Source organism: Clavibacter sp. AC415 (assembly GCF_979252985.1).
On the sequence record NZ_CEEDAR010000006.1, the window covers coordinates 1 to 55,443 of the forward strand.

The following is a 55,443-nucleotide window of genomic DNA, read 5'->3' on the forward strand; positions in this document are numbered from 1 at the left end:
ATCCCCGTCGACGTCCCGCACCCGTTCCCGTGAGGGCGGCCCCCGCCCCCGTCACCGTCCCGCAGCCCCGTCCGCGCGCCGGCGGCGCGCATCCCGCCGGCACCACCAGGAGGACCACATGAGCATCATCGGCATCGGCACGGCGCCCGCGAGCGCCCCGGCGGACGGGCGGGAGGGCGATGCGCCGAGGCGCCCCGTCGCCGCACCCGAACCCGGACCCGATCCCGCTGCGGTGGACGCGCACGAGCCTGCGCCTGCGCCCCGGCCTGCGCCCGCGTCCGCGTCCGCGTCCGCGTCCGCGTCCGCCGGCAGCGTCGGCCCGATCTTCAGCGTCGGCGGCGCCGTCGAGCGCCGGGCGGGCGATCTCGCCGAGGACTTCCACGAGGCGTCCAAGATCACGCGCATCACCCACCCCGGCTGGACCGACGTGCGCTACGCGCAGCAGCTGGCGCAGGAGGCGCAGGGCATCGACGCGGGTCCGGGCGGCGCCACGAGCGCGCCCCGCCTGCTCCCGGCGCTCCCGCTCCCGCCCGCGCTCCCGCTCCCCGCACGCGCTCGGCGCGACGATGGCGGCGCGGCGCTCGGCGGATCCCGAGGAGCTCGCGGCCCCCGTCCCGCTCGCGGAGCTCGCGACGGTGCTGCGCCTCGCGTACGGGCCGCGCGCGGCCGGCGGATCCGGGAGGTTCGTGCCCTCGGCCGGTGGCCTCTACCCGCTCGACCTGCACGTCGTGGTGCGGGCGGCGGAGGGGCTCGTGGCCGGCATCCACCAGCTCGATCCGCTCGAGGAGACCCTCGTCGACGTGTCCGGGCTCGACCGCGCCGGGAGGCTCGCCCGCTTCCGGAGGGCCGCACCGACGGCCATGGCGCCCCTCGCCGAGCAGGCGGCCGTGACCATCGTGATCACCGGCAGCTTCGAGCGCTCCCGCACGAAGTACGGCCTGCGCGGCTACCGGCTCACCCTGCTGGAGGCCGGTCACGTCGCGCAGAACGCGCTGCTCGTGGCGACCGCGCTCGGGCTGCCCTCGATCGGATGGGTCGGCTTCGTCGACCACGAGCTCGACGCCGTGCTCGGGCTCGACGGGGTGACGCAGTCGTCTCTCTACGCGATCTCGATGGGCGGGCGCCCAGAGCCCGACGTGCCCGCGCACCCCGAGTACCCGCACGCGGCGACCGCCGGTGCGCGACACCCTGACCTGGAGGAGGCGGCACATGGCTGATGCGGTGGAGCTCGACGGGATCACCCGGGCCTTCGGGCGCACGCGCGCGCTCGACGACGCGTCGTTCGCGCTCGCCCCGGGCCTCGTGCACGCGCTGCTCGGGCCGAACGGATCCGGCAAGACGACGGCCATCGACGTGCTCACCGCCACGCGCCGCCCGGACGCCGGGCGGGCGCGCGTCCTCGGCCACGACGTGCGGCGCGGCGGGCCCACGGCGGCGCTGGTCGCGGTGATGCCGCAGGCCCTCGCGTTCCCCGAGTACCTGACGGTGCGGGAGGTGCTGGCGCTCGCCCTCGTGCCGCACGCGGCCGCCCTCACGCCGGCGGTGGCCGTCGACCGCTTCGGACTCGGGGCGCTCGCGGGCCGGCAGACCGGCGGCCTCAGCGGCGGCGAGCGCCGGAGGGTCGCCCTCGCCTGCGTCGTCGGGGCGGGCACCCCGGTCGTGGTGCTCGACGAGCCCTCGGCCGCGCTCGACATCCCCGGCCGGGCTGCCGTGCGCGACGCCATCGCCGCCGTCCGCGACTCCGGGCGCACGGTGCTGCTCGCCTCGCACGACATGGAGGAGGTGGCGGCGCTCGCCGACACCGTGGTGTGCCTCGACCACGGGCGCGTGGTGGGCCACTGGACCGCCGCCGACTTCCGGGGCTCGCCGGCGTGCGCCGCGTCTCCTTCGACGCCACGCCGTCGGAGGCGCGCGACCTCCGCTCGGCGGGCGCGGTCGCCGCATCCGGGGACGAGCCGCGCGAGGGCGAGCGGATCCGGTGGGTCGTCGACACGGACCGGTCGGACGCGGTCGCCGGTCTGGTGCTCGCCGCGGTCCCGCAGCCCTCCCTCACGGTCGTCGAGCCGGGGCTCGGCGAGATCGTCGAGCGCGTGCTGGCAGGAGGCGCGGCCGGGTCGGGGACGTCCTCGCCGCCGTCGTCGGCATCGGATCACGCGGGATGCGCCCGATGACCGCGCGCGCCTCCTCCTCATCGGCCTCGGCGTCCGCATCCGCGACGGCGCAGCACGTGCCCGCCCGCCCGACCGGGCGGCGGCGCCTCGCGATCTACCGCGCGCACGTGGTGAGCGAGCTCGCCCAGAACGCGCGGATGCCGGCCTTCGTCCTCCCGCTCCTCGCGTATCCCGTGCTCATCTACGCGGTCGTGGGGCTGCCGCAGGGCGGGTCCCCGAGCGCGCGGCTCAGCGTGCTGCTCGGGTACGTCCTCTTCTCCGTGCTCGGCACGGTCACGTTCCAGTTCGGGGTCGGGGTCGCGTCGGCACGGGAGTCGCCCTGGGAGCGGTGGCTGTTCACGGCGCCGGTGCCCGCGTGGATCCGCCTGGCCGCGAAGCTCACGGTCGCCTGCGTCTTCGGGATCGTGTTCGTGATCCCGGTCGTCGCGCTCGGCATCACCGCCGGGGGCGTGCGCGTGGACGCGGCGACGCTCGCGGCCGTCGCGCTCGCCGTGCTGGCCGGCGCGGTCCCGATGGCGCTGCTCGGGCTCGCCATGGGGTACTGGTTCCCGGCCCGCGGGGCGCTCGGGCTCGCGAACCTCGTGTACCTGCCGCTGTCGTTCGCCGGCGGGCTGTTCACGGGCGGCGACACGAGCGGCACGCCCTGGGAGTCCCTCACGGTCCTGCTGCCGACGGGCGCGTGGAGCGCCCTGACGAGCGCCGCGGCCCGGGGGGACACGGCGGCTGCGGGCGTCCCCCTGCTCCTGCTCGCGGCGTGGGCGCTGCTCCTCGGCGGCATCACGCTCGCCGGCTACCAGCGCACGCAGTCGGCGAACTTTCGCTGAACCCGACCCGTGGCGACGCGCGGCCCGGTGTGTACCGTGGATCCCACGCGCCGTCACCGGATCCGCGTCACCGCCACCGTCACCGCCGACGAGAGGGAGCCATGCCCCAGATCACCACCCCCGTAGCGCTGTTCACCGGCCAGTGGGCCGACCTGCCGCTGGAGGAGGTCGCCCGTCTGGCGAGCGGCTGGGGCTTCGACGCCCTCGAGATCGCCTGCTCGGCGGAGCACCTCGACGTGTGGCGGGCCGCCGAGGACCCGGCCTACCTCCGGGGTCGCCTCGAGATCCTCGAGCGCCACGGACTGCAGGTGCACGCGCTCTCGCAGCACCTCACCGGCCAGGCCGTCTGCGACGACCCCATCGACTTCCGCCACCAGGGCATCCTCCGCTCGAAGGTGTGGGGCGACGGCGAGGCCGAGGGCGTCCGGCAGCGTGCCGCCGAGGAGCTGAAGCTCACCGCGAAGGCGGCCGCCGGCCTCGGGGTCACCCGCGTCACCGGCTTCACCGGGTCCCGCATCTGGCCGTACGTCGCGATGTTCCCGCCCGTGCCGGAGTCGGTGATCGACGCCGGCTACCAGGACTTCGCCGACCGCTGGAACCCGATCATCGACGTGTTCGACGACGAGGGCGTGCGGTACGCGCTCGAGGTGCACCCGAGCGAGATCGCGTACGACTACTGGACCACCCGGCGCACGCTCGAGGCCATCGGCCACCGGCCGGGCTTCGGGCTCAACTGGGACCCGAGCCACATGATGTGGCAGGGCATCGACCCCGTGGGCTTCCTCCTCGACTTCGCCGACCGCATCTACCACGTGCACGCGAAGGACACCCGCGTCACCACCGACGGCCGGGGCGGCCGGCTGGGATCGCACCTCAGCTGGGGGAACCCCCGGCGCGGGTGGGACTTCGTCTCGGTCGGCCACGGAGACGTGCCCTTCGAGCGCGCGTTCCGGGCGCTGCGCAGCATCGGCTACGACGGTCCCGTCTCGGTCGAGTGGGAGGATGCGGGGATGGACCGACTGCACGGAGCCCCCGACGCCCTCGCGAAGGTCCGCTCCCTCCTCTGGCCGACGCCCGACAGCCTCTTCGACTCCGCGTTCGCCGCGAACCGCGACGACGCGGAGGACGTAGAGGGCACGGCGGGCACGGCATCCGCGCCGCCTGCCGGCACCGGATCGGCCGCGTGACGCTCCGCGACGGCCAGCTGGCCCGTCTCCTCGTCGTCGACGTGGAGACCGGCGCCGAGCGCATGGTCGCCGAGTCGGCCGTGCTGCACATCGAGGCGCCCAACTGGACGCCGGACGGGCGGTGGCTCGTCGTCAACGCGGAGGGCGGCCTCCGGCGGCTGCCGGCGCCCGCGGCGGAGGAGCCGGATCCGGACCTGCCCGAGCCCGCGGTCGACTTCCAGGCGGTCGACCTCGGCGGCGTGCCGCCCATCAACAACGACCACGTCATCTCGCCCGACGGCGAGCACGTCTACGTCTCCGGGCGCGACGGACACCTCTACGACGTCCCGTGGAACGGCGGCGCGGGAGGCGCGGGTCGGCGCATCACGGCGGACCGTGATCCGGCCCTCGGCTTCAAGAACTACCTGCACGGTGTCTCGCCCGACGGCACCGTGCTCAGCGTCATCGGCGGCCAGGTCGACGCCCGCGGCGAGTGGACCACGAACATCCACCTGGTGCCCGTCGACGGAGGCCCCATCACGCAGCTCACCGACGACGGGTTCCCCGACGACGGCGCCGAGTTCTCGCCCGACGGAGAGTGGCTGTACTACAACTCCGAACGCGGATCCGACCTGCCGGGCCACGCTCAGCTGTTCACGATGCGCATCGACGGCACCGACGCGCACCGGTTCACCTCCGACGAGCGCGTCAACTGGTTCCCCCACCCGTCGCCGGACGGCGAGCACATCGTCTACGTGAGCTTCCCTCCGGGCACGCTCGGGCATCCCGCCGACCGCGACGTGATCCTCCGCCTCATCGACCGGCAGAGCCACCGCACGCGCGACATCGCGGCGTTCCCGGGTGGTCAGGGCACCCTCAACGTCACGAGCTGGGCACCGGACTCGCGCCGGTTCGCGTACGTGGCCTACCCGTTCGAGGCCCCCAGCCTGACCTGACGGGTGCCGGGCGCGCCGGTGCGCAGGAGCCGTCGAGCGTAGGCGCAGGCATTTCCCCGGGTTGAGGGTCCACCCGCATGGGATCATGGGGCTTCCTCGCGCCACCCGCCGTCCCGATATCCCGTCGGCCTCATCCCGGAGACCCCCGTGAACATCACCACGACCACCTGGCTCATCACGATCGCGGTCACCATCGCGTTCTTCGTCTACGAGTTCTTCACCCACGTGCGCAAGCCGCACGAGCCCACCATCGGCGAGTCCGCCCGCTGGTCGGCGTTCTACATCGGCCTCGCGCTGATCTTCGGCGTCGGCATCGGCTTCACGAACGGGTGGGGCTACGGCGGCGAGTACTTCGCCGGGTACCTCACCGAGAAGGCCCTGTCGATCGACAACCTGTTCGTGTTCCTGCTGATCATGACCGGGTTCGCCGTGCCCCGGAAGTACCAGCAGAAGGTGCTGATGATCGGCATCGTCATCGCGCTCATCATGCGCGCCGGCTTCATCGCGCTGGGTGCCGCGCTCATCGAGAACTTCTCCTGGGTCTTCTACATCTTCGGCGCGCTCCTGTTCGTGCTCGCGTACCAGCAGCTGAAGGGCGACCACGGCGGCAACGCGGCGGACAACATGTTCGTGCGCGTCGCCCGGCGCATCCTGCCGGTGCACGACGAGTTCGTCGGCGACCGCTTCACCACGAAGATCGACGGCAAGCGCTTCGTCACCCCGCTGCTGCTCTGCGTCATCGCGATCGGCTTCGTCGACCTGGTGTTCGCGCTCGACTCGATCCCCGCCATCTACGGCCTCACGAACGAGGCGTACATCGTGTTCACCGCGAACGCCTTCGCGCTCATGGGCCTCCGCCAGCTGTACTTCCTCATCGGCGGCCTGCTCGAGCGCCTGGTGTACCTGTCGCAGGGGCTCGCGGTCATCCTCGCGTTCATCGGCCTCAAGCTGGTGCTGCACGCGATGCACGTCAACGAGCTGCCCTTCATCAACGGCGGCGAGCCGATGCTGTGGGCGCCCGAGATCCCGATCTGGTTCTCGCTGCTCTTCATCGGCGCGACCATCACGGTCGCGACGGTCGCCAGCCTCGCGAAGACCCGCGGCGACAAGCAAAAGGGCGACCGGAAGACGGTCGAGGGCGAGCCCGTCACCCGCGCCACGGAGGACAAGCACTAGCCCTCGGCACCTCCGCACGACCACGGGCCCGGCGCGTCATGCGCCGGGCCCGTCGTCGTCCACACGGAATCCGCGTCGATCGCGCCCGGCCCGACGCAATGGTCTCGACAGGCGGACAGGCGGACAGGCGGACAGGTGGACAGGTGGCCGGCCACCACGCGGCCGACGGCCCCGAGCGGCATCATGGGCGCCTCATGGCCGGCTCATAGGATCCTGTGGAGGATGGTCCTCGTGACCACGACACCGCCCTCCGGCTTCCAGCCCGCCGCCGCCCCGCAGCCCCGCCTCACCCGTGCCGACGGGTCGCCCATCCGGGTGCTCGTCGTCGACGACGAGGCGTCCCTCACCGACCTGCTGCAGATGGCGCTCCGCTACGAGGGCTGGGCAGGTGCGCACGGCGGCCGACGGGCAGCAGGCGCTCGCCGCCGCCCGCGAGTCCAAGCCGGACGCCGTGGTGCTCGACATCATGCTCCCCGACCTCGACGGCCTCCAGGTGCTGTCGCGGCTGCGGGCCGAGGCGCAGGACATCCCCGTGCTCTTCCTCACCGCGAAGGACTCCCTCGACGACCGTCTCGCGGGCCTCACCGCGGGCGGCGACGACTACGTGACGAAGCCGTTCAGCCTCGAGGAGGTCGTCGCGCGGCTCCGCGGCCTCATCCGCCGCTCCACGCTCGTCGTGAGCGACAGCGTCGACCCGGTGATCCGGGTGGGCGACCTCACCCTCGACGAGGACAGCCACGAGGTCGCGCGCGGAGGCGACCCCGTCGAGCTCACGGCGACCGAGTTCGAGCTGCTGCGCTACCTGATGCGGAACCCGCGCCGTGTGCTCAGCAAGCTGCAGATCCTCGACCGGGTGTGGAGCTACGACTTCGGCGGGAAGTCGAGCGTGGTCGAGATCTACATCTCCTACCTGCGCCGCAAGATCGACGCCGGCCGGAACCCGATGATCCACACGGTGCGCGGCAGCGGCTACATGCTCAAGGCCGCGGAGTGACCGCGCCGCGGGGCACCGTGCTGCAGGGCAGCGGGCTGAAGGGCACCGCGCCGCTGCAGGCGCGGCTGGTCGGCGCGGCGAACGGCATGACCCTGCGCCGCCGGCTGGTCCTCAGCGTGGTGGGCCTCCTGGCGCTCGCGAGCATCATCATCGGCGCGGTGAGCATCCTCGCGCTGCAGGCCTCGCTGGAGCGGCAGGTCGACCAGCAGCTGAGCGCCACGGCGTCGCGCTCGCAGAGCTTCGTCGACCGGGATCCGGACGACTACGGCAGCTTCCCCGGCGCCCCTCCCGGTGGCCTCGGCGCCTTCGGCCAGCAGGTCGGGACGATCAGCGCGACCATCGTCGGCGGCGTCGTCTCGGGCGGCTACATCGCCGACCGCGGCGCGGCCGAGGGGGAGCCCGACGGCGCCGGCGCCGTGGAGCTCACCGCCCGGCAGAGCGAGCAGCTGCAGAGCGTCGCGACCGACGGCGTGCCCCGCACGGTCGACCTCGGCGGTGCGCTCGGCCGCTACCGCCTGGTCGGCGAGACCTCCTCCACGGGGGCGACCATCGTGACCGGCCTGCCGCTCAAGCCCGCCGACGACGTGGTGGAGCAGCTCATCGTCGTGATCTCCGTGGTCGCCGCCATCACGCTGGCGCTCGCCGCGTTCGTCGGCGCGCTCATCGTGCGGCGCGCGCTCCGCCCCCTCGACCGGGTCGTCGCCACCGCGACGCACGTGGCCGCGCTGGAGCTCGACCGCGGCGACGTCGCCCTCGAGGCCCGCGTCCCCGCATCCGACACCGACGAGCGCACCGAGGTGGGCCGCGTCGGCGCCGCGCTCAACGGGCTCCTCGGGCACGTCTCCGCGGCGCTGTCGTCGCGCCAGGCGAGTGAGGCGAAGGTGCGGCGGTTCGTCTCGGACGCGAGCCACGAGCTGCGCACGCCGCTCGCCTCCATCCGCGGCTACGCCGAGCTCACCCGTCGAGGACCGCACCAGCTGCCCGAGGACGTGACGCACTCGCTGTCGCGCATCGAGTCGGAGTCGGTGCGGATGACCACGATCGTCGAGGACCTCCTCCTGCTCGCCCGCCTCGACGAGGGGCGGGAGCTGGAGTCGGATCCGGTGGACGTCACCCGGATCCTCCTCGACACGGTCGGCGACGCGAGCGCGGCGGGCCCCGACCACGACTGGGGGCTCGACCTCCCGGAGGAGCCCGTCACGGTGCCCGGCGACGACGCCCGGCTCCGGCAGGTGGTCGTCAACCTGCTCGCGAACGCCCGCACCCACACGCCGTCCGGCACGCGCGTCGTCGCGTCGCTCGCGGTCGAGGGCCGCGGTCCGGATGCGCATGCCGTCATCCGCGTGACCGACGACGGCCCCGGCATCCCCCCGGCCCTGCAGGAGAACCTGTTCGAGCGCTTCGTGCGCGGCGACGGATCCCGGGCCCGCGCCACGGGCGGCACGGGACTCGGCCTCGCCATCGCGCAGGCCATCGTCGCCGCGCACCACGGTGCGCTGTGGGTGGAGTCGGAGCCCGGCCGCACCGTCTTCGGCGTGCGGCTGCCGCTCGAGCGCCGGGCGGCGCCGGCGCGCGACGCGTCGGGCCCCGGCGCCGCCTCCTGGGCGCCGCCGACCGGTGCGCCCGTGACGGGTCGGCCGGGCCCGACCGCGGCGGGCTGACGTGGATCCCGTCCGCCGCCTCCTGTTCTGGCTGCGCGTGCCGTTCGTCGCGGACGCGGCGCTCGTGGTCGTCGGCATCGCGCTGCTGGTCGGCGGCGACGGCGTCGGCTGGTGGGTGCTCGTGTTCGCCGGGCTGCGCGCGGTGGTGGGCGTGGTGGCGATCGTGTGGATCGCGCCGCGGATGATCGCGCGGCTCGACCCCGGCGACGGCAGCGACAGCGACCCCGGCCGCGGCCGCGACGCCGAGCCGCCCGCTCCGGACGCGGGAACCGCCCGTCGATAGGCTGGACACCGGATCCGCGCCCCCGAGCCGCGGTCCGAGAGGGTCGTCATCGTGAGCGCAGAGCCAGTCGTCGTCGAGTCCGCGGAGCCCACGGGGGCATCCGCGTGCGACGTGCGCGCACGGGCGACGTGCCCCGGATCCAGCAGCTCGTCGAGCCGCTCGTGATGGAGGGCATCCTCCTCGGCAAGGACCTCGTGGTGCTCTACGAGAACGTGCAGGAGTTCCGGGTCGCGGTCGACGCGTCCGGCGAGGTCGTCGGCTGCGGCGCGCTGCACGTCATGTGGGAGGACCTCGGCGAGATCCGCACCCTGGCCGCCGCGCCGCAGACGCGCGGCACCGGCGTCGGCCACGCGCTGCTCGAGCGCCTCGAGGACGATGCCCGCGAGCTCGGCCTCAGCCGCCTGTTCTGCCTGACCTTCGAGGTGGGGTTCTTCACCCGGCACGGCTACCACGAGGTCGCGGAGTCGATCATCGCGCAGGAGATCTACTACGAGATGCTCCGCTCGCACGACGAGGGCATCGCCGAGTTCCTCGACCTCTCCCGCGTGAAGCCGAACACCCTCGGCAACACGCGCATGCTCAAGGCGCTCTGACCCGTCCCGCGCAGGGCCGGGGAATGCCCGGAGCCCGGAGGCACGCGAGCGGCGGGCGCGCCGACCCGGCCGCGCGGGCGCGCGACCGTACCCTGGCGTCATGTCCTCGACCTCGCCCGGAGGCCGCCCGTCCGCGGCCGTGTACCGCCGCCGCCGTCTCGTCGCGCTGCTCGTCGTGGTGGCCGTCATTGCGGTCATCGTGATCATCGTCTCGAACCTCGGCCGCGGCTCGGCCGACACCGCGGCCCCCGGGGCGACCCCGAGCGCGGAGGCCGCCCCGGACGGCGACTCCGGCGACTCCGTCGGGGAATCGCCGGCCACGCCGACCCCGAGCGCGAGCGCCGGCACGGAGACGAACGCCGACGGCTCCTGCGCGGTCGGCCAGCTGACGGTCACGCCCGTCACCGACGCGGCGTCCTACCAGGCCGGCGTCCTGCCGAAGCTGTCGTTCACGGTGACGAACACCGGCATGGAGCCCTGCACCGCGAACCTCGGGACCACCACGCAGGTGTTCACCGTCTCCAGCGGATCCGACGTCTACTGGCGGTCGACCGACTGCCAGACGGGCGCCGAGGACGCCGAGGTGGAGCTCGCGGCGCGCACGCCGCAGACGTCCTCGCCGTTCGAGTGGTCGCGCCAGCGCTCGTCCACCACCACGTGCCAGGAGGCGGAGCGCCCGGCCGTGCCCGCGGGCGGCGCGACCTACACGCTCTCGGTCGAGGTCGCGGGCGTCGAGAGCGCCGAGCCGAAGTCCTTCCTCCTGTACTGACGCGCCGCCGCCGCCGCCGCGGTCGCGATGCGCACATGACGACGGTTCTCGATTGGATGCACGCATTGCAATCCATGCATGTGTCTGTCATCCTGGCGGTCCACCCACGGAAGGACGCACCATGACCGACACCACCGAGACGCACGCCGAGCACACCGTCGCCGAGCACCAGCACGGCGCCGACTGCGGCCACGAGACGGTCACGCATGACGACCACGTCGACTTCGTCCACGACGGCCACAAGCACGCCGAGCACGGCGACCACTACGACGAGCACTGATCCGACGCGCCGCACGTCGCGACGACCGACGAGGACCCGGCCGCGAGGCGGGGTCCTCGTCGTCGTAGGATCGACCAGATGACCTACCCACCCGCCGGCTTCGAGCAGGCAGCAGACCTCTTCAAGGTGCTGTCGTCGTCGTCGCGGCTCGGCCTCCTGGGGCTCCTCTCGGCGCGGCAGATGACCGTGTCGGAGCTCGTCGAGGAGTCGGGGCTGTCGCAGCCGCTCGTCTCGCAGCACCTGCGCGTCCTGCGGGCGTCGGGTCTGGTGACCGTCGAGCGCACGGGGCGGATCGCCCGCTACGAGGTGACCGACACGCACGTGACGCACGTGGTCGACGACGCCGTGGCGCACGTGCGCGAGCACGCCGCCGGATCCGCCGCGCAGGTCTGACCGGATCCGCCGCGCAGGTCCGGCCGGCGGCGCGACGCCGGTCGCAGGTCTCAGCCGTGGACGCCCCTCGCAGCGGCGCGGGGCTCAGAACGCCTCGTCGAGCTCCTTCTCGCGCTCGCTCCTCGCGAGGGAGAACGCGCGCCCGAGAGCGGAGAAGAGCGGCCCCCACTCGGCGTCGACGATCTGAGTGAAGCCGAGCCGGCGGGCCTCCGCCGCGCGCTGCGGCGCGGAGGTGACGCCGCGGATCTCGCCCGCCAGGCTGATCTCGCCGAACGCGGCGAGGTCGTGCGGCATGGCCTTGCCGTTGACGGCGGAGACGAGCGCGACGGCGATGGCGAGGTCGGCCGCGGGCTCGGTGAGGCGCACGCCGCCGACGGTGGAGACGTACACGTCGCGGTCGGAGAGCCGCACGTTGGCGCGCTTCTCCAGCACGGCGAGCAGCATGGCGACGCGCGACGCGTCGACGCCGTTCACCACCCGGCGCGGCTGCGGCGCCTTCGTGTCGACCACGAGGGCCTGCACCTCCACGGGGAGGGCGCGGCGGCCCTCCATCGCGACGGTGACGCAGGTGCCCGAGACCGAGTGGATGCCGCGCGAGAGGAACATGCCGCTCGGATCCGGCACCTCGACGATGCCGTCGCCCGCCATCTCGAAGCAGCCGACCTCGTCGGTGGGCCCGAAGCGGTTCTTGAGCGCGCGGATGAAGCGCAGCGACGTCTGGCGGTCGCCCTCGAACTGGCACACGACGTCGACCAGGTGCTCGAGGAGCCGCGGGCCCGCGATGGAGCCGTCCTTCGTGACGTGGCCGACGAGGAGCAGCGGCAGGTCGCGCTCCTTGCAGACGCGGATGAGCGTGACGGCGACCTCGCGCACCTGGCCGGGGTGGCCGGGCAGGCCGTCCGAGGTGCTGCTGGAGACGGTCTGCACCGAGTCGACGATGAGGAGGTCGGGGGACACCTGCTCGATGTGGCCGAGGATGGTGCCGAGGTCGGTCTCCGCGGCGATGAGGAGCGACTCCTGCAGCCCGCCCGTGCGCTCGGCGCGCATGCGCACCTGCGCGACCGACTCCTCGGCCGTGACGTAGAGGACCTTCGCGCCCTTCGCGGCGGCGCGGGCGGCGACCTCGAGCAGCAGCGTGGACTTGCCGACGCCGGGCTCGCCGCTCGATGAGGATGGCCGCGCCCGGGACGATGCCGCCGCCGAGCACGCGGTCGAGCTCGCCCACGCCGCTCGGCATGTGGCTGGCGGACGCGGTGCCGACGTGCATGATGGACCGCGCCTGGCTCGACCCCGCGGGCGTGAGCGGGGTGACGCGGCCCGCTGCGGCGGGCGTCTGGGACACCTCGGCGACGGTGTTCCAGCTCTGGCACTCGGCGCACCGGCCGACCCACTTCGGCGTCGTCCACCCGCACTCCGAGCAGCGGTACGTGGAGTGGGTGCGGGCCATGCGGGGGACTCTACCGGCGGGCACCGACACGGCCGGACGGGGTCAGGGCCGGGTGCGGCGACCCGTCGTGCGCACGAGCATGAGCACGGAGACCGCGAACGCGACGGCGGGGATCCAGGCCGGGCGGACGGCCCCCGTGACCAGCAGCGCACCCGAGACCAGCCCGATCACGAGCCAGAGGGTGCCGGTGGGGCGGGCGTCGCGGGTGTCGTCGGCCATGGATCCACCCTACGGAGGCGCATCCGCGGGACGCCAGGGGTCAGCGCCCTGCCACCTCCAGCGCCCGCACGGTCGCGGGGAGGAACGGCAGGAACGCGCTCGCCCACACGCGGTAGCCGCGGTCGTTGGGGTGGAAGAGGTCGCCCGCGGCCTGGGTGATGGCGAGCACCGCCGTCTGGCGGCGCGTGATGCGGTGCAGCGGCGCGATGCGGAGGCGGCGGTCGGTCGCGAGGCGGCGGACGATCTCGTTGGCGACCCGCACCTTGCGCTCGCTGGCCGGGAAGTGGAAGCACGGCAGGTCGGCGACGACGGTGGTGGGCGGGACGCCGTCGAGGATCCGGCCGACACGGCTGGGCGGCGGGATCCCGAGCCCCGCTATCGGGCGAGGGGGCGGGGGGCTCTTCATGGCGACCAGCCGCGGTCTCGCGACATCCGCGCTATGCCGTTGGCGATCTCTGCTGCGTGTTCTCGTCCCCCACCCGCCTCCCCGACATCTGCGAGGGCATGCGCGAAGGCCTCGGCCAAGCCTCCACGGATTCGGCTCACGGATTCACTCGCTCTGTCGGTGGAGATCCCGATCGTACGAGCGGCTTCGAGGAACTGCGGTAGTCCGATCGCGTTCATGCGCCGTTCGCCGCCTACCGTCACGGAGGATTCGACAGGTTGGGCGCCGGCGTAGAGCACATTCGATCCGAGGTCATAGAGGGGAGCCATCTGCGTCTGCGGTCCTGAGTGCAGCAGCGAATAGTTCTTCGAGTGTGCATCGGTGTTGACTGACACCACAGAGAACACGAGCGCTTCGAAGTACTCCGTCTGCGCTTGCTGGCGGTAGGCGATGGGCATGCGCTTCAGAAGAGCGGCGATGTCCCCGACGCCCGGACCGCCGTCGGATTGGTACTTCATCGCCGGATCCACGCTGAGAGCCTGTGCGAAATCCTCTTGATGAAGCCGGTGCAAGCCGTTCGGCGTCCGCATGCGGTCATAGCGGCGGCTGACGAAGACGTGGTGACCGCGGCTCGTGGTGAATGCTTTGTGGTCGGCTACTCGAAGGCCCAGATGCTGCGCGGCCCGCATCGTCATGAACTCATTCACATCGTGACGGCTGTCAGGCCCGGCAGGTTTGAGGATGTGGGTCGTCGGGGTCGCGTCCTCCGGTGCGCCCCAGAGTCCGGTCGCATCGTCGAGATGGAGAGCGACTTTCGGTTGTGCTCCCGCGAGGCTCCATCGGATGTCATCGTGGTTGCGTTGCCATGTTCCTGCATCGCGTACGATGTCTGCGATCAGCTCCTCGAATTCCTGTTCGTCGAACAATCGCACGGCACCCTGACTCGAGGCCGCCTCGTCTGATTCGGCGCTGGCGGGTAGCAGCTGGAGAGCGCCAGCCGTATCGCGCCCTACATGCGTCAGCAGGGCGAATGGGTTGGAGGCCGAAGTGTGGTGGCGTGCCGCTATGGCGTCGAGGGTAAGTGCGTTGTCGGGAAGAAGGCCCTTCAAGAACGGTGCCACGATCTTGTTCCGATAGGTGGCACCTGGGACCAGGGGCATGGATATGGAGAGAGGCGTGGCATTCGTAGGGAGATCTTGGTCGTAGGTGAACTCGATCTGGCCGCCGGGGGTCTGACGGACCATGCCCGTGCGTTGACCGTCGATGTACGCGATGAGCTCTCTCATGAACGCGGATCCGTGAAGTGACCGTCGCTCAGTGGAAGCGCTTCGGTGTCAGCGGACGCTTCTGTGACGACGAGTTCCAGGTTCAGGATGCGCATCAAGCCCAGGACTCGGTCGAGGGATGGGTTTGCCATCTTCCCGGTCTCGAATCGATTGAGCCACTGTCGTTCAACACCTGCTCGCTCGGCCGCGTCAGCCTGGGTCATGTTGGTGCGCAACCGAGCAAGGCGCACGCTCGCGCCGAGCTGAGCTGCCGAGAACACGGCGTTCATCGTCACTCCCCTTGTACGGATCTTCGTACTCCGTCCATAGTACGCGTATTCGTACATGTGCGGAAGTACGCATAACCGTACTTCCCGAGGTGTACGAACTCCCATGCACGAGCCGCCAGATCACTGGTCTGACCACGCAGTCGGAGAGGCGAGGTTCCCTTCACGCTCTTCAGGGTATTCACGCTCTTCACGCTCAAGGCCGGGCCGGCGACAGCTCGCATCAGGGGAGAGCTGTGCGCAACGCGATGGTCTGCCAGGTCCCCGCCGGGTCAGCGCCCTGCCACCTCCAGTGCCCGCACGGTCGCGGGGAGGAACGGCAGGAACGCGCTCGCCCACACGCGGTAGCCGCGGTCGTTGGGGTGGAAGAGGTCGCCCGCGGCCTGGGTGATGGCGAGCACCGCCGTCTGGCGGCGCGTGATGCGGTGCAGCGGCGCGATGCGGAGGCGGCGGTCGGTCGCGAGGCGGCGGACGATCTCGTTGGCGACCCGCACCTTGCGCTCGCTGGCCGGGAAGTGGAAGCACGGCAGGTCGGCGACGACGGTGGTGGGCGGGACGGCGTCGAGGATCCGGCCGAGGTCGCGCTCGAACGCGACGGGCTCGAACGCGGCGATGTCGTTGGCGCCGATCGCGAGGGTCACCACGTCGGGCTGCAGCTTCGCGAGGCGGGGGAGCTGGTGGTCGATGAGGTCGGCGACGCGGGCGCCCGAGACGCTGAGGTTCACGGTGCGGACCGTGCGGCCGCTGAGGGCCCGGATGCGGTCGGCGAGGATCCCGACGTAGCCGTTCACGGGCCGGCTCGCGCCGATGCCCTGCGCGGTCGAGTCGCCGAGCGCGACGTAGAGGAGGTCGCCGTCGACCTTCGCCTGCTCGCGCCACCAGGCGGAGTTCACGGGGAGCGTCTCGTTGAGGACCGCGGCGCGCTCGCGGCGGCCGGCCTCGAAGCGACGGGGGACGACGAGGGCGGCGGCGGTGAGGCCGCCGAGGGCCGCGGCGGTGGAGGCGATGACGGCGGCGGGTCGGACGGCGGGCTTGCGGGTGGATCTCGTGGGCACCCCGGGAGCCTACGCGCGTGAAGCCGGGAGCCGACCGGCGTGCGGCTGGGCGTCGGCTATGCGTCGCCCGGCGCCCGCCCCGCCCCCGCGGGCACGAAGCGGTACCCCATCCCGGGGTCCGTGAGCAGGTGTCGCGGGTGCGACGGATCCGGCTCGAGCTTCTTGGCGCAGCTGGGCCACGTAGAGGCGGAGGTACCCGCTGTCGTTCACGTGGGTCGGTCCCCAGATCTCGGTGAGGAGGGTCTGCCGGGACACCAGCCGGTCGGGGGCCCGGACGAGCAGCTCGAGCACCTGCCACTCGGTGGGGGTGAGGCGCACCCGCTGGTCGCCGCGCGTGACGACGCGGGCGGCGAGGTCGACGGTCACGTCCGCGAACGCGACGACGGCGGAGCGGTCCTCGTCGGGGGCGGCGCGGCGGCCGAGGGCGCGGATGCGGGCGAGCAGCTCGTCGATGGAGAACGGCTTGGTGACGTAGTCGTCCGCGCCGGCGTCGAGCGCCTCGACCTTGTCGGCGGCGCCCGAGCGGCCGGAGACCACGAGGATCGGCGCGGTCGACCAGAGCCGCAGCGCCTGGATCACCTCGACGCCGTCGAGCCGCGGCATGCCGAGGTCGATCATGTAGAGGTCGGGCTTCTCGGCGACCGCGAGGCGGATGGCGGCGGCACCGTCGTCGGCCGTGAGGATCTCGTAGCCGAGGCTCGTGAGGGTGATGCGCAGCGCCCGGAGGATCTGCTGGTCGTCGTCGGCGATGAGGATCCTCACGCGGGCACCTCCGACCCGGGCGTCGCGGCGGCGGCGCCGGCCAGGGGCGCGTCGGGCGCGGATCCCGCCCGGCACTCCGGCAGCGCGACCACCATCGTGAGCCCGCCGCCGGGGGTGTCCTCGGCGGTGAGGGTGCCGCCCATGCCCTCGGTGAATCCCTTCGAGAGCGCGAGGCCGAGACCGAGGCCCGACGCGTTGTCGGTGTCGCCGAGCCGTTGGAAGGGCACGAACATGTCGTCGCGCCTCTCGGGGGCGACGCCGGGGCCGTGGTCGACGACGCGGATCTCGACCGCCGCCGCGAACGCGCTCGTGCCGAGCCGGACCGGCACCCCGTCGGGCGCGTGCCGGACGGCGTTGCTCAGCAGGTTCACGATGACGCGCTGCAGGAGGCCCGGGTCGGCGACGGCGCCCGGGAGGTCGGGCGCGAGGTCGAGCACCACGTCCGCGGGCCCGAGGTCGAGCTCGTCGAGGGCCGCGAGCACGACGTCGTCGAGGTCGACGTCCATCAGCCGCACGCCGAGCACGCCGGCCTGCACGCGGCTCACGTCGAGGAGGTCGGTCACGAGGTCGGCGAGCGTGCCGAGGCTCTCCTCCGCGGTGGCGAGCAGCTCCTCGCGGTCGCCGTCGGCCCAGTGCACGCCGGGCGAGCGGAGCGCGGTGACGGCGGCGGTCGCGGCGCTCAGCGGGCGGCGCAGGTCATGGCTGACCGCCGAGAGGAGGGCGGTGCGCACGCGGTCCGTCTGCGCGAGCGGGCCCACCTCGCGCGCGGTGTCGGAGAGGTCGCGGTGCTCGAGCGCGGCGTCGAGCTGCGTGGCGATGACCCGCAGGAGCCGCCGACCGGACGCCTCGAGGTCGCCGCCGAAGAGGGTGAGCACGCCGCGGGATCCCACGGGCACGTCGGTCGACGCGGCCCCCGTCACGACGCCGTCCCACGCGATCGTCTCCCCGCGGTCCACGAGCCGCACCCCCTGCAGGCCGAACGCCTCCCGCGTGCGGCTGACGAGCGCGTGCACGGCGCCGTCGCCGCGGAGCACGGACCCGGACACGGTCGCCAGGAGCTCGGCCTCGGCGGCCGCACGGCGGGCGAGGCGCGTGCGGCGGGCGGCCTGGTCGACGATCCAGCTGACCAGCAACGCGATGACCACGTAGAGCACGAGCGCGAGCAGGTGCAGCGGCTCGTCGACGGTGATCGTGTACAGCGGGTCGATGAAGTAGAAGTCGAGGGTGACGCCCGAGAGGACCGCCGCGAACAGGGCCGGCCAGATGCCGCCGACGAGCGCCACGAGCACCACGAGCAGCTGGTACGAGAGCACGTCGCTCGTGATGGAGTCGTCCGAGCGGGTCGCCGAGAGCAGCCAGGTGAGCAGCGGGCCGCCGACGAGCGCGAGGAGCGCCCCGAGGACCCGGCGCCGCATGCTGAGCGCGCCGCCGCGGATGCGCGGCAGCCGGAAGCGCCCGCCCGCGGCCGCGTGCGTGACGATGTGCACGTCGATGTCGCCCGACTCCCGGATCACCGTCGCGCCGATGCCGGGACCGGTCGCGGCGGCGGCGAGGCGGCTCCGGCGGCTCACGCCGAGCACGAGCTGCGTCGCGTTGGACGCCCGCGCGAACTCCACGAGCGCCCGCGGGATGTCGTCGCCGACGACCTGGTGGTAGCTGCCGCCGAGCGAGTCGACGAGCGCGCGCTGGCGGGCGAGGGCCTCGGGGTTGCCGGAGCGGAGGCCGTCCTGGCTCGAGACGTGGACCGCCATCAGCTCCCCGCCGGCCGAGCGGGCCGCGATGCGGGCGCCGCGGCGGAGCAGGGTCTCGCCCTCCGCCCCGCCGGTGAGCGCGACGACCACGCGCTCGCGGGCCTCCCAGCGGGCGTCGATCCCCTTCTCGTCGCGGTACGCGGAGAGGGCGGTGTCGACCTCGTCGGCGAGCCAGAGCAGGGCGAGCTCGCGGAGGGCCGTGAGGTTGCCGAGCCGGAAGTAGTGGGAGAGGGCCGCGTCGATCCGCTCGGCCGGGTACACGCGCCCGCCGGCGAGCCGGTCGCGCAGGGCCTCGGGCGCGAGGTCGACGACCTCGACCTGGTGCGCCTCGCGGAGCACGCGGTCGGGGATGGTCTCGCGCTGCGGGACGCCCGTGATCTTCTCCACCACGTCGTTGAGCGAGGCGATGTGCTGGATGTTGACGGTGGAGATCACGTCGATGCCGGCGTCGCGGAGCAGGCCGACGTCCTGCCAGCGCTTCTCGCTGCGGCCGCCGGGCGCGTTCGTGTGGGCGAGCTCGTCCACCAGCGCGATGGCGGGCCGGCGGGCGATGACGGCGTCCACGTCGAGGTCGGTGATCTCCACGCCGCGGTGCGACACCTCGCGCCGGGGCAGGACCTCCAGCCCCTCGAGCATCGCGGCCGTGGCGACGCGGCCGTGGGTCTCCACGACCGCGACCACCACGTCGGCGCCCTCGTCGCGGAGCCGCCGGCCCTCCTCGAGCATCGCGTAGGTCTCGCCCACGCCGGGCGCCGCGCCCAGCAGCACCCGCAGTCGCCCGCGCTTCATGGATCCTCTTCCTCGCCCGCGTGGTGCGGGCCTCAGCCGCCGAGGCCGGCGAGCGCGATGTTGAGCTCGAGCACGTTCACGGTCGGCTCCCCGAGGTAGCCGAGGTCGCGTCCCTGGACGTGCTCCTCGACGAGGTCCGCGACCTCCTGCTCGGGGATGTCCCGGGCCCCGGCGACGCGGGCCACCTGCAGGCGAGCGTATTCCGGGCTGATGTGCGGGTCGAGCCCGGAGGCCGACGCGGTGAGCGCGTCGGCCGGGATCGTCGCCGGATCCACGCCGTCGGACGCGGCGATGGCCGCCTTCCGCTCCTCGATCGCGGCCACGAGGTCCGCGTTCTCGGGCCCGAGGTTGCTGCCGCTGGAGGCCGAGGCGTCGTAGCCGTCGCCCGCGGCGGAGGGCCGGGACTGGAACCATTCGGGGAGGGCGGTGCCGTCGGCGTCCTGGAAGGACTGGCCGATCAGCGAGGATCCGACGACCCGGCCGTCGACGGACACGAGCGAGCCGTCCGCCTGCGCGGGCAGGGCGAGCTGGCCGACGCCCGTGACGACGGCCGCGTAGCCGACGCCGAGGACGACGGTGAGGACGGCCATCGCGCGGACGGCGACGCCGGCGGTGCGGAGGGGGACTGGCGGGGGAGGGCATGGTGCTCCTTCTGTTCTGGGGGCGCGGGGATCAGAAGCCGGGGATCAGGCTGACGACGAGGTCGACGAGCTTGATGCCGAGGAACGGCGCGACGACGCCGCCGACCCCGTAGACCAGCAGGTTCCGGCTGAGCACCTTCGAGGCGCTGAGCGGCCGGTACGCGACGCCCTTCAGCGCCAGCGGGATGAGCGCCACGATGACGAGCGCGTTGAAGACGATCGCGGAGAGGATCGCGGACGCCGGCGAGTGCAGCTGCATCACGTTGAGCACCGCGAGCTGCGGGAAGACGCCCGTGAACATCGCGGGGATGATCGCGAAGTACTTGGCGACGTCGTTGGCGATGGAGAACGTGGTGAGCGCACCCCGGGTGATGAGCAGCTGCTTGCCGATCCGCACGATGTCGATGAGCTTCGTCGGGTCCGAGTCGAGGTCGACCATGTTGCCGGCCTCCTTCGCGGCCGACGTGCCCGTGTTCATCGCGACGCCGACGTCGGCCTGCGCGAGCGCGGGCGCGTCGTTGGTGCCGTCGCCGGTCATGGCGACCAGGCGGCCGCCCTCCTGCTCCTTCCGGATGAGCGCGAGCTTGTCCTCGGGCGTCGCCTCGGCGAGGTGGTCGTCCACCCCGGCCTCGGCCGCGATGGCGCGGGCGGTGAGCGGGTTGTCGCCCGTGATCATCACCGTCCGGATCCCCATCGCGCGCAGCTCCGCGAAGCGCTCCTTCAGGCCGTCCTTGACGACGTCCTTGAGGTGCACGACCCCGAGCACGCGGCCGGCGCCCGCCGGGTCCTTCACGGCGACGACGAGCGGGGTGCCGCCGCCGTTCGAGACGGACTCGACGACCTCGGTCAGCTCGGCGTGCAGGGACGACGGCAGCGGACGCCCGCCCTCCTCGAGCCACGCGATGACGGCGGACGACGCGCCCTTGCGGACGACCGTGCCGTCGGACAGGTCGACGCCCGACATGCGGGTCTGGGCGGTGAACGGCACGTCGACGCCGCGGGGCAGCGTGCCGGTGTCGAGGCCCTGCGCGACCGCCAGGTCGACGACGCTCGAGCCCTCGGGCGTCGGATCCGCGAGCGACGACATGGCCGCGGCCCGGGCGAGCTCCTCGGCGCCCGTGCCGTCGACGGCCACGAGCTCGCTCGCGCGGCGGTTGCCGTAGGTGATGGTGCCGGTCTTGTCGAGGAGCAGCGTCGTCACGTCGCCCGCGGCCTCGACCGCGCGGCCGGACATCGCGAGCACGTTGCGCTGCACGAGCCGGTCCATGCCGGCGATGCCGATCGCCGACAGCAGCGCGCCGATCGTGGTGGGGATCAGGCAGACGAGCAGCGCGATGAGCACCGGCACGCTCACGGTCGCCGCCGAGTACGAGGCGATCGGGTTGAGCGTGAGCGCCACGATCACGAACACGATCGTGAGGCTCGCCAGCAGGATGTTCAGCGCGATCTCGTTCGGCGTGCGCTGGCGCGACGCGCCCTCGACGAGGCCGATCATGCGGTCGACGAAGGTCTCGCCGGGCTTCGAGGTGATGCGCACGACGATCCGGTCGCTCAGCACGCGGGTGCCGCCGGTGACGGCGCTGCGGTCGCCGCCGGACTCGCGGACGACCGGCGCGGACTCGCCCGTGATGGCCGACTCGTCGATGGAGGCGATGCCCCACACCACGTCGCCGTCGCCCGGGATCGACTCGCCGGCGACCACGACGACCACGTCGCCGAGGGTGAGGTCGGCGCTCGACACCTCGCGCAGCTCCGTGCGCTCGGCGCCGGGATCCCCGGATGCGTCGTAGGACGCGACGACGTGCGCCATCGTGCTCGTGCGGGTCTTCCGGAGGCTGTCGGCCTGCGCCTTGCCGCGGCCCTCGGCCACCGACTCCGCGAGGTTCGCGAAGACGACCGTGAGCCAGAGCCACAGGGCGATCCCGGCCGTGAAGGTCGCGGGCACGGCGCTGCCGCCCGAGCTGCCGGATCCGCCCGTGAAGGGCTCCGCGATCGCGAGGACCGTGGTGAACGCGGCGCCGACCTCGACGATGAGCATCACGGGGTTCCGCCGCATCAGCCGCGGGTCGAGCTTCCGGAACGCGCCGGGGATCGCCTCGGCGAGCTGGCGGGCGTCGACGGCGCGGGCGCGCGACGGCTTCGGGTCGGCCGCGGGCGACGCGGCCTCGCGCGGCTCGGCCTCGGGGGTGATGGTGGTCATGACTGCAGCCCTTCCGCCAGGGGACCCAGCGCGAGAACGGGGAAGTAGGTGAGAGCGGTCACGATGACCGTCACCCCGATGAGGAGGCCGACGAACTGCGGCCGGTGGGTGGGCAGGGTCCCCGCCGTGGAGGGGATGCGGTCCTGCGCCGCGAGGGACCCGGCGAGCGCCAGCACGAGCACGATCGGCAGGAACCTGCCGAGCAGCATCGCGACGCCGAGGGCCGTGGTGAACCAGGGCGTGTTCGCGGTGAGGCCGGCGAACGCGGATCCGTTGTTGTTGGCCGCCGAGGTGAACGCGTAGACCACCTCGGAGAGGCCGTGGAGGCCCGGGTTCCAGATGCTGGTGCCCTCGACGTCGGCGCGCACCGCCGGGATCGCGAAGCTCAGCGCGGTGCCGGTGAGCACGAGGACCGGCGTGACGAGGATGTAGAGGCTCGCGAGCTTGATCTCCCGCGGCCCGATCTTCTTGCCGAGGTACTCGGGCGTCCGGCCGACGAGGAGGCCTGCGACGAACACCGAGATGACGGCGAGCACGAGCATGCCGTACAGGCCGGATCCGACGCCGCCGGGGGCGACCTCGCCGAGCATCATGTTGAGCATCGGCATCATGCCGCCGAGCGCCGTGTACGAGTCGTGCATCGAGTTGACGGCGCCCGTCGAGGTGAGCGTCGAGGTCGATCCGAACAGCGTCGAGAGCACGATGCCGAAGCGCTGCTCCTTGCCCTCCATCGCGCCGCCTGCCGCCGTCGGCGCGGAGCCGGCGCCCTGCAGCTCGAAGAGCGTCAGGAGCGTGAAGGAGGCGAGGAAGATCGTGGCCATCACGGCCGCGATCGCGGTGCCCTGGCGGGTGTCGCCGACGAGCTTCCCGAAGGTGCGGGGGAGCGAGAACGGGATCAGCAGCATCAGCAGCACCTGGAACGCGCTCGTCCACGCGGTCGGGTCCTCGAACGGGTGCGCGGAGTTCGCGTTGAAGAACCCGCCGCCGTTCGTGCCGAGCATCTTGATGGCCTCCTGCGAGGCCACCGGCCCGCCCGGGATCGTCTGCGTGCCGCCCGCGAGCGTCTGCACGTCCGGGAAGCCCGCGAGGTTCTGGATGACACCGCCGGCGATGAGGACCACGGCGGTGACGAGCGAGAGGGGGAGGAGGAGGCGCAGGGATCCGCGCATCAGGTCGACCCACATGTTGCCGATGGTGCCGCTGCGCGTGCGGGCGAATCCGCGCACCAGCGCGATGGCCACCGCGATGCCGACCGCCGCCGACACGAAGTTCTGCACGGCGAGCCCGGCCAGCTGCACCGTGTAGCCCATGGTCGCCTCGGGCGAGTACGACTGCCAGTTCGTGTTGGTGACGAACGAGACGGCGGTGTTGAAGGACAGGCCCTCGGGCACGGCGGGGAGGCCGAGCGCGTAGGGGAGGAGGGCCTGGAGGCGCTGCATCCCGTAGACGACGAGGACGCCGGTGAGCGAGAACGCGAGCACGGCGCGGAGGTAGGCGGGCCAGGTCTGCTCGGAGCGGGGGTCGACGCCGACGATGCGGTAGAGGAGCCGCTCGACGCGGGTGTCGTGGGGCGACTCGTACATGCGCGCCATCAGGTCGCCGAGGGGGCGGTGGACGAGCACGAGGACGAGGACCACGGAGGCGACCTGGAGGACGCCGGCGAGCGCGTCCATCAGAACCGCTCGGGGCGGATCAGGGCGTACACGAGGTACACCACCGCGGCGATGCCGAGCACGGCGGCGGCGAGGCCGGCCGCGTCGGCGAAGGAGGTGATCACAGCTTCTCCACCCCCCGGCCGACGAGGCCGACGAGGGCGAACAGGACGATGGCGCCTGCGATGTACACGAGGTCGAGCACGGGGATCCTCCGGTGAGGGGTGCCGCGCCCGGTCGGACGCGGGTGCCCGGCGGGGCACGAGGCACCACTAGACACCTCGGGATCGGGCGCCCTCGCGCATCCATACGGTTCCCTCACGGCCCGGCGGGGAACCTCACGACACTCCTACGCGAAGTGGATCGGTCAGGCGGCTTCCAAGGCCCTTGAGCGTCACGTCGTGCGACTCTCGCGAGTTCATCTCATTATGTCTAAATGGCTTGGGGCGGGGGCTTCCGAGCACCTTTCGCTTGCTAATCACTCGATCTCGGTCACCGAAGGCTAACCGAGGCTAGTATCAGAAATATACAGCCACGCTAGGAGTCACACGTGCCAATTGGATATTCAGAGACAGCTCTTTGGAACCAAAGCCTCGCCAGTCGTCCAGATGACGCGCATTCCGGCCCGAGGAGTCGCCTTGAGAGCGCGTACCATAAGCTGCGCGAACGCGCCGCGTTGGTCGCGTCCGAGATTCCGCAAGACCTGCCCGCATTCACCGTTCACGACATTACCCATCTCGACGCCTTGTGGGAGATGGCCGATTTGGTTGGCGGAAGGTCAGTTACCCTGACGCCTACTGAGGCATTTGTCTTGGGTGGTGCGTTTATGGTCCACGACTTGGGAATGGGACTTGCCGCTTGGGACGGTGGGTTGGCCGGGCTTAAAGAAAGCCCTCGCTGGCCAGATGCATTGTTCGTGGCGATTACAACAGTTCACGGCCGGAGGCCCACGGCTGCCGACTTAGCAGATCCTACGGATGACGCTGTTAATCTCGCCGCGGAAACTCTTTTGAGAGAACTGCATGCCTCACAGGGTCACAATATAACCAACATTACTTGGACATCGCGGGCAAGCGGCGAAGAGTACAGGTTACTTGAGGATACCGAGCTGCGGCAAAGGTACGGGGCGCTTATCGGAGAAATCGCCGCGAGTCACGGCTGGCCTCTTGTGGAGGTGTCTCGTCGCTTTGGCGGCGACAGTATTGGCGCGCCCGTCGACTGCCCCGATGAGTGGACGGTCGATGCCCTTAAACTCGCATGCCTGCTACGTGTAGCTGACGCCGCGCATCTTGATGAGAGACGGGCACCGGGATTTTTGCGCGCCCTCCGTGGCCCAACTGGATACTCGGATCTGCACTGGGTCTTCCAGGGTTATTTGCAGCGGCCGATGGTAGTAGGTGATCGCATTCTGTTTACATCCCCGCGACCTTTCGACATTGCCGACGCGGCCGCCTGGTGGCTCTGCTACGAGACGTTGCAAATGGTCGACCGGGAACTCGCGTCCGTAGATGCGCTGCTGATAGACAAGCGGCGGTCGAGGTTTGCAGCTCGAAGCGTGAAGGGAGTAGAGGATCCCACGCGGTTAGCTCAACTCATTCCTACCACCGGATGGGAGCCGATAGATGCACGAGTGGTCGTATCGAATGTACCAGAGCTTGTTCGAAAACTTGGCGGCACTAGTCTTTACGGTGACAACGAACAGATTGCACTGCGTGAGCTTATTCAAAATGCCAGGGATGCATCCTGTGCCCTCGCGGCCATGCTCAGCACTCCGGTTCCACCCGTTTTAGTTCGATTGGAGAAAGACGACGGGGGAGATCACTGGCTTTCGGTGCACGACTCTGGAATCGGCATGTCGCGAGATGTCCTAACTGGGACCTTGCTGGACTTTGGTACTAGCTACTGGGGGTCAGACTTGATGCGATCGGAGTCGGTGGGTCTGGCTGCTAGCGGGTATCAACCTGTTGGGCGCTTCGGAATCGGCTTCTACTCCGTATTCATGCTTGGCAATTCCGTCCGAGTTATATCGAGGCGATTTGAGGAAGCTTCTGCCGACACCAAGGTCCTTGATTTTACAAACGGGGTATTAAGTCGGCCAATTTACAGAACGGCTACGACGGCAGAAGTTCGCCATATAGGCGGAACATCGGTACGAGTTAAATTGCTCACCGACCCGAACTCTGCGGAGGGTCTTCTCAGCAACGGCCACGGGGGCTTTATGTCCCTTAAGCAGTTGTGCGCGTACCTGGCTCCGACGCTTGATGCTGATCTAGACGTCGAGAGCTATGATGGAAATGTAGAAAGGGCCGTTTCGGCGTCTGACTGGACTGTAATTGACGGAGAAACGCTTCTTCGTCGGCTTTCTCCACTTTCGGAAGAAATGTACAGTCATGCGGACATAACTCTCGCCGATGTCGGGCAACACATGCGTGCGATAACTTCCAATTCTGGTGACGTTTTGGCGAGGGTTGCGCTTGATGTGAGCCCGGCTGCTCAGGGGTCAGATGGGGAGATGTATACGTTGAAAAGTGCGTGTACAGTCGGTGGCCTAAACGCATCGACTAGTATTCCAGGCATTGTAGGGGTCATGTCTTCTCAGGTGGCGACGGCGGACAGGTTCCGCGCTGAGCCGCTAGTCGATTCTGCCGCTTGGGCGGAGTGGGGCTCCCGGCAGGCGATTTTATGGTCAGAGTACGTCAACCAAGAGCATCGTGAGAACAGGTACTCCGGAATTGATGGCGTCGTCAGTATTCTTTGCCGCATTGGTGCGTCGACGGCAGATATTTATGTTGCATGGACTGCAGATGGCGGTTTAAATGCGCAGGAGCTTCGCTCTTGGTTCAGCGATCGTGACGAAGTTCTGGCCGTTGACGACTTTTTCCTTGACATTCGTCCGGGTGCTGATGGGCAGGCAGAGTTTTGGCACAGTGAGGAGCATTTGCAGATAGAACTAGACGATAATGTTGTATTTCTATTGGGCAATGATGGATCGTCAGCTAACTGGTCACTCTTAGGCACTGCCCTTCAAGATGCCACGTATCGGCCCCAGTCGTGGGTATCTCCGTCGGCGCGATCTCCTCAGGAGTGGTATTACTTTGTTCAAGCGGACGCTCGGGGGGTTGCGCTCCGTTTGCTAGCCGAAGCATGGGACGTGTCACTAGGTGAAGTTCTGGATAATACCGACATGATTCATGATCGTTACATCGATCGCATTGGTGTTTCTATGTCGGACTCGGCGCATGTGTTGGACGGGTCTCCCTCTTGGAGGGTGAAGCGCGCCAATAGGATGTAGATCGAAATGCGCAAGCCCGGGGTCGAGGCAGAGAGGTTGCCCCTTACGACACAGTCAGGCGAGGTGGACGAACGCGCCCCGGCGGGACGCGCCGCGGCTGCGCTGATCGGCGAGGACGCCGTCGCGGAGGTGCACGGGGATCCGCTCGCGCGGCCAGACGCGCTCGGCGTCGCGGGCGGCGTCCCTCTCGGACGGTGTCGCGGCGGCGGTGGCCGCGCGTATCGCGTAGGCGGCAGCACCGAGGTCGTGCACGGCGACGTGGGCGACCTCCACCGCCTGTCCGGTCGTGAGCGCGGCCGATCGCGCCGGATCCGGCAGCTCCTTCCCGGCCGCGCTCGCGCGGAACGACTGCTGATGCGACTGCTTCATCGGCACCTCGCTAGGCACCCAGCCACGGGCGACGTCGAGCGCCTCGCGGAGGATCGGATCGCCCGGCCGCTCGGCCTTGAACAGCGGCAGCACGTGCTCCACGCACGCGACCGCCCACAGCGCCAGCGCCCGGTGGTCCTCGTCCGTCAGCGGGCCGCGGCGGCCGACGGGGACGAGGGCGGGACCGCGGTCGGTCGGGACGATGGGCATGTGTGGAGCCTGCCAGCGGTCGGATCGCGACACCAGGGCCGGCGAGGTGTTGATCGATCGATCACGTCCGCGGATGTGATCGACCGATCAAGCGCCCCACTCCGCGACCACGTCCGACCCGACCTTCACGATCAGCACCGCCACCACCACGATGAACGCGATGCGGATGAAGCGGCTGCCGCGGGCGACGGCCATGCGGGATCCCGCGTAGCCGCCCAGCATGTTGGCGACGCCCATGCCGAGCGCGAGCGCCCAGAGCACGTGCCCCTGCGGGATGAAGAACGCGAGGGCGCCGAGGTTCGTCGCGACGTTCACGATCTTCGCCTTGGCGCTCGCGAGCACGAAGTCGTAGCCCAGCGCGGTGATGAGCGCGATGATCAGGAAGGTGCCCGTGCCGGGGCCGATGAGCCCGTCGTAGAAGCCGATCACGACGCCGAGCAGCGCCGCGATCCCGTGGTGCCTCCGGCCCGTGTGGCGGAGCGCGGCCACATCACCGAGCCGCGGGCGGGCGATGGTCACGACGGCCACGATGATGAGCGCGACCACCACGAGCGGCTTGAACACCGACGCGGGCAGGAGCGCCGCGAGGCTCGCGCCGCCGTACGCACCGACCAGCGCGACCGCGGCCATGGGCAGGGCCGTGCGGAGGTCCGGGTGCGTCCGCCGGTACCAGGTGACCGCGCTCGTCGTCGTGCCGAACAGGGACGCGAGCTTGTTGGTCGCGAGCGCCTCCACCGGCGTGATCCCCGGCACGAGCAGCAGCGCCGGCAGCTGCAGCAGCCCTCCGCCGCCGACGACAGCGTCGATCCAGCCGGCGGCGAGCGCGGCCAGCAGCATGAGGAGCGCGACCGTGAGGGTGATCTGGCCGAGGGATCCGCCGATGTCCATCCGAGTCCTCCGTCACCGGCCGCCGGTCGGCGTGCGCGCGACCAGCCTTCCACGCGCGCGGTGACGCCCGCGGCCTCGTGGTCCGCCGCGCCCCGGCGATACGGTGGCGAGGCGCCCGCCATCCGTCTGGCCGCCAGCGCGACGCGCACCGCACGGGCCGAGGAGACGACATGCGCACGAGCCCCCGTCGTGAGGAGCACCGTGGCTGACCGCGGCCTCTACGCGGGCGCCGCGCTGGCCCTCGAGCGCGCGACCGCATCCGACAGCGACCTGTGCGGCCCGATCGTCGCGGCGATCGGCGTGAGCGGTGCCGCCGTCTCGACCCTCGGGGATCCGCTCGGCAACGAGACCCTGTGCGCGTCCGACGACCACGCGGCGCGTCTCGACGAGATCCAGCTCGACCTCGGCGAGGGCCCCTGCTGGGTGGCCGCGGGATCCCGGCGCCCGGTGCTCGAGCCCGACATGCGGAACCCCTCCGACACCTCCTGGCCGCTCGCCGGGCACGCGATGCTCGCGAACGGCCTCGGTGCCGTCTTCGCGTTCCCGCTCGTGGTCGCCGGCCTCAGCCTCGGCGCGGTCGACCTCTACTCCCGCACCGCCCTGGACATCTCCGACCAGGAGGTCACCGACGCGACCTCGCTCTCGCGCATCGTGGCCCGTCAGGTGCTGCGCCGTGCGCTCCTGTCCGCCGACCTGCCCCAGGAGGAGTCGGACGCCTGGGAGGGCCGGTTCTCGCGCCGCGAGGTGCACCAGGCCACGGGCATGGTGGTGGCGCAGATGGGCATCCCCCCGGACGACGCCCTCCTCGTCCTCCGCGGCCACGCCTTCGCCACCGGGCGGAGCGTCCGCGACGTCGCCGAGGACGTCGTGGGCCGCGTGCTCGACTTCAGCCCGGACCGCTGACGCGGACCACGACCGACCGACCGTCCGAACGACCCAGAGGAACCACGCCGATGCCGGAGACCCGGGAAGAGCTGCTCGTCCACACCTTCGTCCACCTCGCCGACTCGCTCGTGAGCGACTTCGACGTGCTCGACCTGCTCCAGACCCTCGTCGACCAGGCCACGCTCCTGTTCGACGCCAGCGCGTCCGGCATCATCATCGGCCCCGACGACCAGCACCTCGAGGTGGTCGCCTCCACGAGCGAGCGGAGCCGGCTCGTCGGCCTCATGCAGCTCGAGGTCGGTGAGGGGCCGTGCGTCGAGGCCGTGACCACCGGCCGCGTGGTGTCGGTCGAGGACGTGCGCGGGATGCGGGACCGCTGGCCCGCCTTCGCGGCGCTGGCCGCGGGCGCCGGGTACCTGTCGGTCCACGCGATCCCGCTGCGCCTCCGCGGGCAGGTCATCGGGTCCCTCAACCTGTTCCGCGAGCACGAGGGCATGCTCAACGACGCCGACGCGACGGCCGCGCAGGCGCTCGCCGACGTGGCGACCATCAGCGTCCTGCAGGAGCGCACGATCCGCGACAGCACGATCGTGCGCGACCAGCTCCGGCACGCGCTCGACAGCCGGGTGCTCATCGAGCAGGCGAAGGGCGTCATCGCGCACACGCACGGCGTCGACATGGACGAGGCGTTCCGGCTGATCCGCGACCACGCACGACGCGCGAGCGCGCCGATGCCCGAGGTCGCCGCGGGGATCGTCGATGGCCGTGTGACGCTGGGCGCCGCCGGGCGGCACCAGCCGCGACGCGGTCAGCCGCGCGCGCCGGCCAGGATCGCGTCCAGCGTCCCGAGCCCCTCCCACACGTGCGCGCGGATGCCCGCCGCCCGGGCGGCGTCCACGTTCGCGGGCTTGTCGTCGACGAAGAGGATCCGCTCGGCCGTGCTCCCGAGTCGCGCCACCGCGAGCGGCCAGACGGCGGGGTCGGGCTTGGCCATGCCGATGCGCGCGCTCGTCATGACGTGCTCGAAGCGGGATCCCCAGCCGTCGGGATCCTCCAGCACGTCGGCGAGCTCGTGCGGGGCGTTGGACAGCACGGCGAGCCGGTAGCCCGCGGCGATGGCGCGGTCGAGGCCGGTGAGCGTCGCGTCGTCCGGCGAGCCCCAGCGGCGCTGCTCGATGGCGACGAGCTCGGCGAGCCGGTCCGGGTCGGGGTCGGCGGCGTCCACGTCGGCGGCGACGGCTGCCCAGAACGCCCGGGCGCTCCCACCCCGGTCGTACTCCTGCCGGTGCGCGTCGAAGGCCGCGCGGACGCGCGCCTCTGCGTCCTCGCCCGTGACGCCCGTTGGATCCAGCGCCCGGGTGAGCGCGCCGATGTCGTCGGGCCGCGTGATCAGCACGCCGCCGATGTCGAACAGGAGCCAGGTGAGCGCGGGGTCGCGGGTGTCGGGCACGGTACTCCTCGGGGTCGGGGTCGGGTCCCTCCGAGCATGCCCGCTCCCGCGCCGCGGTGCCCGGCCCTCCCCGACCCGTGCCGGCGGCGGTCGAGGTGCGCGGGATCCGCGCGGCCGACGCCGCGACGCCCCCTCGCGGCCCCGTGCGACCCCGCCCCGGCCCTGTACTACACTCGATCCCGGTGGCGTGTCCGAGCGGCCTAAGGAGCACGCCTCGAAAGCGTGTGTGGGGGAGACTCCACCGTGGGTTCAAATCCCACCGCCACCGCCAGCAGGATCCGGCACCGCGCCTCGCGCGGAGCCCCGGTCCGCGCGAAGGGCCCCGGGAGACCGGGGCCCTTCGTCGTCGGTGCGCCGCCCGAAGCCCGCCCCGCTCGGATCCCCGCGTGCGCCCTCGCCTCCCGCACAGCCCCGCGGAGGATGCTCGTGCTCGCGCATCCGGAACACCGCCGGCCGTCGGCCGCCGCGTCCCGCCATGATGGGCGCCGGCTCTCCTCCTCCCGCGGGGATCCTCCTCCCGCGCACCGAGATCGGAGCACCGCCATGTCCCACCCCGTCGAGCCCCCGCCCGAGGCGCCCGCCCGGGGCGTCACCCCGGGCGTCCTGCTCGCGGCCGAGTGGTCGTGGCGCCTGCTCGTCATCGGCATCGCGATCGCCGCGGCCGTCTGGCTCCTCCTCGCCGTCAAGGAGGTGGTCATCCCGTTCCTCGTCGGCCTCCTCGTCTGCGCGCTGCTCGAGCCGCTCGTGGCCGGGCTCCGGCGGCGCAGGTGGCCTGCCTGGGTCGCCATCACGTCGACGCTCCTCGGCACCGCGGTCGTCATCTCGGCGCTGGTCCTGCTGCTCGTCACCGAGGTCCGCACGGGCATCCCCACCCTGCAGCGGGAGGCGATGGACCGGTTCGACGCGGCCCGCGACCTCCTCGCGCAGCCGCCGTTCAACGTGGTGCCGTCCGACTACGACGCGCTCGTCGCCTCCGCCGGGAAGGCGCTCGAGAGCAGCCGCGAGGCCGTGCTCACGGGGGCGCTCGACGCCGGGCTCGGGGTCGGCCACCTCGTCACGGGCGCGCTCCTCGCCTTCTTCACCATCGTCATCGTGCTGGTCGACGGTCGGGGCATCTGGCGCTTCGTGGTCGGCGTGTTCCCGCGGCGGGCGCGTCCCGCCATCGACGGCGCCGGCCGCGCCGGATGGGGCACGCTCTCCGCCTTCACGCGCGTGCAGATCTTCGTCGCGGCCGGCAACGCGGTCGGCATCGGCCTCGCCGCGTGGCTCCTCGGCCTGCCCCTCGCCGTCCCCATCGCCGTGGTCGTGTTCCTCGCCTCGTTCATCCCGGTGGTGGGCGCCATCGTGTCGGGCGCGTTCGCCGTCGTCATCGCGCTGGTGTTCGTGGGGCCGTTGCAGGCCGTCATCATGCTGGCCGCCGTCATCGGCGTGCACCTGCTCGAGTCGCATGTGCTGCAGCCTCTCGTCATGGGCGGGGCCGTCCACGTCCACCCGCTCGCGGTGGTGCTCGCGGTCGCGGCGGGCTCCTACGTCGGCGGCGTGGCCGGCGCCCTGTTCGCGGTGCCGTTCGTCGCGACGCTCAACGTGATGATCCGGTACATCGCCGGCGACCGCGGGAAGGCCCGGACCCCCGCCGTAGGATCGGTCTGACGCACCTGCGGAGTCGACGGAGCCGCCCGCGCACGTCTCTACCGGGAGGAACCCCACCATGACCGAGGAGAACTACTCGAACCCGGACCGCAACCTCGGGATGGAGCTCGTGCGGGCCACCGAGGCCGCGGCCATCCGCTCCGCCCCCTTCATCGGCAAGGGCGACAAGAACGCCGCCGACGGCGCCGCGGTCGACGCCATGCGCAAGTTCCTCGGCACCGTCGCGTTCGACGGCCTCGTCGTCATCGGCGAGGGCGAGAAGGACGAGGCGCCCATGCTCTTCAACGGCGAGCACGTCGGCAACGGCTTCGGCCCCGCGTGCGACATCGCGGTGGATCCCATCGACGGCACGAGCCTCACCGCCGCCGGCCGCATGAACGCCCTCTCCGTCATCGCGGTGAGCGACCGCGGCAGCATGTTCGACCCGTCCGCGGTCTTCTACATGGACAAGCTCGTCACCGGCCCCGAGGGCCGCGGCGTCGTCGACCTCGACCGCCCCATCGGCGAGAACATCCGCGCGCTCGCCGACGCGAAGGGCCTCGCGGTGGAGGACATGCAGGTCGCCGTCCTCGACCGGCCGCGGCACGCGGACCTCATCGCGCAGATCCGCGCGGCGGGCGCCTCGACCCGCCTCCTGCTCGACGGCGACGTGGCCGGCGGCATCAACGCGGCTCGCCCCGACTCGCGCATCGACATGTGCGTCGGCATCGGCGGCACCCCCGAGGGCATCATCACGGCCTGCGCCATCAAGGCCCTCGGCGGCGTGCTCCTGTCGCGCCTCGCGCCAAAGGACGACGCGGAGCGGCAGCGCGCGGTCGACGCCGGCCACGACCTCGACCGGATCCTCGACCAGGACGACCTCGTCACCGGCGACAACGCGTACTTCGTCGCCACGGGCGTCACCGACGGCGCGCTCGTCGCGGGCGTCACCCGCCACCGCGGCATGATCCGCACCTCGAGCATCGTGCTCCGCTCGCACTCGGGCACCATCCGCCGCGTGGAGGCCGACCACCTGGTCTCCAAGTGGTACAGCTCCGCGAGCTGAGCCGCGGATCCGCCGCCCGGATCGCCGGAGGAGAAGCGGCGTACGTTCGAGACCGGGGGCGATGACGCCCGCCGTGCTCTCGGAGGGAACCACATGACCAGGACACACCGGACGCTCGCGGTCATCGCGGCGGCGGTCACGGCCACGCTGCTGGCGGGATGCGGATCCGGCGGCTCGGGCGCCGCCGACGCCTCCTTCACCACGGAGGCCACGGGCACCCTGAAGGCCTGGGCGTTCGACGGCGCGGACGACGTGGGCGAGGCGCGCATGGCGCACGCGGCGGAGGCGCTCGACGGCGTCACCATCGACCTCGACGCCACCGCCTTCGACGCGCAGAAGTTCACCACCCGGGTCGCCAGCGGCCAGACCCCCGACGTCGTGCAGATGGACCGCCAGTTCGTGGCGACCTACGCGGCGCAGGACCTGATCCTCCCGCTCGACGAGTGCTACGCCGTGAACGACGTCGACCCGGAGGAGCGCTTCTACGAGTCCGTCACGAACGACATCCGGTACGACGACGCGATCTGGGCGGTGCCGCAGTTCTTCCAGCCGCCGGCGATCATCCTCAACGAGCGCGTGCTCTCCGCGGCCGGCGTCACGGCCGACCAGTTCGACACCTCGAAGCCCGACCAGCTGCTCGACGCGGTCGGGAAGGTGTACCAGGAGTCCGGCGGCGACCCCGCGGTGCTCGGCCTCGACGCCGTGCCCACCAGCCAGGCGGCCCTCTGGATGCTCGGCTTCGGCGGCCAGCTCGTCGACGACGACGGCCAGCCCACCCTCGACGACCCGTCCAACCTGCCCGGCCTCGAGTTCCTGAAGGAGCTGTCCGACGCGCAGGGCGGCTACGCGAAGGGGAAGAGCTTCACCGACGCCTTCGACACCTTCGGCGACGGCAACCAGTTCGTGAAGGACCAGGTCGGGGCGCAGGTCGACGCCCAGTGGTACCTCAACGTCGTGGCGCCGTACCGCGACGACATCGACATCTCCGCGGTGCCGTTCCGCGACCAGGACGGCGAGCCGTTCTCGGTCGCCGGGGGATCCGCGTTCGTGATCCCGGCGGGCGCCGGCGAACAAGGACGCCGCGTGCGCCTGGATGCTCGACCTCACGAGCCAGGAGGCGTGGGAGGCCGCGGGCGACGTGCGCGCCGCGACCGTCACGGAGAACGGCGGCATCAACACGGGCCTGTTCACCGGGTCGCCGGCCGCCGACCAGGCGGTCCGCGAGGCCCACGTGGTGCCGAGCGGCGACGACGGCATCGACCAGGCCATCGGCACGTTCTATGACGTGGTGGCGGAGGGGCGCTCCATCGGCGGGTCCCCGGCCGGCCAGCAGATCCAGAGCGAGCTGCAGAACGCCGTCGCCTCCACCCTCCTCGGCGACAAGACGCCCGAGGAGGCGCTCGGCGACGCGCAGACCGCGGCCATGCGGGCCTACGAGCAGGCGGCCCGCTGATCCGGCGCTGACGTGCACATGGCGTGATCAGGGCGCCCGGCTACGCTGTGACCGGGCGCCCGACCGCGCTCCCGGACGACGGATCAGTACCCGGAACGCGACAAGACTGGCCGTAGGGAACAGCCATGTCGTGGATCGTCCTCATCGTGTCCGGGGTGCTGGAGGCCGTCTGGGCCACCGCCCTCGGGAAGTCCGCCGGCCTCACGAAGCTCGGGCCGACGATCGTGTTCGCCGTGACCGTCGTGCTCAGCATGGTGGGCCTCGCCTACGCCATGCGGGAGATCAGCACGGGCACCGCCTACGCCGTGTGGGTGGGCATCGGCGCGTCGCTGACCGTGACGTACGCGATCGTGACCGGCGCCGAGCCCGCGAGCGTCGTCAAGATCCTGCTGCTGCTCGGCCTCGTCGGCTGCGTGATCGGCCTGAAGCTCGTCGACACCGGCCACTGACCCGCGCCGCGCCTCGGCCGAGGCGCGGCACGGCCGGGCGTCAGCCCTTGCGGCCCTGCGTCGCGATGCCCTCCACGAAGTACCGCTGCCCGAACGCGAACAGCAGCAGCATCGGCAGGGTCACGAGCAGCGCCGCGACCATCACCAGCTGGTAGTCGCCCTGGCCGCCGTTCGTCGGGCTGAACGCCGTCATCGCGTACGAGAGGCCGAGCGGCACGGTGAAGCCCTCGACGCTGCCGGCGTTGAGGTAGATGAGCGACGCCTGCAGGTTGTTCCAGCTGGCCTGGAACTCGAAGATGAAGATGATGACGAACGACGGGATCGACAGCGGCAGCGCGATCCGCCGGAACATCCCGAAGTAGCTCGCCCCGTCGAGCCGGGCCGCCTCGAACAGCTCCTTCGGCAGGCCGAGGAAGAACTGGCGCTGCAGGAAGATGTAGAACGCCGAGCCGAACAGGTTCATGCCGAACAGCGGGATCCACGTGCCGATGAGCCCGAGGTTCTTCCAGATGAGGAACTGCGGCACCATCGTCACCGCGCCGGGCAGCATCATCGTGGCGAGCACCAGGCCGAAGAGCAGCTTCCGCCCCGGGAACCGGAAGTACGCGAACCCGAACGCCACGAGCGCGCTCGACAGCGAGACCAGGGCGGCGGCGATGAGGGCGATCGCGAGGCTGTTCCCCATCCAGCCGAGCAGCGGCAGCTGCTCCCGCACCTCGACGTAGTTCTGCGGCGTGAAGGTGCGCGGCCAGAGCGCGTTGTCGAACACCTCGCCGCGCGGCTTGAGGCTCGCGGCGAGCAGCCAGGCGAACGGGTACAGGAACAGCAGCGCGAAGCCCACGAGCACCGCGGCGATGAGGGTGCGGGCGATCCGGGAGCGCACGCGCCGCCCGCGGTCGGGGTCGCGGCGGGTCGGCCGGACGTCGCGGGACGGCATCGGGGTGAGGGCGGCGGCGAGGCGCGGATCCCCCGTGGCGGCCGCGGGCGGAGCGGGCTCGTCGGACGCGGGCTGGGTCGGCGTGCGGTCGGTGACGGCCATCAGCGATCCCCCTCGTAGTAGACGAACCGGTTGCTCAGCTTCACCTGCACGAGCGTGATGACGAGCACGATCACGAACAGCAGCCACGCCATCGCGGCCGCGAACCCGAAGTCGAACGAGCGGAACGCCTGCTGGAACAGGTACACGCCGTAGAAGAGCGACGAGTCGGGGGAGGCGTTCGTCTGGTCGCGCCAGAACAGCAGGTACGCCTGGTCGAACACCTGCAGGGCCGCGATGGTGAGCACGACGACGTTGAAGAAGATCGCGCCGGAGATCATCGGCACGGTGATGGAGAAGAACTGCCGGACCGGACCGGCGCCGTCGAGCGCGGAGACCTCGTAGAGCTCGCGCGGCACGTCCTTGAGGGCCGCGAGGAAGATCACCATGGTGCCGCTGACGCCCCAGAGCGTCATGAGCACGATGGACGGCTTCACCCAGTCGGGGTCGATGAGCCACTGCGGGCCGTCGATGCCGATGGCCTCGAGCCCCTGGTTCACGGCGCCCGTGTTGCCGTTGAGGAGCAGGAGGAAGACGCTGGCGGTCGCGACCGTGGGGGTCATCTTGGGCAGGTAGTAGAGCGTGCGGAACAGGCCCGCGCCGCGGCCGAGGCGGGCCAGGAGGATCGCGAGCAGGAGCGCGAGGCACACCTCGAACGGCACCGCGAGGATCGCGTAGAAGAGCGTGTTGCCGAGGGAGAGCGCCACGCGCGGGTCCGTGAAGAGCCGCTCGTAGTTCTCGGTGCCGACCGGCGTGGCCACGTCGGTGGCGAGGTTGTAGTCGCTGAACGAGACCACGAGGCTGTAGATCATCGCGCCGAGCGTGAAGACGAGGAAGCCGACGATCCACGGGCTGATGAAGAGGTAGCCCGCGATGGCCTCGCGGCGGGCCATGCGGGAGCGGCGGGGACGGGGAGGCCGGTCGGCGGTGCTGCTGCGCGGAGGGCGGCTCGTCGTCGTCATGGTGGTCCTCGTCGACTGGGGATCGGAGCGGCACCGCTCCTCCTGCCGACCCTACCTCCGCTCCTCCTCGACGACCGGGCGGGGTGTCCCGGGCCGGCTGCCCGGGCCGGGCACCGGCGCGGGCATGATGGCGGGATGGTCCGCATCGCCGAGGAGCTCCCCGCACGCGACGAGCTGCTCGACCTCTACGGGGCCGTCGGGTGGAGCGTCTACACGCGCGACCCGGAGCGGCTCGAGCGGGCGCTCGCCGGATCCGACCTGGTCGCCACCGCGCGCGACGACGACGGACGCCTCGTCGGGCTCGTGCGCACGGTGGGCGACGGGGTGTCGATCTGCTACCTCCAGGACCTCCTCGTGCACCCCGGATCCCAGCGCGGTGGCATCGGCCGCGCGCTCGTCGAGCACGTGCGCGACCGGGCGGCCGCGGGCGTCCTCCTCGTGCTCACCACCGACGCCGGCGGCACCGAGGACGGCCACCGCTCGCACCCCTTCTACCGCGCGCTCGGATTCGCGGCGCACGGGGAGCAGGGGCTCGCGGCCTTCTCGCTGCGGGTCTGAGCGCACGGCGCCGGCGGTGCCGCCGCCGCCGCTCACGCGAGCTCGATCCGGTCGTCGAGGTCGAGCCGATCGAGCAGCGCGGAGTCGTGGCTGACGATCACGAGCGCGCCCCGGTAGGCCCGCAGCGCCTCGACGAGGCGGTCGGCGCCCGCCATGTCGAGGTCGTTGGTCGGCTCGTCGAGCACGAGGAGCTGCGGCGGCGGATCCGCCAGCAGCAGTCCCGCGAGGGCCACGCGGAACCGCTCTCCGCCGGACAGCGTCGCCGCGGTCCGGTCGACGGCGGCGCCCCGGATCTGGAAGCGCGCCAGGCGGTTCCGGAGCTCGCGGGGAGGCACGTCGGGCGCGTCCCGCCGCACGTTCTCGAGCACGGAGAGGGCGGCGTCGAGGCCGTCGCGACCCTGCGGCAGGTAGCCGACCCGATCCGTGAGGGCGCGGGCGCCCGTGCCGGGCAGCGGATGCGGGCGCGCGTCGGGCGAGCCGACCAGCAGCGCCAGCAGGGACGACTTCCCGACGCCGTTCGCGCCGGTGACGGCGATGCGCTCCGGGCCCTGCACCACGCGCGTGCGGCCGCGGACCGTGATCTCGGCGAGGCGCCGCGAGGCGGGCAGCGCCGGATCCGGCAGGTCGAGCCGCAGGGGCGCGTCCTGCCGCAGATGCACCTCGGCATCCGCGACCGCGTCCGCGGCCTGTCGCTCCGCGTCCGCGTGCGCGCGCCGCAGCCGTCCGGCGGTCGCCTCCGCGTGCTGCCGCCGCTGGTTCGCGACGATGCGCGGCATCGACTCGCCGGCCCGCGCCCCGGCCTTCGCGCGGCGGGCGATGGAGGTCTCCGCCTCGATCCGCTGCCGTCGCTCGGCCCGGTGCGCCTGCTCGGCCGCCCGGATCCGCCGTTCGGCGACGGCCCGCTCGCCGGCCACGCGCTCCTCGTGCGCCCGGTAGGTGCCGCCGGTGACGGTGATCCGGCCGTCGCGGAGCTCGGCGACCTCGTCCACGTGCTCCAGCAGCTCCCGATCGTGGCTGACGACCACGAGCGCGCCGCGCCAGCCGTCGACCAGGTCGAGCAGGATGCCGCGCGCCCGGCCGTCGAGGCTGTTGGTCGGCTCGTCGAGGATCGCGACGGGACGCCCGCGCAGGCGCACCCCGCTGATGGCGACGAGCACGGCCTGGCCGCCGGAGAGCGTCGCGACGGGCCGGTCGAGGTCGTCCTCGGCCAGGCCGACGTCCTGGAGCGCGGCGGCCGCGCGCGACTCCACGTCCCACTCGTCGCCGAGCGCCGCGAAGTGGGCGGGGTCGGGATCGCCGTCGAGGATCGCGCGGAGCGCCCGGATGCGGGCGCGCACCCCGAGCAGGTCGGCGACGGTGTCGTCGGGTCCCGTGCGGAGGCGCTGCGGCAGGTGGTCGACCGGGCCGCTCGTGGCGACGGATCCGGACGCGGGCACGAGGTCGCCGACGACGAGCCGCACGAGCGTGGACTTCCCGGCGCCGTTGCGGCCGACGAGCCCGGTCGTGCCGCGGCCGAACGCGGCGGTGGCGGAGTCGAGCACGACGTCGCCGTCGGGCCAGGAGAACGAGCAGTGGTCGAGCGTGATGGATGGTGCGGTGGGCATGGGCCCTCCCCGATGGTCGATGCGGGTGCACGACGACCACCGGTCCGCGGAGGCGGACGGCGCGGCCCGCGACGGTGGGCGGGCGCGAGGGGTCGTCAGTGCGTGAGCAGCTGCTGCGCGTGCGGCGCAGTACCGGGGATGAGGCGCAACGTCCCGACTTCCATGCGGTGGGCCCCCGTGTCCGCGGCCGGACCGACCGGCCGGTGTGTCGGCCGCACCGGAGGCGTCGGGTCGCGACGGGGTACCCGACGACCGTACGCGTCCGGGGCGGCGCGGGGCAAGGGTGCGCCTTCGACTCGGGTGGGCGCCCGCCGGGGCCGGGATGCGCGAGCCGTCAGCGCGGCAGGGCGCGGGCCCGCTGCGGGTCCTCGAGGAGGAGGACGACGCCGTCGATGTCGAGGCTGCCGGGGAAGTTCAGGTGCGTGAAGCGGCCGTCGGGGTCGTAGGAGGCGGTGGGCGCCGTGATCCGGGATCCGCGCACCGCCGCGATGAGGGCAGCTGCCCGTTCGGGCGTGATCGTCGTGGTCGGCCCGATCGCCGGGACGACGCAGAAGCGGCCCCCGCCGGCGAGGTCGAGGCGGAGCACGAGGGGATCCCGGCGCGGACGCTTGCGCGGGCGGTCGTACCGCGACTCCGGCGGCTCCTGCGGCTGCTCGACGCGCGCGCCGACCAGGTCGGCGAAGGGACGCTCCTGCCCGCGGAGACGGAGGACGCCGCGGTCCGCGTCGACGTCGAGCCCGGGCGTCACGCGGGTGATGACGAGGAGGACGAGCGCGCAGAGGGCGAGGACGCCGAGCACGGTGACGGACGCGACCGTGAGCCAGCCGCCGCCGATGCGCTCCTCGAGCCGCGCGCCCAGCCAGGCGGACGGACGCCAGCCGACGTACGAGGCCACGAAGATCCAGATCGTGCCGATGACGAGCCGCTGCCGGTAGGTGGGCGGCGGGATCCGCACCCACCCGTCGTCGGCCACGCGTCAGCTCCCGTCCGCAGGGCGGGTGGGCGCGTCGTCCTCGGCTCCCGCGACTGCCGCGGCTGCGGAGGCCGCGCGCTGGTCGGCAGCACGGCGGGCGTCGCGGCGGGTCACGAGGAACGTGACGATGCCGCAGGGGAGCATGACGAGCGCGACCCCGAGCACCGGGACGCCCACCCGCCCGAAGAGCGCGGTCGGATCCTGCACGGCGATGACCGACGCGCCCAGGCCCATCGCGGTGGCGAGCCCGGCGAGGACGTACTGCCCCCGGACGGAGACGCGATCGCGGGCGGCCGTGCCCGTGGGGCGGACGTTCCGGGCGCCCGTGCCGAGCCCGCGCTGCCCGGCGGCCGCCGAGGCCTCCGCGGTGCCGCTGCCGTCGATGAGCGCCGCGGTGTCCTCGCGCGTCAGGTGCCCGGGGAACTCCACATGGGCGAACCGCCCGTGCGGGTCGTCCTTCGAGCGGGGCGGGGCGATGCGGGATCCGTCGACGAGGGCGAGGAGGGCGTCCCGCTGCGGGGCGTCGATGCGCTCGCCCGTGCGCGTGGAGACGACGACGCTGCAGCTCTCCCCGCCGGTCGTCGTGAGACGCAGCACGAGCGTGTCGTCGCCGTCCCATCCGGCGAGCTCGATCCGGGCGCCGGTGACCTCGGCGAAGCCCCACTCCCGCCGGCCGATGCGGAGGAGGCCGCGCGCGGCGTCGACGGCGGGCGGCTGGGTGCGCTCGAGGACGACGAGGTAGGCGATGCCCACCACGACGACAGCGAGGAGGAGGGGGAGGCCGACCCGGATGAGCGGGGACGGGCCGACCGCCTCGTCCACGATGCGCGCCAGGCCGCCGACGGGAGTCCAGGCGAAGAGCGACACGAGCGCGAGCGATGCCGCGGTGAGCAGCCACCGGTGCCGCGCGGTCGGGGACGGGATGCGCACCCAGGCGCCGCTGCTCATGCTCCGACCCTAGGGCGATGGACGGGTCGCGACGGACCGCCGGTCACCCCGCGGCGGGCTCGTCCCACCCCTGCTGCGGGGTGTCGCAGGTGCCGCGGAACACGTACTGCGACGGCAGCTTGCGCTCGCGGCTGGACCAGTCGATCGCGGGGCGGCGGGCCTCCGGCGGCAGGTAGCCGAGCCGGTACACGGCCATGAGCTGCAGCTCCGGCGGCACGCGGAGCAGCTCCTGGACGCGCGACCACTGCTCCCGGATCTCCATCGGGAACGACACGAACTGGATCCCCATCCCGATCTCGCCCGTGGTCAGCCACACGTTCTCCATGGCCGCGCCCATCGAGAAGACGGAGTAGAACGACGCGAGGGACTCGGGGCGCTCCTCGGCTCGGTCGAGCATCACGCCGATGAGGAGGGGGCTGCCCGCGACGAGGCGCCGGTTCTCGCGTCCGAGCGTGCGCGGGACCTGGTGCGAGTTCATCAGCAGCTGGCCCCGGCGGGTGAACGCCTGCCGCGTGAAGGGGCGCAGCGGCACGGGCAGCCGGTCGAAGAGCATGCCGTCGCGGCGGCGGTCCATCTCCTCCTGCGAGAAGCGGAAGTAGTGCTTGTAGCGCTCGAAGAAGGTGCCGTTCGACATCGTCTCCGTCATGCTCGCGCCGCTGATGTCGGCGATGCGCTCGATGGTGTCCCGCTCCTCGATGAGCACGAACCGCCATGGCTGGCTGTTGAGCTGCGAGGGCGCGCGGCCGGCGACCTCCATCAGGAGCCGCTGGTGCTCCTCGCTCACGGGGTCGGGCAGGAAGGCGCCGTTGGTGGTCTTCCGGGCGCGCAGGACGTCGAGGAACTCCATGGGTCAACTCCAGGCGGTGAGGGTGCTCGCGGCGAACCAGGGAGCGGCGGTCAGGGCGAGGGCGGGATGGCGCCGGGTGCGGGTGCCCGCGCGGGGCAGCGCGGCGAGGGTGAGCAGGGCGGGCGCGAGCGCCGCGGCGCAGCGGCGCGCGGCGGGGCGCGCGGACGGGCCCGCCCAGAGCGGCGCGGCGAGCGCGACGGCGGTGAGCGCGCACGTGAGCACGTAGGCCCGGTGGTGGAGGCGGAGCTCGGGCCGCGGCGGGAGGATCCGCGCAGCCGCGGCGGTCCCGATGCCGCAGCTCACGAGGTACGCGGCCCCCGCGGCGGCGAAGGCGGCGCGGATCGCGGGGCTCCCGTGGCCGGTCCGACGGCGGTCTCGAGTGGCGATCGCGGCTCCGTGCTCCCGGCGCGTCCGGCAGCCGGGCGGTCGCCCGCGGACCCCTCCGACGCTAGTCCGGGCCGGCGGCACGCGGCCGGGCGGCGGCGGAGGCGCTCAGGAGCGGGCAAGATCCGCAGGCAGCCCCGGGCGCCGGCGTCCCCGCCGCTCCGGTTGGATGGACGCATGCCGACCCCCGCGCCCGCGCGCCTGCTCCTCACCCGCCACGCGCAGACGCCGTGGAACCGGGAGTACCGCTACAACTCGCGCACCGACGTCGACGTCGGCGACGACGCCGCGGACCAGCTGGCGCCCCTCGCGGCCCGGCTGCGCGGGGAGGGCGTGGAGCGGATCCTCACCAGCACGCTCGTCCGCGCCCGCAGCACGGCGCGCATCCTCCAGGAGCAGGGCGTGGCGCCGGGCGTCGTCCCCGAGGCGCGGGCCGAGCTGGTGGAGCTCGACTTCGGCGGCTTCGAGGGGATCACGCGCGACGAGCTCCGCGGGCCCGTGCACGGGGCGGCCTTCGCGGCCTGGCTCACGGGCGAGGACGGCGAGCCGGCGGCTCCCGGGGGCGAGACGTGGGCGTCCGCGGCGGTGCGCGCGCGGGCCGTGCTCGACGACGTCGCGGCGGATCCGCGCACCACCCTCGTGGTCGCCCACGGCTACCTGCTGCGCGTCCTCTACCTCACGGCCCTCGGGCGCTCGCCGGCGCTCACGCGCTCGCTGGTGTGGGCGAACGGGCAGCTCATCGGGCTGGAGCGCGACCACGACGGCGGGTGGCGGGAGGCCGCGCCGGACGCCGCGCAGGACGCCGTGCCGGACGGCACTCCCGACGCCCGCGGCTAGTCGTCGGCGCCCGTGGGATCCGCGGCGCTCGCCGGGTAGCGCAGCTCGAACACGACGTCGTCGAGCGCGCCCGTCCAGACCATGTCGTCCCCGCGGCGTGCGAGCGGGCCGTCGGTGGGGTCGATGGCGTCCGCGAGGCCGAGCCCCGCGATCCACGCCTCGACGACCTCGCGCCGCACCTCGGGCGCGTACGCGTCGGCGTCGCCGGAGAAGTGCACGCCCTCCCACGGGCCGCCGAGCCGCCAGGCGAGCGGCGGGAGCCCGCGGAGGGCGCCCTCCGCGTTCCAGGCCAGGGCCACGGAGGTCTCGATCCCCTGGCGGGTGATGCGCCGCTCGGTCGGGACGTGCTCGGGTGCGGTCGACACGGTGTCTCCTCGTGCGGCCGGTCCGGCCGTGCTCGTGTGGGGGTCGGTCGCATCCTGACCCGGCGACGGTCCCGTCTCCAGCCGGATGCGTCGCGCGGACAGGCGACGGCCCTCCATCCCATCGTATTTCCTCGTTCGTCGGATGAGATGATGAGCGCGACGGACGCTCGGGATCCGCGCGGGGGACCGCACGGGACCGGCACCGTCCGACGGCGGCATCGGGGGATGACGACACCGGCGGACCACCCGAGGGGGACCCATGGCGCTCACGACCGCCACCGCACGACGCGAGGACGACGTCACCGTCGTCACGGCCACGGGGATGCTGAACATGGCCGCGGCCCCCGACCTGCGGCAGGCGATCCACGACGCGCTGGAGCCCGCCCCGCCGCGCATCGTCGTGGACCTCGCGGCCGTGGAGTTCATCGACTCCTCCGGCCTCGGCGCCCTCATCGCCGGCCTCCGCGCCGCGCGCGACGCCGGCGGCGACCTCCGCATCGCGGCACCCGGCGCGCAGGTGCGCATGGTGCTGCAGCTCTCCAACCTCGACCGCGTGCTCGTCTCCACGCCCACCGTCGAGGCGGCCTACCGTGACTGAGACCACCCGCTCCCTCACCCTGCAGTCCCCGCCGGACGACGTCGACGCGGTCCACGAGCTCGTCGCCGGCCTCTGGGACGAGCGGCCCGACGTGGGCGAGCTCGACCGCATGGCCTTCGAGACGGCGCTCGTGGAGCTCGCCTCCAACGTCATCGAGCACGCCGGCGGCGGCCAGGGCGTCACGTGCGTCGTGAGCGTCACCGTCGACGGCGGCACCATGAGCGCGCGGCTGCGCGACGGGTCCGAGCCCGGCGACTTCCGCCTCGCCCCGCGGGAGATGCCGGGCGTGGACGCGGAGTCCGGCCGCGGCCTCGCGATGGTGCAGCTGCTCTGCGACGAGCTGACCTACGAGAGGGTCGGCGAGGAGAACGTGTGGAGCGTGCGCAGGACCCGGAGCGAGCCCGAGGCGCCCTGATGAGCACGCACGCCCGGAATCCCGGGCGCATCCGCCTGCCCCGCCTGCCGCGCCCGCTCCGGCCCGAGGTGCCCGGCCGGCTCGCCGCCATCGCCCTGCCCGCCCTGCCGCCGTGGCTTGCGCGCGCCACCTGGGTCCCGGAGCCCGTGGCCCGCACCGGCACGGCGGGCCCGGCCGGGCCGACGCCGCTGCTCAAGCAGCTGCCCCTTCTGGTGCTCTTCGTCCTGGCCGTGGTCGCGAGCCTGGTGGTGCCGTCCCTCGCCGTCACGGCGCCGCGCTCGCTCCTGATCGCCTGCGGGATCCTCGGGGTCGCCACGGCCGTCGCGGTCGCCGTGTCCGTGCGCCCGTCCCTCGGGCGCCTCACGGTCCTGGTGCCCCTGCTGGACTTCCTCGCGGTCGGCATGCTGCGCATCGCGACCGGCGAGAACACCTCCGTCTTCACGTCCCTCGTGATCCTCCCCGTGGTGTGGTTCAGCCTCGACCCGGGTCGCTGGAACGTGATCGTGGCCTTCGTCGCCGTCTACGTGACCCTGGGCCTGCCGCTCCTCCTGGGCCTCGACGGGCAGAACGCCAACGAGCTGTGGCGCGGGCTGTTCAGCGCCCTGGCCTTCGGGGTGGCGGCGCTCGTCGTCAACGAGCTGTCCCGGCGCACGCGGTCGAGCCTCGAGGCGTCCCGCGCGCGCGAGCGCGTGAGCGAGGACGAGCTGACCCGGGCCTCCGTCGTGCAGCAGGCGCTCCTCCCGAAGACCACCGTGCCGCTGCCCGGCTACCAGGTCGCGGGCGCGTGCCTGCCGTCGAAGGCCGTGGGCGGCGACTTCTTCGACTGGTACCCGGTGCCGGAGGGCCTCGCGTTCACCCTCGGCGACGTGATGGGGAAGGGCGTCGGCGCGGGGATCATCGCGGCCACCGCGCGCGCCGTCGTCCGCAGCGCGAAGAACGTGCCGGACCCGGTCGCCGCCATCGAGCGCACCGCGGACTGCTTCACCGCGGAGCTCAGCGAGGCCGCGTCGTTCGCGACGGTCTTCCACGCGCGGGTGCGGGCCGCCGACGACACCGTCCTCTACGCGGACGCGGGCCACGGGCTCTCCGCGCTCGTGCGCGCCGACGGCACGCACGAGCGCCTCGAGTCGACCGACCTGCCCGTCGGGGTGCCGGGTGCGGCCGGCTGGACCACGCACGAGATCGCGATGGCCCCGGGCGACCTCATCGTGACCTTCAGCGACGGGGTGCTCGACCTGTACGACGGCACGCTCCGCGCGGTCGACCGGGTCGCGGAGCTCGCGCGCGCGTCGACCTCGGCGGACGACCTCGTGCGCCGGATCACCCTGCTGGCCGCCGGGCAGGCCAACCCGGACGACGTGACCGTGGTGGTGCTCCGCCGCGAGGTCTGACGGCCGCCCCGGCCCCCGGGTCGCGCGCAGGACGCGCACGTACACTCGGCACCGGGCGCGGCGATCCAGGGGGATCGTGCGCGGGGCGGGTCACCGGTCCGCGCGGCGGCGCCCGACGACACGCAGGGGGTACGACATGGCCATGCAGGAACCCGTCGCGCGGGCAGGCGGATCCGATCCGGCCGGCCGCTCGACCGCCGAGGCGGCGACCGACGAGCTGGCCCGGCTGCGGGCCGTGAGCGACCTGCGGCTCGTGGGATCCACCGCGGAGGAGCGCTTCGACCGCGTCACCCGCATCGCGCGCGAGCTGTTCCACGTGCCCGTGGCCGAGATCAACCTGCTCGGCGAGCGGGAGCAGTTCACCAAGTCGCCGCAGCCTGCGGGTGTCTCGCTCGTGTCCGACCGGACCCAGTCGTTCTGCGACGTGACCATCCGGGCGTCCGAGATCATGGTGGTGCCCGACGCGACCGCCGACCCGCGGTTCTCGTACCGCACGACCGTCACCGGGCCCCGCCACATCCGCTTCTACGCCGGGCGTCCGCTGCGCTCCGGCGGGCAGACGGTCGGCACGCTGTGCCTCGTCGACACCGTCCCGCGCGAGCTCGCACCGGCAGAGGAGCGGCTCCTCGACGAGATGGGCGCATGGGTGGAGCGGGAGCTCCGCGACAGCCAGGACGACGAGCTGGCCGGCGAGGTCCAGCGGCGCCTGCTCCCCGTCGACCGGCCGCTCTGGCCGGACTACGACCTCGCGGGCGTCAGCCTGCCCGCCCGCGGCGTGGGCGGCGACTTCTACTCCTGGGGCGAGGACGCCGACGGGCTGCACGTCACCATCGCGGATGTCATGGGCAAGGGCGCGGGCGCCGCGATCCTCGCCTCCGCCGTGCGCTCGGCGTTCCAGGCGCACCGCGGGCCCGACGCGGAGGCGACCGTGCTCGCCGTCCAGGGGCAGCTGCAGGGGGACCTCGACGTCACCGAGACGTTCGCGACGTTCCTGCACTGCCGCATCGACGGATCCACCGGCGCCTTCTCCTACGCGGACGGCGGCCACGGGCTCACGGTGGTGCTGCGCGCGGACGGGACGCACGAGACCGTGCCCGCACTCGGCCTGCCGCTCGGCGTCGTGCCCGACGCGGAGTGGGCGACGGGCAGCGGACGCCTCGCGCCCGGCGACCGCCTGATCACCTTCACCGACGGCGCCCTCGACCTCTTCGACGGGTCGCTCGACTCGGTGGGGCCGCTCGTCGACCTGGTGCGCTCCGCGTCGGACGCGGCCGAGACCGTGGGCCGCATCGCGGACGCCGCGGCGGCGGCCACGGCCCGCGGCGCCATGGGCGACGACGTGTCGGCGGTGTGCGTGCGGTACGCGGGCGGCGCGGCGGGCTGATCCGCTAGTCGGCTGCGGCTGCGGCTGCGGCTGCAGATGCGGTCGCGTCGGCGTCGCGCTCGACCGCCGGGTCGTCCACCTCGGCGCGCGCGTACTCGGAGCCCGAGCGCGTCCGCAGCAGGAGCCCGGCGTCCACGAGGTGGCGGCGGAGCAGCGCGTGGTCGTCGGTCACGCGGACGCAGCCGCCCCGTGAGGGTCCGCTCGTCGACGACCTCGCCGGGATCCATCACCCCCTCCACGACGTGGCGGAGCAGCGCGTCGAGGTCGGCGGGGCCGGCCGGCCATGCCGCGATGCGGCCGTCGCGGAGGAAGCGCTCGACGCCCTGGGCGGGCGGGGTCGCGGGCTGCTGGGCGAGGATCGCGCGGAAGACCGCGTCGGGTGCGGATGCCCGGCCGCCGGCGTCCAGCGCGACGAGCCCGGATCCCACGAGCGAGGCGCGCGCCTTCCTCCGGCGGGCCGGCGAGAGGTGCGCCAGGGCGTCGTCGAGGCCGGATCCGAGCACGACGCGCGCGTAGGCGGCCCGCAGCTCGGGGTCGGCGAGCACGCCGGCGAGGCGGCGGGGGTCGATCGGGTCCATGGATCCAGCCTCGCATCCGCGACGGGGGATGTCGCCCGCGCCGGATCGGAGCAGGGTGGAGGTGCGCCCCGACCGGGGCGCTTCCGCAGACGAGGAGGAGGACGACATGGCAGATCTCGCCGACAAGGCCAAGGGGCTCATCGACAGCGACAAGGGCGAGCAGGCGACGGACGGGGCCATCGACAAGGGCCAGGACGCCGCCAGCACCGCGACCGGCGGCAAGGCCGACGGCGCCGCGGAGAAGGTCGGCGACGTCGCCGACCAGAAGCTCGGCCAGTAGTCCCGCACATCGAGACCGCACCGCCCGGACCTCCCATGGAGGGCCGGGCGGTGCGGCGTGCCGGGGGCCTGCGGCCCTGTCCGAGCGTGCGCCTTCCCCACCGCCTCGCGCTCCTGACGAAGCGCCTCCCCCTCCTGGCCGCCTGCCGCCTCCATCCGTCCCCGGGAGCTGTCAACCCCGTCGGCGCCGCCCCGTTCCCCTCCTACCGTCGAGGGGATGGCGGAGACGCCCGGGAAGAGAGGCACCATGCAGCAGGCCGACGAGCGCCTCGAGGTCATCGCGCTCACCGAGACGGAATGGCGGGTGTGCGACGCGCGCCTGCACGAGGACGACGCGCGGAGGCTGCTCGGCTACCTCCAGGTGCAGGGCGAGCGGGTGGAGCTCATGCGCATGCAGCCGGTGCTGGGGCTCTGCGACTGGTTCGGCTGCCTGGCCGACGCGCTGGCCGCGATCGAGGACGAGCTGCCGCACGACGGGCGCTCCCGCGACTGACGCGGCGCTGCGGCCGGCTGAGGACGGGCCTCTCACGGATGAACACGCTGCCGCATCGGCCCCGCACGCACCGCGGCCCCCGTCCTCACGCGGAGGACGGGGGCCGCGAGCGCGGGCGGTGCGAGCGGATCAGCTCGCGTCGGAGACGGCGGAGTTGATCGCCGTGGGGGCGTCGTACTCCTTGTCCTCGATCGACTTGAGGGCGTCGAGCGTGTCGGAGTCGGCGCCCGAGTCCTCCGCCTTCTTCACGATGTCGTCCTTCGACGCCGGGTAGTCGAGGCCGCTGAGGTGCTTCTGGAGCTCGATGGGGTTGATGGCCATGGGGTGTCCTCTCGTCGGTGATCAGGAGCGGTCGGCGCGGTCGTCTGCGTCGCCCACGTTCCGAGTCGACTCCTCGGCGGGGCCGTCGCCTAGGAGCGCTTCCTGGGGATCCGGCGACTCCTCGGCGAAGAGCACGTCGAAGGCGTCGACCTCCCGCACGGGGATGGTGGTCGGCGCCTCGAGGTGCACCGCGCCGCTCGGCACGATGCCGGCGCCGCCGAAGCGCTCCATCACGCGCCACTGCGCGGCGACGTCCTCCCCGGAGTGCCGCTCGGGCAGGCGCTCCCAGAAGTCGAAGCCGCCGGTCTCGACCAGCGCCCGGCGGCGGTAGAGCACGCAGCCGCCCACCCACGCGATCCGGTAGGCGAGCCAGGTGTCGGTCTCGAGGCCGAGGTCGGCGGCGATGTGGGCGAGGTTCGCGGCGTTGTGCAGCGGCCAGCGGTCGAATGCCGGCTCGCCGCGGCGGATCCGCTCGGGCTCGACCGCGTCGCCCCACGGCGCGAAGGCGGCGGCCTCGTGCGCGCGACGGTCGTCGAGGTAGCTGAGGCCCTGCACCGCGGCGCCCACGAAGCCGATGTCGAGCGCCTCGAGCGCGTCGTGCATCCGGCGCAGCATGCCGGGCTCCAGCCACACGTCGTCGTCGAGGAAGAGCACGGAGTCGGCGGTCGCGCGCGCGAGCAGCGACGCCCGGTGCTCGGCGATCCCGCGGCGGGGCAGGTGCGACACGATCTCCACCTCGCGGCCCTGCGCGCGCAGCACCCGTGCCATGCCCTGCACGCTCGGCTCCGCGTCGGCGTCGAAGCCGTCGGACTGGTCGCTCACGATCACGCGGAACGGCGGGTCGTCCTGCCCGGCGAGGCCCGAGAGCGTCACGGCGAGCTCGGCGGTCCGGCCCGCGCTCGGCACGAGCACGTCGATGCTGGGGGCGTCGGGCGCGCGGTGGACGCCCCATACGCCCGACCAGCGCCGGCTGCGCCCGCCGCTCACCGGGGTGCTCCCGGCGCGGGCTCCGCTCCGGCGTCGGATGCGGGTGCGGCGTCCGCCGTGCCGCTCGAGGCGGCACGTCCGTCGCCCGCGGCCGGCGCGGAGGTCGCCGTCCCCGCCGGGCGCACGAACCCGGCGATCGGCGCCGAGGCGCGGATCCGGTCCACCATCGAGCTCGTCGACTGCGACGGCACGTAGCCGAGGATCGACACCTCGCCCCCGTACGCGCGCACCACGTCGGTCTCGTCGAGCATCTCGGGCGTGTAGTCGCCGCCCTTCGCGTAGACGTCGGGCTGCACCGCCTCCAGCAGCGGGATGGGCGTGTCCGTGTCGAACACCGTGATCACGTCGACGCACGACAGCTCGGCGAGCACGCCGGCGCGGTCCTCGGCGGTGTTCACCGGCCGGTCGGATCCCTTCAGCCGCCGCACCGAGTCGTCGCTGTTGAGCGCCACCACGAGCACGTCGCCGAGGCGGGCCGCCTGCCGGAGGTACGTGGTGTGCCCGCGGTGGAGCACGTCGAAGCAGCCGTTGGTGAAGACGATGCGCCGGCCGGCGGCGCGCTCGGCTGCCACCAGGTCGACGAGCTCCGCCTCGGACACCGTGCGGGAGCGCGTCTCGCCGAGGTGGTCGGCGAGGGTCGCCGCGGAGCAGACGGACGTGCCGGGCAGCCGCACGACCACGTCGGCCGCGGCCTGCGCGAAGTCGGCGCTCACGGCGAGCGTCAAGCCGACCGCCCGGGCGAGGGTGAGGGCGGCGACGAACGTGTCGCCCGCGCCCGACGCCTGCTTCTCGGGCACCGGGTGCGCGCGCGTGCGGTACGGCTCGCCCGCGCCGAGCACCACGGTGCCGTCGCGGTCGAGGGTCACGACCGCGGAGGCGGAGGAGGCCGCCGCGAGGATCGCGTCGCCGAGCCCCGCGACCACGGCGGCCCGGTCCTCGTCGCGCGCGAGCGGCCGGTCGACGAGCCGGCCGGCCTCGCCCGCGTTGGGGGTGATGAGGTCGGGGCCGAGCGGCGCCCACACGGCGGGGTCGTGGGCGTCCACCACCGTGAGCGCGGGGCGGCGCTCGCGGGCCGCGAGCGACTCGAGCACCACGCCGTGCAGGGTGCCGGTGCCGTAGTCGGAGACGATCTCGGCGTCGGCCCCTGCGGAGGCCTCGAGGGCGGCGCGGGCGAGGGCGCGGGCGTCGTCGCGGTGCACGGATCCGCGGTGCACGTCGTCGACCCGCACGATGACCTGGTCGTCGCCCACGATGCGCGTCTTCGTGGTGGTCCGCAGGCGCGGCGAGTGCACGAGGCCGGTGACGTCGACGCCCGCGGCCGTGAGCAGGTCGCGCACGCGGTCGCCCGCGGCGTCCTGGCCGACGAGGCCGACCATCCGCACGGTGCCGCCGAGGCTCGCGAGGTTCACGGCCGTGTTCGCGGCGCCGCCGAGCGACTGGATCCGCTCGGTCACGTCCACGACGGGCGCGGGCGCCTCGCGGGTCATGCGGTCGCTGTGGCCGCGCCACCACTCGTCGAGGATGACGTCGCCGATGACGGTCACGGTGGGCCGCCGCTCGGCGAGGAGGCCGATGATGCCGCGCAGCTCGCTGGTCATCGGGCGTCGCCCGCGTCGGTGCTGACGGAGCCGGTCGCGTCCTCGGCCGGGGTGGTGACGGCCGGCGCGTCGCCCGCGTCGAGCACCGGCAGCCCGATGTGCACGACCGTGGTGGTGCTCATCTCGTCGAGGAGCTCGGGGCCGTAGCCGAAGCCGGATCCGCTGCGGCCGCGGGGCTGCGCGGCCCCGCCGGGTGCGCCGCCGAAGACGCCGTTGACCTTGATCGTGCCGACCGGCAGCTCGGCCGCGGCGCGCTGCGCGTGCTCCATCGACGCGGTGAGGACGCTCGCGGCGAGCCCGTACCGGTCGTCGGACGCCCGGGCGAGCGCCTCGTCGAAGTCCTCCACGACGCGCACGGCCGCGACGGGGCCGAAGGTCTCGTGCGTCATGACGGTCATGTCGTCGGTGCAGTCGACGAGCACGGTGGCGGGGTAGCGGGATCCGGGGCCGTCGGGCACGTGCCCGCCGACGAGCGCGCGGGCGCCCTCCGTGAGCGCCTCCGCGACCTGCTCGTGCACGGCGTCGCGCATGCGCTCGTCGACCAGCGGGCCGAGGTCGCCGAGGAGTTCCAGCGCTCGGCCTCCGCGACGAGCGCGGCGGTGAAGCGCTCGGCGATGGCGCGGTGCACGTAGATCCGCTCCACCGAGGTGCAGATCTGGCCGGCATTGGCGAAGGAGCCGAGGGCGGCCTGGGCAGCTGCCCACGCGGGGTCGACGCCCGCGTCCACGAGGAGGGGGTCGTTGCCGCCGTTCTCGCGGATCACGTGGGTGGGGGTGCCCGCCGCCCGGCGCGCGATGGCCTCGCCGGCGGCGGTGGAGCCGACGTGCGCGACGACGCGCGTGTCCGCGTGCGCCACCAGCTGGTCGCCGACGTCGCCGCCGCCGACCACGGAGACGAGCACGCCCTCGGGCAGGGCGTCCGCGAGCACCTTCCCGAGCAGCTCGCCGAGGTGCGGGCAGCGCTCGCTGGGCTTGTGGACCACGGTGTTGCCCATCACGAGCGCCGCGCCGATGATGCCCGCCGCGACCGCCACCGGGTCGTTCCAGGGCGTGAGCGCGACCGTGACTCCGCGCGGCCGGGGCACGGAGTAGTCGATGGCGGGGAGCGAGCCGAGGAGGCTGCGGCCGCGGTGGACGGGCCCGAGCTCGGAGTACTGCAGCAGCGTGTCGACGCCCGCGCCGACCCCGCCGAGGGCGTCGCCGTGCGGCTTGCCGGTCTCGCGCACGTTGAGCTCCGCGAGCTCCTCGGAGTGCTCGGCCAGCGCGTGGGCGGCCCGGCGCACGGCCTGCCCGCGCTCGGCCGGCGGCATCGCGGCCCAGGCGGCCGAGGCGGCCACCGACCGGCGCACCGCGGCGTCCACCTCCTCGGGGCTCGACGCGTCGATGGACCCCACGAGCGAGCCGTCGCGCGGATCCGTGATCGTCAGCGTCCCGGGTCCGGCCTCGGTCTCCTCGGGGTCGATCAGGGCGTCCAGGTCGAGTGCGGTGTCCGTGGTCATCGTTCTCCTCGTGCGGGTCGGCTGCCCGCACGGCGTGCGCACGGACGGGCGGCGCTCGCGCGCCCACCCGGCCCGTACCCACTTCCCCGCCCGCTCACACGGTGCGGGGTCGCCGGCCTACGGCTCCCGGTGCCCGAGCTCCGGCTGCGCGAGGAACGCCACGACCGGATCCGCCGCCGCGCCGGTCTCGAACACGACGAGGTCGTTGCGGCCGGCGCGGAGCTGCGCGCCCGGCACGTAGAGCGTGTGCTGGGGCCCGCGGGTCCAGTAGCGGCCGAGCGCGAAGCCGTTGACGAAGGCGACGCCCTTGCCCCACGAGCGCGTGTCGAGGAAGAGGTCCGCGGGCTCGTCCATCTCGAAGGTCGCGTGCGCGAGGACGGGGCCGTCGAGGAAGCGGACCGGCGCGTCCGGCTCGCCCGCGAGGGCGGCGGCCGAGGTCACCGAGGCGGCCATCGCGTCGAGGTCGAGCGGCCGGCTCTCCCACCCGGTGAGCGCGACGCCGTCGAGCGTCGCCGGCCCGATGAGGCCCTTGGCCTCGCCGATGCGCACGCCGTAGTTGACGCGTCCCTGGTCCTCCACCAGCACCTCGAGCACGCGGCCCGGCGGCACGGCGAGGGCGGTCTCGTGCTGGTCGCGCTGGATCACGCCGACGCGCACCCCGTCGACCGAGACGACGGCCCGGTCGCGCACCTCCGCGAACGACAGCACGCGCGTGCGGTCGGACGCGGGCAGCGCCACGCGGTGGAGCGCGAAGCCGCGGAAGACGCCGAGCGCGTCCATCGTCGGCACCCCGTCGGTCGCGCGCCACGCGCCGCCCGGGGCCGCAGCGGTCGCGTCGCCCGCCGTCTCGCCCACCAGGTCGGCGAGCGGCACGGCGGCGTCGAACGCGGCCTCGAACGCGGGCGCGTCGCCGCGCGGCTCGGGCACCTCGTCGGGCACGGTCCGGTAGCGCGCGATCACGTCGCGGAAGGCGAGGTACTTCTCCGTCGGGGATCCGGTCTCGTCCAGCGGGGCGTCGTAGTCGTACGAGGTGACGTGCGACTGGTACGTGCCCTTGTGGTTGGCGCCGTTGGTGAAGCCGAAGTTCGTGCCGCCGTGGAACATGTAGATGTTCACGGACGCGCCCGCGGCGAGCAGCGCGTCGAGCTCCGCGGCGGCGTCGGCCGCGGAGGTCGTGTGGTGGTGCTCGCCCAGTGGTCGAACCAGCCGTCCCAGAACTCGCTGCACATGAGCGGCCCGGTCGGCTGGTGGCGGCGGAGGGTGGCGAGGCGCTCGGTGGCGCGCGAGCCGAAGGACCCGGTGCGGTGCAGCTCGTCGAGGCTGCCGCGGGAGAGCATCCCGTCGGTCGGCTGGTCGACGGTGGTGAGCGGCACGATGATGCCGGAGTCGCGCGTGAGGTCGACGAGGTGGCGCAGGTACTCGGCGTCGTCGCCGTACGCGCCGTACTCGTTCTCGATCTGCACGAGGATCACGGGCCCGCCCATGTCGATCTGCCGCGGCGCGACGATCTCGTACACCCGGCGCAGGAACTCGTCGACGGCCGCGACGTACAGCGGCTCGCTGCGGCGGACGCCCACGGCGGGGTCCTCGAACAGCCAGCCGGGCAGGCCGCCGCCGTCCCACTCGGCGCAGATGTACGGGCCGGGGCGCACGATCGCGTGCATGCCCTCGGCGTGGACGAGGTCGAGGAAGCGGCCGAGGTCGAGGCCGGCGCTCGTGTCGAAGGCGCCGCGCTCAGGGGAGTGGGCGTTCCAGGCGACGTACGTCTCGATGGTGTCGAGGCCCATGAGGCGGGCCTTGCGGATCCGGTCGGCCCACTGGTCGGGGTGCACGCGGAAGTAGTGGAGGGCGCCCGCGATGACGCGGTGCGGGCGGCCGTCGAGCTCGAAGTCGTCGGCGCCGATGCGGAAGCGGGTGCTGGTGGCGGGGAGGCCGGGCATGGTCGTGTCCTTGCGTGGGGGCGGGGCATGGGAGAGG

Annotated in this window: 52 protein-coding genes, 1 tRNA gene, 8 pseudogenes and 1 riboswitch; of the genes and pseudogenes, 31 read left to right on the forward strand and 30 right to left on the reverse strand. The window is 72.9% G+C overall.

What is annotated here, in order from left to right:
* The first annotated feature begins 566 nt into the window (after positions 1-566).
* The 14 genes and pseudogenes from ACZ411_RS01840 (at position 567) to ACZ411_RS01905 (ending at position 11,266) form a co-directional block, all read left to right on the forward strand.
* Positions 567-1,217 carry a SagB/ThcOx family dehydrogenase gene (locus ACZ411_RS01840; RefSeq protein ID WP_464168113.1) on the forward strand — a complete coding sequence of 217 codons (651 nt, stop codon included), beginning with the start codon at positions 567-569 and terminating at the stop codon, positions 1,215-1,217.
* A pseudogene (locus ACZ411_RS01845) lies at positions 1,210-1,620 on the forward strand (ATP-binding cassette domain-containing protein); the annotation flags it as partial. The gene ACZ411_RS01840 and the pseudogene ACZ411_RS01845, both read left to right, overlap by 8 nt.
* 251 nt (positions 1,621-1,871) lie before the next feature.
* On the forward strand, positions 1,872-2,171 hold the full coding sequence (locus ACZ411_RS01850; RefSeq protein ID WP_464168229.1) for a hypothetical protein: 300 nt from the start codon (positions 1,872-1,874) through the stop codon (positions 2,169-2,171).
* Positions 2,168-2,995 carry an ABC transporter permease gene (locus ACZ411_RS01855; RefSeq protein WP_464168220.1) on the forward strand — a complete coding sequence of 276 codons (828 nt, stop codon included), beginning with the start codon at positions 2,168-2,170 and terminating at the stop codon, positions 2,993-2,995. Before ACZ411_RS01850 ends, ACZ411_RS01855 begins: the two co-directional genes overlap by 4 nt.
* Positions 2,996-3,096: 101 nt before the next feature.
* Positions 3,097-4,182, forward strand: a complete 1,086-nt coding sequence (locus ACZ411_RS01860) for a sugar phosphate isomerase/epimerase family protein (protein ID WP_464168222.1) — start codon at positions 3,097-3,099, stop codon at positions 4,180-4,182.
* Positions 4,179-5,117 (forward strand): TolB family protein, encoded by a 939-nt coding sequence (locus tag ACZ411_RS01865; RefSeq protein ID WP_464168115.1) that lies wholly within the window; start codon positions 4,179-4,181, stop codon positions 5,115-5,117. The genes ACZ411_RS01860 and ACZ411_RS01865 overlap by 4 nt, the downstream gene beginning before the upstream one ends.
* Before the next feature lie 147 nt (positions 5,118-5,264).
* Positions 5,265-6,293 (forward strand): TerC family protein, encoded by a 1,029-nt coding sequence (locus tag ACZ411_RS01870; protein WP_464168117.1) that lies wholly within the window; start codon positions 5,265-5,267, stop codon positions 6,291-6,293.
* Between the two features lie 222 nt (positions 6,294-6,515).
* Positions 6,516-7,287, forward strand: a pseudogene (locus ACZ411_RS01875) (response regulator transcription factor).
* Positions 7,288-7,373: 86 nt separating this feature from the next.
* Positions 7,374-8,948, forward strand: a complete 1,575-nt coding sequence (locus tag ACZ411_RS01880; RefSeq protein ID WP_464168225.1) for a sensor histidine kinase — start codon at positions 7,374-7,376, stop codon at positions 8,946-8,948.
* Between the two features lies 1 nt (position 8,949).
* Entirely contained in the window at positions 8,950-9,231 is a 282-nt protein-coding gene (locus ACZ411_RS01885; protein WP_464168119.1) for a hypothetical protein, read from the forward strand.
* Between the two features lie 128 nt (positions 9,232-9,359).
* The gene (locus ACZ411_RS01890; RefSeq protein ID WP_464168121.1) at positions 9,360-9,824 is read left to right on the forward strand and encodes an amino-acid N-acetyltransferase; all 465 of its coding nucleotides are present in this window, start codon (positions 9,360-9,362) and stop codon (positions 9,822-9,824) included.
* A 100-nt stretch (positions 9,825-9,924) separates the two neighbouring features.
* Positions 9,925-10,593 (forward strand): hypothetical protein, encoded by a 669-nt coding sequence (locus tag ACZ411_RS01895; protein WP_464168123.1) that lies wholly within the window; start codon positions 9,925-9,927, stop codon positions 10,591-10,593.
* Between the two features lie 121 nt (positions 10,594-10,714).
* The gene (locus tag ACZ411_RS01900; protein ID WP_094116692.1) at positions 10,715-10,873 is read left to right on the forward strand and encodes a zinc transporter permease; all 159 of its coding nucleotides are present in this window, start codon (positions 10,715-10,717) and stop codon (positions 10,871-10,873) included.
* Between the two features lie 78 nt (positions 10,874-10,951).
* Entirely contained in the window at positions 10,952-11,266 is a 315-nt protein-coding gene (locus tag ACZ411_RS01905; protein WP_104290181.1) for an ArsR/SmtB family transcription factor, read from the forward strand.
* An 84-nt stretch (positions 11,267-11,350) separates the two neighbouring features.
* Here the strand turns inward: ACZ411_RS01905 and radA are convergent.
* The 13 genes and pseudogenes from radA to ACZ411_RS01970 form a co-directional block, all read right to left on the reverse strand.
* Positions 11,351-12,713: pseudogene (gene radA / locus ACZ411_RS01910) on the reverse strand (DNA repair protein RadA).
* A 42-nt stretch (positions 12,714-12,755) separates the two neighbouring features.
* Positions 12,756-12,932 carry a hypothetical protein gene (locus tag ACZ411_RS01915; protein WP_464168128.1) on the reverse strand — a complete coding sequence of 59 codons (177 nt, stop codon included), beginning with the start codon at positions 12,930-12,932 and terminating at the stop codon, positions 12,756-12,758.
* A gap of 40 nt (positions 12,933-12,972) precedes the next feature.
* Positions 12,973-13,338 (reverse strand): hypothetical protein, encoded by a 366-nt coding sequence (locus tag ACZ411_RS01920; RefSeq protein WP_464168130.1) that lies wholly within the window; start codon positions 13,336-13,338, stop codon positions 12,973-12,975.
* Positions 13,335-14,603, reverse strand: a complete 1,269-nt coding sequence (locus ACZ411_RS01925; protein ID WP_464168132.1) for a HipA domain-containing protein — start codon at positions 14,601-14,603, stop codon at positions 13,335-13,337. The genes ACZ411_RS01920 and ACZ411_RS01925 overlap by 4 nt, the downstream gene beginning before the upstream one ends.
* Positions 14,600-14,872: a helix-turn-helix transcriptional regulator gene (locus tag ACZ411_RS01930; protein ID WP_464168134.1), complete on the reverse strand. Its 273-nt coding sequence runs from the start codon at positions 14,870-14,872 to the stop codon at positions 14,600-14,602. The genes ACZ411_RS01925 and ACZ411_RS01930 overlap by 4 nt, the downstream gene beginning before the upstream one ends.
* Positions 14,873-15,141: 269 nt before the next feature.
* The gene (locus ACZ411_RS01935) at positions 15,142-15,924 is read right to left on the reverse strand and encodes an SGNH/GDSL hydrolase family protein (protein WP_464168136.1); all 783 of its coding nucleotides are present in this window, start codon (positions 15,922-15,924) and stop codon (positions 15,142-15,144) included.
* A 56-nt stretch (positions 15,925-15,980) separates the two neighbouring features.
* Positions 15,981-16,686: pseudogene (locus tag ACZ411_RS01940) on the reverse strand (response regulator).
* Positions 16,683-19,226, reverse strand: a complete 2,544-nt coding sequence (locus ACZ411_RS01945; RefSeq protein ID WP_464168138.1) for a DUF4118 domain-containing protein — start codon at positions 19,224-19,226, stop codon at positions 16,683-16,685. Before ACZ411_RS01945 ends, ACZ411_RS01940 begins: the two are co-directional and overlap by 4 nt.
* Before the next feature lie 32 nt (positions 19,227-19,258).
* Positions 19,259-19,843 (reverse strand): annotated as a pseudogene (kdpC, locus tag ACZ411_RS01950) (potassium-transporting ATPase subunit KdpC); the annotation flags it as partial.
* A gap of 55 nt (positions 19,844-19,898) precedes the next feature.
* Positions 19,899-22,067 (reverse strand): potassium-transporting ATPase subunit KdpB, encoded by a 2,169-nt coding sequence (gene kdpB, locus ACZ411_RS01955; protein WP_464168140.1) that lies wholly within the window; start codon positions 22,065-22,067, stop codon positions 19,899-19,901.
* The gene (kdpA, locus tag ACZ411_RS01960; protein WP_464168142.1) at positions 22,064-23,740 is read right to left on the reverse strand and encodes a potassium-transporting ATPase subunit KdpA; all 1,677 of its coding nucleotides are present in this window, start codon (positions 23,738-23,740) and stop codon (positions 22,064-22,066) included. The genes kdpB and kdpA overlap by 4 nt, the downstream gene beginning before the upstream one ends.
* Positions 23,740-23,844 (reverse strand): K(+)-transporting ATPase subunit F, encoded by a 105-nt coding sequence (kdpF, locus tag ACZ411_RS01965; protein WP_317229615.1) that lies wholly within the window; start codon positions 23,842-23,844, stop codon positions 23,740-23,742. Before kdpF ends, kdpA begins: the two co-directional genes overlap by 1 nt.
* Positions 23,841-23,999, reverse strand: a complete 159-nt coding sequence (locus ACZ411_RS01970) for a hypothetical protein (RefSeq protein ID WP_172407224.1) — start codon at positions 23,997-23,999, stop codon at positions 23,841-23,843. The genes kdpF and ACZ411_RS01970 overlap by 4 nt, the downstream gene beginning before the upstream one ends.
* A gap of 270 nt (positions 24,000-24,269) precedes the next feature.
* Here ACZ411_RS01970 and ACZ411_RS01975 point away from each other — a divergent pair, with 270 nt between their 5' ends.
* Positions 24,270-27,011, forward strand: coding sequence for an HD domain-containing protein (locus ACZ411_RS01975; RefSeq protein ID WP_464168146.1), 2,742 nt, complete (start codon positions 24,270-24,272; stop codon positions 27,009-27,011).
* Between the two features lie 54 nt (positions 27,012-27,065).
* Here the strand turns inward: ACZ411_RS01975 and ACZ411_RS01980 are convergent, their stop codons facing one another.
* Together ACZ411_RS01980 and ACZ411_RS01985 are read right to left on the reverse strand one after the other, a co-directional pair.
* Positions 27,066-27,590 (reverse strand): putative immunity protein, encoded by a 525-nt coding sequence (locus ACZ411_RS01980; RefSeq protein ID WP_464168148.1) that lies wholly within the window; start codon positions 27,588-27,590, stop codon positions 27,066-27,068.
* An 87-nt stretch (positions 27,591-27,677) separates the two neighbouring features.
* Entirely contained in the window at positions 27,678-28,478 is an 801-nt protein-coding gene (locus ACZ411_RS01985) for a sulfite exporter TauE/SafE family protein (RefSeq protein WP_464168150.1), read from the reverse strand.
* A 201-nt stretch (positions 28,479-28,679) separates the two neighbouring features.
* Here ACZ411_RS01985 and ACZ411_RS01990 point away from each other — a divergent pair, with 201 nt between their 5' ends.
* Both ACZ411_RS01990 and ACZ411_RS01995 read left to right on the forward strand, forming a co-directional pair.
* Positions 28,680-29,381 carry a GAF and ANTAR domain-containing protein gene (locus ACZ411_RS01990; RefSeq protein ID WP_464168152.1) on the forward strand — a complete coding sequence of 234 codons (702 nt, stop codon included), beginning with the start codon at positions 28,680-28,682 and terminating at the stop codon, positions 29,379-29,381.
* Between the two features lie 50 nt (positions 29,382-29,431).
* Positions 29,432-30,154, forward strand: a pseudogene (locus ACZ411_RS01995) (GAF and ANTAR domain-containing protein); the annotation flags it as partial.
* A 17-nt stretch (positions 30,155-30,171) separates the two neighbouring features.
* On the opposite strand, the gene ACZ411_RS02000 reads toward ACZ411_RS01995, so the two are convergent.
* Positions 30,172-30,813: an HAD-IA family hydrolase gene (locus ACZ411_RS02000; RefSeq protein WP_464168154.1), complete on the reverse strand. Its 642-nt coding sequence runs from the start codon at positions 30,811-30,813 to the stop codon at positions 30,172-30,174.
* A gap of 181 nt (positions 30,814-30,994) precedes the next feature.
* On the opposite strand from ACZ411_RS02000, the gene ACZ411_RS02005 reads away from it, so the two are divergent.
* The 6 genes from ACZ411_RS02005 (at position 30,995) to ACZ411_RS02030 (ending at position 35,410) form a co-directional block, all read left to right on the forward strand.
* Positions 30,995-31,084 (forward strand) — tRNA-Ser (locus tag ACZ411_RS02005).
* A 272-nt stretch (positions 31,085-31,356) separates the two neighbouring features.
* Positions 31,357-32,463 carry an AI-2E family transporter gene (locus tag ACZ411_RS02010; protein WP_104343833.1) on the forward strand — a complete coding sequence of 369 codons (1,107 nt, stop codon included), beginning with the start codon at positions 31,357-31,359 and terminating at the stop codon, positions 32,461-32,463.
* A 58-nt stretch (positions 32,464-32,521) separates the two neighbouring features.
* A complete protein-coding gene (gene glpX / locus ACZ411_RS02015) occupies positions 32,522-33,508 on the forward strand; it encodes a class II fructose-bisphosphatase (protein WP_094116677.1) in 987 nt (328 codons plus the stop codon).
* Between the two features lie 93 nt (positions 33,509-33,601).
* The gene (locus ACZ411_RS02020) at positions 33,602-34,792 is read left to right on the forward strand and encodes an ABC transporter substrate-binding protein (RefSeq protein ID WP_464168158.1); all 1,191 of its coding nucleotides are present in this window, start codon (positions 33,602-33,604) and stop codon (positions 34,790-34,792) included.
* On the forward strand, positions 34,743-34,961 hold the full coding sequence (locus ACZ411_RS02025; RefSeq protein WP_464168160.1) for a hypothetical protein: 219 nt from the start codon (positions 34,743-34,745) through the stop codon (positions 34,959-34,961). Before ACZ411_RS02020 ends, ACZ411_RS02025 begins: the two co-directional genes overlap by 50 nt.
* A 50-nt stretch (positions 34,962-35,011) precedes the next feature.
* Positions 35,012-35,076, forward strand: a riboswitch (guanidine-III (ykkC-III) riboswitch).
* 10 nt (positions 35,077-35,086) lie between these two features.
* Entirely contained in the window at positions 35,087-35,410 is a 324-nt protein-coding gene (locus ACZ411_RS02030) for a DMT family transporter (RefSeq protein ID WP_094116675.1), read from the forward strand.
* Positions 35,411-35,450: 40 nt separating this feature from the next.
* On the opposite strand, the gene ACZ411_RS02035 is transcribed toward ACZ411_RS02030, so the two are convergent.
* Both ACZ411_RS02035 and ACZ411_RS02040 read right to left on the reverse strand, forming a co-directional pair.
* Complete coding sequence (locus ACZ411_RS02035) at positions 35,451-36,449, reverse strand: carbohydrate ABC transporter permease (protein ID WP_464168162.1); 999 nt, start codon at positions 36,447-36,449, stop codon at positions 35,451-35,453.
* A complete protein-coding gene (locus ACZ411_RS02040; RefSeq protein ID WP_464168164.1) occupies positions 36,449-37,408 on the reverse strand; it encodes a carbohydrate ABC transporter permease in 960 nt (319 codons plus the stop codon). The genes ACZ411_RS02035 and ACZ411_RS02040 overlap by 1 nt, the downstream gene beginning before the upstream one ends.
* Before the next feature lie 135 nt (positions 37,409-37,543).
* On the opposite strand from ACZ411_RS02040, the gene ACZ411_RS02045 reads away from it, so the two are divergent.
* Positions 37,544-37,966, forward strand: coding sequence for a GNAT family N-acetyltransferase (locus ACZ411_RS02045; RefSeq protein WP_464168166.1), 423 nt, complete (start codon positions 37,544-37,546; stop codon positions 37,964-37,966).
* Between the two features lie 32 nt (positions 37,967-37,998).
* Here the strand turns inward: ACZ411_RS02045 and ACZ411_RS02050 are convergent, their stop codons facing one another.
* The 5 genes from ACZ411_RS02050 to ACZ411_RS02070 form a co-directional block, all read right to left on the reverse strand.
* On the reverse strand, positions 37,999-39,570 hold the full coding sequence (locus ACZ411_RS02050; RefSeq protein WP_464168168.1) for an ABC-F family ATP-binding cassette domain-containing protein: 1,572 nt from the start codon (positions 39,568-39,570) through the stop codon (positions 37,999-38,001).
* 334 nt (positions 39,571-39,904) lie between these two features.
* Positions 39,905-40,543: a hypothetical protein gene (locus ACZ411_RS02055; protein WP_464168170.1), complete on the reverse strand. Its 639-nt coding sequence runs from the start codon at positions 40,541-40,543 to the stop codon at positions 39,905-39,907.
* A gap of 3 nt (positions 40,544-40,546) precedes the next feature.
* A complete protein-coding gene (locus ACZ411_RS02060; protein WP_464168172.1) occupies positions 40,547-41,491 on the reverse strand; it encodes a hypothetical protein in 945 nt (314 codons plus the stop codon).
* A 43-nt stretch (positions 41,492-41,534) separates the two neighbouring features.
* The gene (locus ACZ411_RS02065; protein ID WP_464168174.1) at positions 41,535-42,338 is read right to left on the reverse strand and encodes a nitroreductase family protein; all 804 of its coding nucleotides are present in this window, start codon (positions 42,336-42,338) and stop codon (positions 41,535-41,537) included.
* Between the two features lie 3 nt (positions 42,339-42,341).
* Positions 42,342-42,641 carry a hypothetical protein gene (locus ACZ411_RS02070; protein ID WP_464168175.1) on the reverse strand — a complete coding sequence of 100 codons (300 nt, stop codon included), beginning with the start codon at positions 42,639-42,641 and terminating at the stop codon, positions 42,342-42,344.
* A gap of 258 nt (positions 42,642-42,899) precedes the next feature.
* Here ACZ411_RS02070 and ACZ411_RS02075 point away from each other — a divergent pair, with 258 nt between their 5' ends.
* On the forward strand, positions 42,900-43,559 hold the full coding sequence (locus ACZ411_RS02075; RefSeq protein ID WP_464168177.1) for a histidine phosphatase family protein: 660 nt from the start codon (positions 42,900-42,902) through the stop codon (positions 43,557-43,559).
* Here the strand turns inward: ACZ411_RS02075 and ACZ411_RS02080 are convergent.
* The gene (locus ACZ411_RS02080; protein ID WP_104290201.1) at positions 43,556-43,924 is read right to left on the reverse strand and encodes a hypothetical protein; all 369 of its coding nucleotides are present in this window, start codon (positions 43,922-43,924) and stop codon (positions 43,556-43,558) included. The genes ACZ411_RS02075 and ACZ411_RS02080 overlap by 4 nt on opposite strands.
* Before the next feature lie 259 nt (positions 43,925-44,183).
* Between ACZ411_RS02080 and ACZ411_RS02085 the strand changes: the two genes are divergently transcribed.
* The 4 genes from ACZ411_RS02085 to ACZ411_RS02100 all read left to right on the forward strand — a co-directional run bounded on the left by ACZ411_RS02085 (position 44,184) and on the right by ACZ411_RS02100 (position 47,712).
* A complete protein-coding gene (locus ACZ411_RS02085) occupies positions 44,184-44,522 on the forward strand; it encodes an STAS domain-containing protein (RefSeq protein ID WP_094116665.1) in 339 nt (112 codons plus the stop codon).
* A complete protein-coding gene (locus tag ACZ411_RS02090) occupies positions 44,515-44,937 on the forward strand; it encodes an ATP-binding protein (RefSeq protein ID WP_094116664.1) in 423 nt (140 codons plus the stop codon). Before ACZ411_RS02085 ends, ACZ411_RS02090 begins: the two co-directional genes overlap by 8 nt.
* Entirely contained in the window at positions 44,937-46,328 is a 1,392-nt protein-coding gene (locus ACZ411_RS02095; protein ID WP_464168180.1) for a PP2C family protein-serine/threonine phosphatase, read from the forward strand. Before ACZ411_RS02090 ends, ACZ411_RS02095 begins: the two co-directional genes overlap by 1 nt.
* A 142-nt stretch (positions 46,329-46,470) precedes the next feature.
* Positions 46,471-47,712: a PP2C family protein-serine/threonine phosphatase gene (locus ACZ411_RS02100; RefSeq protein ID WP_258071811.1), complete on the forward strand. Its 1,242-nt coding sequence runs from the start codon at positions 46,471-46,473 to the stop codon at positions 47,710-47,712.
* 4 nt (positions 47,713-47,716) lie between these two features.
* On the opposite strand, the gene ACZ411_RS02105 is transcribed toward ACZ411_RS02100, so the two are convergent.
* On the reverse strand, positions 47,717-47,884 hold the full coding sequence (locus ACZ411_RS02105; RefSeq protein WP_464168184.1) for a DUF2087 domain-containing protein: 168 nt from the start codon (positions 47,882-47,884) through the stop codon (positions 47,717-47,719).
* A gap of 512 nt (positions 47,885-48,396) precedes the next feature.
* Here ACZ411_RS02105 and ACZ411_RS02110 point away from each other — a divergent pair.
* A complete protein-coding gene (locus tag ACZ411_RS02110) occupies positions 48,397-48,570 on the forward strand; it encodes an antitoxin (protein WP_464168186.1) in 174 nt (57 codons plus the stop codon).
* Between the two features lie 246 nt (positions 48,571-48,816).
* Positions 48,817-49,062 carry a hypothetical protein gene (locus tag ACZ411_RS02115; RefSeq protein ID WP_464168188.1) on the forward strand — a complete coding sequence of 82 codons (246 nt, stop codon included), beginning with the start codon at positions 48,817-48,819 and terminating at the stop codon, positions 49,060-49,062.
* Positions 49,063-49,191: 129 nt separating this feature from the next.
* On the opposite strand, the gene ACZ411_RS02120 is transcribed toward ACZ411_RS02115, so the two are convergent.
* From ACZ411_RS02120 to ACZ411_RS02140, 5 genes and pseudogenes are all read right to left on the reverse strand, one after another.
* Positions 49,192-49,383, reverse strand: coding sequence for a DUF2795 domain-containing protein (locus ACZ411_RS02120; protein WP_094116660.1), 192 nt, complete (start codon positions 49,381-49,383; stop codon positions 49,192-49,194).
* Between the two features lie 21 nt (positions 49,384-49,404).
* Positions 49,405-50,370 carry a glycosyltransferase gene (locus ACZ411_RS02125; protein ID WP_464168190.1) on the reverse strand — a complete coding sequence of 322 codons (966 nt, stop codon included), beginning with the start codon at positions 50,368-50,370 and terminating at the stop codon, positions 49,405-49,407.
* Entirely contained in the window at positions 50,367-51,968 is a 1,602-nt protein-coding gene (rfaE2, locus tag ACZ411_RS02130; RefSeq protein ID WP_464168192.1) for a D-glycero-beta-D-manno-heptose 1-phosphate adenylyltransferase, read from the reverse strand. Before rfaE2 ends, ACZ411_RS02125 begins: the two co-directional genes overlap by 4 nt.
* Positions 51,965-53,466, reverse strand: a pseudogene (locus ACZ411_RS02135) (aldehyde dehydrogenase family protein). Before ACZ411_RS02135 ends, rfaE2 begins: the two are co-directional and overlap by 4 nt.
* Positions 53,467-53,583: 117 nt before the next feature.
* A pseudogene (locus ACZ411_RS02140) lies at positions 53,584-55,406 on the reverse strand (glycoside hydrolase family 35 protein).
* Positions 55,407-55,443 lie beyond the last annotated feature (37 nt).

Coding starts and splice junctions, on each gene's coding strand:
- ACZ411_RS01840 (WP_464168113.1), top strand. CDS start 567: ATGGCGGCGCGGCGCTCGGCGGATCCCGAGGAGCTCGCGGCCCCCGTC.
- ACZ411_RS01855 (WP_464168220.1), top strand. CDS start 2,168: ATGACCGCGCGCGCCTCCTCCTCATCGGCCTCGGCGTCCGCATCCGCG.
- ACZ411_RS01860 (WP_464168222.1), top strand. CDS start 3,097: ATGCCCCAGATCACCACCCCCGTAGCGCTGTTCACCGGCCAGTGGGCC.
- ACZ411_RS01880 (WP_464168225.1), top strand. CDS start 7,374: ATGACCCTGCGCCGCCGGCTGGTCCTCAGCGTGGTGGGCCTCCTGGCG.
- ACZ411_RS01895 (WP_464168123.1), top strand. CDS start 9,925: ATGTCCTCGACCTCGCCCGGAGGCCGCCCGTCCGCGGCCGTGTACCGC.
- ACZ411_RS01900 (WP_094116692.1), top strand. CDS start 10,715: ATGACCGACACCACCGAGACGCACGCCGAGCACACCGTCGCCGAGCAC.
- ACZ411_RS01905 (WP_104290181.1), top strand. CDS start 10,952: ATGACCTACCCACCCGCCGGCTTCGAGCAGGCAGCAGACCTCTTCAAG.
- ACZ411_RS01915 (WP_464168128.1), bottom strand. CDS start 12,932: ATGGCCGACGACACCCGCGACGCCCGCCCCACCGGCACCCTCTGGCTC.
- ACZ411_RS01920 (WP_464168130.1), bottom strand. CDS start 13,338: ATGAAGAGCCCCCCGCCCCCTCGCCCGATAGCGGGGCTCGGGATCCCG.
- ACZ411_RS01925 (WP_464168132.1), bottom strand. CDS start 14,603: ATGAGAGAGCTCATCGCGTACATCGACGGTCAACGCACGGGCATGGTC.
- ACZ411_RS01930 (WP_464168134.1), bottom strand. CDS start 14,872: ATGAACGCCGTGTTCTCGGCAGCTCAGCTCGGCGCGAGCGTGCGCCTT.
- ACZ411_RS01945 (WP_464168138.1), bottom strand. CDS start 19,226: ATGAAGCGCGGGCGACTGCGGGTGCTGCTGGGCGCGGCGCCCGGCGTG.
- kdpB (WP_464168140.1), bottom strand. CDS start 22,067: ATGACCACCATCACCCCCGAGGCCGAGCCGCGCGAGGCCGCGTCGCCC.
- kdpA (WP_464168142.1), bottom strand. CDS start 23,740: ATGGACGCGCTCGCCGGCGTCCTCCAGGTCGCCTCCGTGGTCCTCGTC.
- ACZ411_RS01980 (WP_464168148.1), bottom strand. CDS start 27,590: ATGCCCATCGTCCCGACCGACCGCGGTCCCGCCCTCGTCCCCGTCGGC.
- ACZ411_RS01985 (WP_464168150.1), bottom strand. CDS start 28,478: ATGGACATCGGCGGATCCCTCGGCCAGATCACCCTCACGGTCGCGCTC.
- ACZ411_RS02010 (WP_104343833.1), top strand. CDS start 31,357: ATGTCCCACCCCGTCGAGCCCCCGCCCGAGGCGCCCGCCCGGGGCGTC.
- glpX (WP_094116677.1), top strand. CDS start 32,522: ATGACCGAGGAGAACTACTCGAACCCGGACCGCAACCTCGGGATGGAG.
- ACZ411_RS02020 (WP_464168158.1), top strand. CDS start 33,602: ATGACCAGGACACACCGGACGCTCGCGGTCATCGCGGCGGCGGTCACG.
- ACZ411_RS02030 (WP_094116675.1), top strand. CDS start 35,087: ATGTCGTGGATCGTCCTCATCGTGTCCGGGGTGCTGGAGGCCGTCTGG.
- ACZ411_RS02035 (WP_464168162.1), bottom strand. CDS start 36,449: ATGGCCGTCACCGACCGCACGCCGACCCAGCCCGCGTCCGACGAGCCC.
- ACZ411_RS02040 (WP_464168164.1), bottom strand. CDS start 37,408: ATGACGACGACGAGCCGCCCTCCGCGCAGCAGCACCGCCGACCGGCCT.
- ACZ411_RS02045 (WP_464168166.1), top strand. CDS start 37,544: ATGGTCCGCATCGCCGAGGAGCTCCCCGCACGCGACGAGCTGCTCGAC.
- ACZ411_RS02050 (WP_464168168.1), bottom strand. CDS start 39,570: ATGCCCACCGCACCATCCATCACGCTCGACCACTGCTCGTTCTCCTGG.
- ACZ411_RS02060 (WP_464168172.1), bottom strand. CDS start 41,491: ATGAGCAGCGGCGCCTGGGTGCGCATCCCGTCCCCGACCGCGCGGCAC.
- ACZ411_RS02065 (WP_464168174.1), bottom strand. CDS start 42,338: ATGGAGTTCCTCGACGTCCTGCGCGCCCGGAAGACCACCAACGGCGCC.
- ACZ411_RS02075 (WP_464168177.1), top strand. CDS start 42,900: ATGCCGACCCCCGCGCCCGCGCGCCTGCTCCTCACCCGCCACGCGCAG.
- ACZ411_RS02085 (WP_094116665.1), top strand. CDS start 44,184: ATGGCGCTCACGACCGCCACCGCACGACGCGAGGACGACGTCACCGTC.
- ACZ411_RS02095 (WP_464168180.1), top strand. CDS start 44,937: ATGAGCACGCACGCCCGGAATCCCGGGCGCATCCGCCTGCCCCGCCTG.
- ACZ411_RS02100 (WP_258071811.1), top strand. CDS start 46,471: ATGCAGGAACCCGTCGCGCGGGCAGGCGGATCCGATCCGGCCGGCCGC.
- ACZ411_RS02110 (WP_464168186.1), top strand. CDS start 48,397: ATGGCAGATCTCGCCGACAAGGCCAAGGGGCTCATCGACAGCGACAAG.
- ACZ411_RS02115 (WP_464168188.1), top strand. CDS start 48,817: ATGCAGCAGGCCGACGAGCGCCTCGAGGTCATCGCGCTCACCGAGACG.
- ACZ411_RS02120 (WP_094116660.1), bottom strand. CDS start 49,383: ATGGCCATCAACCCCATCGAGCTCCAGAAGCACCTCAGCGGCCTCGAC.
- rfaE2 (WP_464168192.1), bottom strand. CDS start 51,968: ATGACCAGCGAGCTGCGCGGCATCATCGGCCTCCTCGCCGAGCGGCGG.